Origin of the sequence: Paenibacillus solani (assembly GCF_050475945.1) — a bacterium.
Lineage (GTDB): Bacteria > Bacillota > Bacilli > Paenibacillales > Paenibacillaceae > Paenibacillus_AQ > Paenibacillus_AQ solani_A.
This window is the reverse complement of record NZ_JBCMXJ010000016.1, coordinates 172037-229707: the sequence shown is the minus strand read 5'-3', so window position 1 is coordinate 229707 and position 57671 is coordinate 172037. Positions and strand designations below refer to the sequence as shown.

Genomic DNA, 57671 nt, shown 5'->3' with positions numbered 1-57671 from the left:
ACTTGGGTTTGAACGATTATTCATCTATTATCCCTCCATCGTTATGACATTATAAATGTAAGTCTTACTATTATTATAATCATATTGATGAAAGAAACCCAAATTCCTTCGTCCTTACGTTTGTTTTCCTTCGTTTTTTCGGAAAATGGCGACGCCTATAACCGTTACCAGCATGAGTCCTGCAGCAATCATGGTGAACATCACGGGATGGTCGACAAATCCGCTGCCAAGCCAAGCATACAGTAGAATGGCAGGTATTTTACCGATGCCCGTTGCGATGGCGTATGTCCAGAAAGGAATGGCAGCGACGCCAGCATAAATATTGACCGCCATTTGAGGGACAATGGGCAGCATGCGGACAAGCAATATCGCCTGAAAGGGACGCCGTTCAACCGCACCGGTGAAGGAGCGGATAACGGAATATTTATCAATCAAACGCCTCCCGGCTTCCCGATATAAGGTACGTACGATGACATAGAGTATGATGGCAGCTATGGTCGTTCCAAACCACGAAATAGCTGCGGCCCATACCGTGCCGTATGCATATCCAAGAATCGCGATAACGACCTTGTATGGGGCAACAGGAAATAGGGCCAGCAGGGTCGCTAATAGAATCATGAGTATGAATGGGGGATTCCCCCCAAGCCAGTCCATAATTTCATACCGATGTACAAAAGCAATCACCATTAGGGATGCGTAAAATGCGGGTAAAATCCATTTCTTCATGCAGAGTATCCTCACTTTGTATTGTTCACCTGAATAGCCATATGATATCAGAAACAATCTGTGCTGTGCGCGTTTTTGGGGTGTTATCCTTTGATTTTGTATGCGAAAAAATGGATATACAAGCGATTTTTCATATGCTATAATATGTCCAACCGAATAGTTCCCAAAGGGGAGTAGCTTCATAAGAAAACCTGCTATCGTGGCCTTTTCAAATATGAGCGACCGCGATTCAATGGTAGGTTTTCTTGCGATATAGAATTTTATGGGCCCTACTTATATATTCTATATTGTAAGTAAAGTCGTCATTACGGGATTCACCATCCCCGGCTTTATTGGCAACCATGATGTTGTTTAGCGAGACCTTTGCCTGATTGTTTATTAATGAGGTAGAGGTCTCTTTTTGCGCCCAAAAAACGCTGTAGACCTTATAAAATAAGGCAACAGCGTTTTTTTTGGATGGAGAACATCGGTAGGTGGAAACCTAATAAAAATGCAGAAAGGGTGGAGAGGTATGGATTTATTGTCGATGGAATTTTGGACGGCGCTGCTGTCGATCGTTCTCATTGACCTCGTGCTGGCTGGCGACAACGCCATTGTTATTGGCCTTGCCGCCCGGAACGTCCGGAAAGAGGATCAGAAGAAGGTTATTTTGTGGGGGACCGTTGGTGCAATTGTCATCCGTATCGTGGCAACGCTCCTTGTTGTTCAGCTGTTGATGATTCCGGGCTTGCGCTTAATCGGCGGGCTTGCACTAATGTGGATTGCATACAAGCTGCTGGTAGATGAGAAACAACATGAAATTTCAGCTGGCAACCAAATGTGGGCGGCCATCCGAACGATTATTATCGCAGACGCAATGATGGGACTGGATAATGTTCTGGCTGTAGCTGGTGCGGCCGGAGAAAGCTTTATGCTGGTTATTATCGGTCTTGCGATTTCCGTGCCGATCATGGTATGGGGCAGTACCATTATTCTGAAGCTGACGGATCGTTTTCCGATTATTATCACCTTCGGTGCTGCGGTGCTTGCCTGGACCGCATCGAAGATGATTGTGGAAGAGCCGTTGATTCACAGCTGGTTCTCCAATGGTGTTCTTAAATATGGATTTGAAATTCTCGTTATTGTCATCATTATCGGTCTTGGAACCTGGATGAAAAAGAAACATGAGCAAAAGGCAAAGAGCAATGCCGTCCAAGTGAAAATGGTCGATTAGTATTCGGACTTTGTCAGAGCCGTAATACACGGTATAATGTCTTCATGAACGATAAAGAGCTGAAGAAGCCCTGTTCGTAAGAGGAGGCGTACTACATGGAATCCGCGGATAAATCCGTCGAGGAACGGATTGTGGAATCGTACCGGCAGGATGAGGATATGATGATCCTCGTGTTTGCCCAGTGGTGTGTGAATCACGGACTGGACCCAGCAGAGCTGTACCGCAAAGCATATCCGAATCAGCCAGACAACGAGCGGCTGTCGCGTGTGTTGGAATTAACGGTACCCAAAGAAGAAGCTGGTGAAATACCGGATCAGACCCTGCTAGGAGTCCTGTCGTTATTCGGAAATGAAGACTTGGCGATCGTTGTAGCCGAGGCAGCGGCCAGCTTAGGCCCAAATAAGAAGTGAGATGTGCACTTATGAAATATCTTGCATGTAATTCATGAGCAAAGCGGGCCGACCAAGGAAATCCTTAGTCGGCCCGCTTTTTTAATAGAGGAAATGTGATTAATTAGATGTTCGGCTGTCCATTCGGTACTGCTTAGGTGAAACGCCGAATCGAGAGCGGAACACACGGTGAAAATACGTATAGTTGGCAAACCCCGAGGTTTCAGCTACATCTTCAAGGGATAGAGGGCTGAATACGATCCGTTCCTTGGCCATGCTCAGACGCACTTCCATGGCATATTGCATAATGGTAGTGCCGAAGGCCTCTTTAAACAGATGAACGGCACGGGAGACGCTAATGCCGACGTGTGCGGCTACATCCTCAAGCTTGAACATGGAGGAAGCATTCTCTTCAATATAGTTCTTCATCCGGTAAGCGAGATATGTTTTTGGTGTCGTGGATGGCTGTTCAGATAACAGCCGGTCGACTTCCAGGCAGAGAATACGCACTGTATAATCCGAAATCTCCGGATAAGGATCTGATACACGACGCTGCTCCAGCAGAATCTGCCGAAACAGGCTGAGGTAGCGTTCTTCAAGCGGTACACGGATTTTGGTTGGCCGCTTCTTGGAGTTCCACCAGGCATCAGCCCATGGCCCCTTGAAAAAAATATGATAATCCCCGCTTTCGATGGTTAATTCACCCGAAGCGTTGTATTCGTCATCAATTCGCAGTTCATATGGTTGTCCAGGAGTAAAGATCAGCAGGTCCCCTGCTTCAACTAGCGATAGTTCATCATCGATTTTGGCACGGCATTTGCCATCGGTTTGCCAGCGCATCAAGTAGGTGTCAAAACCGTCCGCCAGGGACATTTTGAAGGGCTTGCGATGAAACGAGAAATCAGCTGCTACGACTTGGTTGGAAAGATTTGAATCCATTACTTGAGTCCCCTTTGAAGAATAAGAAAATAATGACCAGATTGTTCATGTTTTAATCATATTCTTCATTTTAAACGAAAGCATAAAAGAATACCATGGTACTAGTCCGAGCACATCAAAACACTCAAGGAGTGACAGCGATGCAAAAAATGAAAGCAGGTATAATTGGCTGCGGAACGATCAGCGGCGTATACTTCACGAACTTAAAGAACAGCCCTTGGGTAGAAGTCGTGGCATGTGCTGACATTGTATTGGACAATGCGAAGAATAAGGCCGAGGAATTCAACATCCCGAAAGCGTATACCGTGGAGGAGATGCTTGCACAGTCGGAGATTGAATTGATCATTAATTTAACCATTCCGGCCAGCCATGCTAATGTCGATATCGCTTCTCTGGAAGCAGGAAAGCATGTGTATAGTGAAAAACCGCTGGCTATCACCCTTGATGAAGCCCGCCGCATACTGAATATTGCGGATCAAAAAGGTCTTCGCGTCGGCTGCGCACCTGATACATTCTTGGGATCAGGTATCCAAACGGCTAAAGCAGCTATTGATTCCGGACAAATCGGCAGACCTATTGCTGCCACAGCATTTATGATGGGATCCGGGCCTGAGGCTTGGCATCCGAATCCGGAATTTTTTTACGCCTCAGGCGGTGGCGGCCCGATGATGGATATGGGGCCTTATTATGTATCAGCCTTGGTTGAACTTCTTGGACCTGCCAGTCGGGTCAGTGCATCAGCAGGCATTCAGATCCCAGATCGCGTAGTTGCCTCTGGCCCGCTCCAAGCGAAGCCGATAACCGTTCAGACGCCAACGCATTTAGCAGGAACGATCGATTTTGAGAATGGGGCGATCGTGTCCATGATTACAAGCTTTGATATCTTTGGCGGATCGCATCTGCCTTGGATCGAAATCTATGGTACGCATGGAACTTTAAGCTTGGGTGATCCAAACTACTTTAACGGGGAAGTGAAACTCCGGAAACACGGCTCTGATGAATGGGTATTGCTTGAGCCCGTGTTTGAATGCGGGAAGAACGAGCGGGGTCTGGGGATTGAGGATATGATTCAATCGATTCATGAGCAAAAGGATCATCGCGTGAGTGCCCGCCTGGCGTACCACGTGCTGGAGATTATGCATTCTTTCCAGCAATCTTCGCTCGAAGGAAGACACATCGTTCTGCAAAGCACATACCGTTACGGTAAACTTCCGGCTTATGCAGCTGCCGAATCAACGAATTAGGGTACCAGTAAGTTGCTGGCTGGTTATGGACATCATGCAGCAGAATGCTTTCAGGCAACCCGGCCGGAGTTGAATCCGGCCCGATAACTGCTTGAAAGCGTTGCAATCAGTATAAGTGTGTTCTTGTTTAGAGGACAACAAGCAGACGGGAGAGAATATGGCCATGTCAAAAACATTAAAAATCGGAATTATCGGTTGTGGGGGAATCGCCAACGGCAAGCATATGCCGAGCTTGAAGAAGCAGGCGCAAGCCGAATTGGTAGCTTTTTGCGACATTGTTGAAGAACGTGCGCAGAAAGCGGCTGCCGAATACGGCATAGAAGATGCAAAAGTGTATACCGATTTCAGAGATTTGCTGCAGGATGGCAGCATCGATGTCATCCATGTGTGTACACCAAACGATTCACACTCCGAAATCACAGTAGCATCCTTGGAAGCGGGCAAACATGTGATGTGCGAGAAGCCTATGGCAAAAACCGTTGCCGAGGCAAGAGCGATGCTGGACGCCGCTAAGCGTACAGGAAAGAAACTCACGATCGGTTACAATAACCGTTTCCGCGATGATAGCATGTATCTGAAAGGCATCTGTGAGGAAGGCGAACTGGGCGATATCTACTACGGTAAAGCGCTGGCTATTCGCCGTCGTGCAGTCCCGACCTGGGGCGTATTCCTGGATGAAGAGAAGCAAGGCGGAGGTCCGCTGATCGATATTGGTACTCATGCCCTGGATTTGACCTTGTGGCTGATGGACAACTACAAGCCGAAAAGCGTGCTTGGCTCGACATTCCATAAACTTGGACACCGCGAGAATGCGGCTAATGCTTTCGGACCGTGGGATCCGAAAGAATTCAAGGTAGAGGATTCGGCATTCGGGTTCATCACGATGGAGAACGGGGCGACAATCATCCTCGAATCCAGCTGGGCCCTTAATGTCGTTGAGACTGACGAAGCCAAAACCGTACTGGCGGGCACCGAAGGTGGTGCCGATATGAAGGACGGGCTGCGTATTAACGGTGAGAAAATGAGCAGATTATATGAAACCAAGGTAGATCTGAATGCTGGCGGGGTTGCATTCTATTCCGGTTCCAAGGAAAATGATACGGACCGTGAAGCAAGAATGTGGCTTGAAGCGATTGTGGAGGATAAAGATCCAGTCGTTAAGCCTGAGCAGGCGTTTGTTGTAACGCAAATCTTGGAAGCGATCTATGAATCAGCCAAGACGGGAAAAGCGGTTTATTTCGATAACTAATCTTACAATATACTAATACTAAGACAAACCAGGAGGTACACAATGAAATTAGGCGTATTTATGGTATTGCTGAGCGGTCGTAAATTGGAGGATGCTTTGGACTATGTAGCATCCAAGGGTCTGAAGGCAGTTGAGATTGGAACAGGCGGATATCCAGGAAATGCACATTGTAATCCGGCAGAGCTGCTTGAGAATGAAACTGCGTTGAAAAACTTCAAAAATGCAGTGGAATCTCGTGGATTGATGATTAGCGCATTGAGCTGCCACGGCAATCCGCTTCATCCGCAAAAAGCGATCGCAAAAGAGTTCCATGACACATACGTAAAAACGGTAGAGCTGGCCGAGAAGCTTGAAGTCCCAGTTGTGAATACCTTCTCTGGCTGCCCGGGCGATCATGAGGATGCTAAATACCCGAACTGGCCGGTAGCGCCTTGGCCTAATGACTATCAGGAAATCCTGACTTGGCAGTGGGATAACAAGGTTATTCCTTATTGGACTGAGTGGGGCAAATATGCTGCAGATCACAATGTCAAAATCGGTCTTGAACTGCACGGAGGCTTCTCTGTTCATACGCCGGGCACACTGCTCCGTTTACGTGAGGCCGCAGGCGAAGTGATCGGTGCCAATCTGGATCCAAGCCACTTGTGGTGGCAAGGGATTGATCCGGTACAGGCGATTCATATTTTGGGTCGTGAAGGGGCTATTCATCACTTCCACGCGAAGGATACAACGATTGATCCGGTTAATGTGAACAAGCACGGCGTTACAGATATGCAGTCTTATGCCAACATGCTGGACCGCGCTTGGCAGTTCCGCAGCGTAGGTTACGGTCATGATGTGAAAGAATGGGCAGATATCATGAGTGCCCTTCGTCTGGTTGGATATGATTATGTCGTCAGCATCGAACATGAAGATGGATTGATGTCGATCGAAGAAGGCTTCTCCAAAGCAGTGCAAAACCTTCAGCAAGTGCTGATTGAAGAGCCGCTGGGAGAAATGTGGTGGGTCTAAACAGCCTAGAATTTAGCCGAATAAGCAATTTAGGGGGAACAGCAACATGCTTAACGTAACCATATGGAATGAATTCGTACACGAGAAAATCCATGATGAGGTTCGAAGTGTATATCCGGCAGGGATTCATACTGCTTTAGCGGAGGGTCTGCAGCATCCGGATTTTATCATCAGAACGGCTACACTTGATCAGCCGGAACATGGATTGACGGAAGATGTGCTGGATTCGACTGATGTTCTGCTGTGGTGGGGACATATGGCCCATGACAAGGTTAGTGATGAGATCGTAAGCAAGGTCGTGAAACGTGTACAGGATGGAATGGGTTTGATCGTTCTTCATTCCGGACATTTTTCGAAGCCGTTCAAAGCTTTGATGGGCACGAGCTGCGATTTGAAATGGCGTGAAGCCGGAGAACAGGAAGTGATCTGGAGCGTGAACCCAACGCATCCGATCGCGGCAGGAATTACGGGTCCAATTATCCTTGAACATGAGGAAATGTATGGGGAGTTCTTTGATATTCCAGCTCCGGATGAACTGGTTTTTGTCAGCAATTTTGAAGGTGGCGAGGTTTTCCGCAGCGGGTGTACATTCAAGCGGGGACACGGGAATATATTCTATTTCCGTCCCGGACATGAAACTTACCCAACCTACTATAACCCCGAAGTGCTCAAAGTGATCTCCAATGCGATACATTGGGCTCATTCCACAGCAGGCAAGCAAACATTCGGCAACAGTCAGCCGGTCCGTGCGCTTCCCGTTTTAGTATAGTCTTCGAGGGAGAGTATACTAGACCCTAAGTAGGACAGGCGAGTCGTTCAAGGTATAACCTTGGTCGGCTCGTTTTTGTTATGCAATAAGAATGAGAGAACGGAAATGTTTTTGTCGCCCAGGGATAGAATATAGGTAGGTATGGGGTATTGTATGATATACAAGAAAGGGGGCTTTACACATGGATGAGGTACAAAGCGCACCTGTAGATCCCGCAATTATCGCCCTATGCCGGGCCAGACTTGCTCATCAGCCAGTGGAGGGCTTTCTCCTGGGGAGAGGAGCCAAAGCGGCCCAAATCATGTTTGTTGGGGAAGCGCCGGGAGCTCATGAGATTGAGGAAGGCAAACCTTTTGTAGGACAAGCCGGGCAAGAGATGAGTGCTTATCTGGAACGTTTGAGTTTGACTCGTGAGCAGGTATATATAACTAGTGCGGTGAGAAGCAGACCCTATAAGGACAAGGAGATCGTTCGTTCTTCGGGCAAGAAGATTTTCAGTCGTTCCAATCGCACCCCTACTAAGGCTGAAGTTTTAGCGCATGCACCGCTGCTTGATGAGGAGATTCGGTGGGTAAAACCGCAGATCATCGCACCGATGGGAAATACAGCGCTGCATCGCTTAATCGGAAATCATGAAACGGTGACGTCGATGCATGGTAAACTGATTGAGGGGCCCATCCAGCAAGCGGCTCAAATCGATAATCTGGAGGCGGGGTATAGGTTTTCAGAGGAAATTTATAAGATATTCCCTCTGTTCCATCCGGCGGCAGTAATGTATAATAGGAAATTATCCCGTTTGATTGAGTCTGATCTGGATACTTTGGCCGGGATCCTATCAATTAAGCCGTGAGTTTATGGGAAATAAGAGCTAGATGGTTTTCAGTTCCACAATAATATGTTAAAATGAAACATACTTACAATTTGTAAGTTTTATAAACAAGCTTAGACTGAGGAGTACCTATAAACAACGTGACTTCGTAAAGAGGTGAAGGGATATGGAAGTTACTAATGTTACGATGTGTCCCCGATTTGAAACGGCTTTTTCGTTTCTGGGGAAACGCTGGAACGGATTGATTATTCAAACTTTGATGAGCGGACCGAAGCGCTTTAAGGATATTTCGAATCTAATTCCTTCCATGAGCGATAAGATGCTCTCCGAACGGATGAAAGATTTGGAATGTGAAGGCATTTTGATCCGGCATGTATATCCGGAAACACCGGTACGCATTGAGTATGAACTAACTGAAAAAGGCAAGGCGCTTCGCCCGGTCATGGAACAAATTTCTTCCTGGGCTGAACAGTGGGTTGACTAATGATGGACCCCATGACGCACGTCGATGATTAAACCCTGATATGAGACCACTCTCATCTCAGGGTTTTTTTCTCGTGCGACGAAAGTTAACAGATGATAAGTCAGTATATCATTAATTTAAGGTAACTCTGGTTAGGGGGGCGGGATAGTTCAAATTTTATATAAATTTTAACCATAAATGTGAAATATATCACAATAAAATCAACTTTCCCCCTTTATACTTTATACATAGGAAATGGAATAACACAATCATCATTAGATCATGTGTTTGGGAGGAATCAAGCTATGTCTAATATAAAGAGAGAACAGTTAGTGGTCATTGGTAACGGTATCGCTGGAATAAGTACAGTCGAACAAATCATAAAATTGGGTGGGAGTTTTGACATAACCGTCATAGGACAGGAACCACACCCAAACTATAACCGGATTATGCTGTCCTATGTGTTGGAAGGAAGCAAAACATTAGATGATATCGTGCTGAATGACTGGAAATGGTACGAAGATAATCGGATCACCCTGCATACGGATGTTACCGTAACGGGGATAGATGGAGAGCGCAAGATCGTTGAAACAGATAAGGGAATGACGATACCTTACGATAAAGTTATTATTGCTACAGGTTCGAGCCCATTTATTTTGCCTGTCCCTGGAAGTGATAAAGAAGGGGTTATCGGATTCCGCAATATTGCAGACTGCGCACAGATGCTGCAGGCCGCACAAACCTACAAGAAAGCCGCTGTGATCGGTGGGGGATTGCTGGGCCTGGAAGCCGCCAAGGGCTTGGTTAGCCTCGGTATGGACGTAACGGTGGTCCATCTCATGCAGGATATTATGGAAAGTCAGCTCGACCATACCGCATCGGAAATGCTGCAAAGGGAGCTTGAAGGGCAAGGCATTCGTTTCTTATTGGGCAAGCAAACAACGGAGATACTAGGAGACGCCAGGGTTACGGGCCTAAGATTTAAGGATGGAGGGGAGCTCAAGGCTGATCTGGTGGTTATGGCTGTAGGTATCCGGCCTAATATTGCAGCAGCCCAGCAGAGCGGTATTAAAGTGAACCGGGGAATTGTGGTCAATGATTATCTTCAAACTTCAGTACCGGACGTGTATGCCGTTGGAGAATGCAGTGAGCATCGCGGCGTATGTTATGGATTGGTTGCTCCGCTGTTTGAGCAAGGCCAGGTGCTCGCCAAGCATTTATGCGGCGTAGAAGGCCAGCCTTATGAGGGCAGCATTGTTTCGACAAAACTGAAGATCAGCGGAGTGGATGTATTCTCTGCTGGCGAGTTTATGGAGTATGCTGAGCATTCCGTGATTACGGCCAAGGATGATTGGCGCAAAACCTATAAGAAAATCCTGATTCGAGATAACATCATCGTAGGCGCGATATTATTCGGTGACGTCAGTGATTCGGCAAGTCTTCAATCCATGATCCGCAAGCAAACAGCCATGACGGAAGAGATTTATCATTCTATTATGGGTACCGAGTGTGCTGGGAAAGGAAAGGGCAAAGCATTTTCGCTGGAGCAGATGCCGGACGATGAGATTGTCTGCGGCTGTAATGGTGTAACCAAAAAAGCCATCGTGGACGCCGTAACGCTTCAAGGTCTCACCACTGTGGATGAGATCAAGGTATGCACAGGAGCCACACGGTCATGCGGTGGCTGCAAGCCGGTTGTGGAACAGATTCTGCAAAGCGTATTAGGCGATGGCTTCAAGATGGCCGGTAAGCAAGGGATATGCGCATGTACTACGCTTGACCGGGATGAAATTGTAGCCGAAATCCGGGCTAAGGGCCTGACAACGACAAAAGAAGTCATGCACGTCCTGGGCTTTAGCCATCCTGAAGGCTGCTCGAAATGCCGTCCAGCCATCCATTATTACTTGGCTATGCTGAATCCGGTAACCCATCAGGAAGAGATGGAATCCCGTTTTGTTAACGAGCGGATGAACGCGAATATTCAGAAGGACGGTACGTACACAGTAGTTCCGAGAATGTATGGCGGTGTAACGACACCGGAGGATCTGAAGAAAATTGCCGATGTATCGCTTAAATACGATGTAAAAGTGGTAAAGGTGACCGGGGGACAGCGTTTGGACCTGATTGGAGTCAAGAAAGAGGATTTACCGAAGGTATGGGAAGAGCTGGATATGCCGTCGGGATATGCGTATGCGAAGTCGCTGCGAACCGTCAAAACCTGTGTCGGCTCCCAGTTCTGCCGTTTCGGAACGCAGGATTCGATGGGGATGGGCGCATTCCTGGAAGAGAAATTCGAGAGACTGGATTTTCTGGCAAAATTCAAGATGGCGGTCAATGGCTGTCCGCGAAATTGTGCTGAATCGTGTACGAAGGATATCGGTATCGTTGGTAATGACGGTGGCTGGGAAATCTTTATCGGGGGCAACGGTGGAACGAAAGCCCGCTTGGCCGATTCATTCTGCAAAGTGAGAACCGATGAGGAGCTGGTTGAGATTTGTGGGGCTGTGATGCAGTACTACCGCGAAACGGGCAAGTATCTGGAGAGAACCTCGGAATGGGTAGAGCGTATGGGACTTACTAACATCCGTACGGCCATCTTAGATGACCCCAAGCAGCGTAAAGAATTGGTGGAGAGAATCGAACTGGCTCTTGCGCAGGTAGAAGATCCTTGGAAAAAAGTGCTGAACGATGAGAAGCTTCGTGGTACATTATATCAGGATGTAAGACCGGTTAGCAGCAAATAGGAGCGGGGAAGGACATCCTTCCCTCTTGTCTCCAATGAGTAATAATAAACACCGTTTGAGATTGAATGGATAGAGAACAGAAGTGGAGGTAACAAGCTATGGAAACCAAACATTATATTCCCGTGGGATCAAGGGATGATTTCATGCTACAGCTTGGGAAAGTGATTCGTCTGGGGGAACGGGAGCTTGCCATATTCCGGACCTCGGATGATCTGTGGTTTGCCCTGGATAATAAAAGCCCGCACCCTAAAGGGGGGCCTTTATCCGAAGCCATCGTATCCGGACATTATATTTATGATCCATTATATGACTGGAAAATTGAGCTTTCGACTGGGCTTGTTCAAGCTCCGGATGAGGGGCAGGTTCAGGTCTATCCAGTTCGCGTCGTAAACGGAGAGGTTGAGGTAAGTGTCTAAGGCAAGGTAACGGAATTTACACAACAGCCAAATATAACGAATTCAAGAGGTGGTATCCCATGTTCAAGGTTGATGTAGAAGCCGTCGCCAATGCTGCCGTTGCAAAGAAAGAACAGATGAATGGGAATCTGCTGCGGTATATGGTATCTGCCATGCTCGCCGGGGCGTATGTCGGCATTGGGATTGTGTTGATCTTTAAGCTGGGCGCACCGCTCGCAGCTGCGGGTTCGCCTTTTCAAACGCTAGTGATGGGAGCTGCATTTGGCATCGCCCTGACCTTGGTCGTGTTTGCAGGTTCTGAGCTGTTTACGGGCAATCATATGTTTTTTACGATTGGAACATTATCCGGCCGAACGACGGTAGGCGATACGCTGAAAAATTGGGTGCTGGTGTTCATCGGCAACCTGGCAGGAGCGATACTGCTTAGTTATCTGGTGTATGCCACCGGCTTGTTCAAAGGCCTGCCGCCCGATCATCTTATCTTTACGGCTGCTGCCAAAAAAATGAATGATCCGTTTATGGAGCTGTTTTTCAGAGGCATATTGTGTAACTGGCTTGTATGTTTGGCCTTGTGGATGGGTAGTCGTGCCAAAGGAGAAACCACGAAGCTGATCTTAATATGGTGGTGTCTGTTTGCCTTCATTGCGACAGGTTATGAACATAGCGTAGCGAATATGACACTCTTGACGCTCGCCACCATTATCCCGGGGCACCCCGAGACGATATCCATAAGCGGATGGATCAGCAATATGGTACCTGTCACGCTGGGAAATATCATCGGCGGAGTCGTCTTAGTAGGAATGGCTTATTGGTTCATCTCTTCGGAAAAAAAGAGCAAATAGCAATAATCCTCTTAAGAGAATGGAGGAACGAGCGGACTTTACGCAGTTCAGAGCTGCAAAGTCCGCTTTTTTATATGTTAATTAACAGAAAAATAAGCTGCCCTACAGTCAATGGACTGAGCAGGACAGCTGTTTGGCTTGTCTTCCAAATCGTTTACCGGTGTTCCACCAGGTCAATGGCGCCCAGGACAATATGAGCCAATCCAAAGCCGAGAATACCGGTTGCGGCAAGCTTATACTTGCTGCCAAGCAGAGCGGCACCCGAAGCAGAAACCACAGTTCCAAGAACAGCAGGAATCAAACCTTCACGCATGCTGAACACTCCCTTAAGTTTGGATTTGGTAGACAAGGTTATTGTAAACAAATCGCTATATATTATGCGATAGAATCCGTCATTCGTTAGATACGGCAGATTTCAACTGGACACATCTCACAGTGGCATACTTCCTGCAGCATCGGAAGGTCCTTAATGACAATCATTCCGCCAGCATATTCGATCGCATCTTTTTTGCGAAGGTCGCTCAGCATCCGGTTCACGCTTTCGCGAGTAGCTCCAATCATGTTCGAGAGATCGGTGTGAGTAATCTTCTTGTTGATCAAGATGGTACCATCTGCTTGATGCTGTCCGTAAGTATTGCTCAAACGGATCAGCGTCGACGTTAATGCACCAGGCTTGCCGTACATCATGAGATCGCGGAATTTCGTCTGGGTAATGCGGTGGTGAATACCCATCCATTTCATAAAATCAATGGCAAATTCGCAATGCTGACAGATCAGCATTTCCAAATCTTTATGCTCAATGACCCCCACCACGCTGTCTTCCAGCACTTCTGCCGAATAACTGTGGTTGGTGCTGAAGAAAGGATCAGCTTGCCCAACCATATCTCCAGGGTGATACATGTATAGAATAAGCTCTTTGCCTTCATCAGTCGATTTGGTTAATTTAATTCTTCCTTGTTTAACGAAGTAAAGCTTGTCGGCGAAGTCGCCCTCCCAGAACAAATGGGATCCTTCAGGGAGTACCCTTTCTTTCATGGTGATCAGCAGACGGTTGCGGTTTTGTTCCGAGAAGCACTGAGTGTTTCCCAAATTTTCAATATCCAATATGTGGTCTACAGTTTTCATGGTCATGGTGATATCCCCTAACATCCTCAAATTTGATCTGTTCAATCTTTAAATACATTATAACGTGAAAACATTCACTTTTGGGGAGGTTAGGGAGGGAAATTATGGCGAATTTTCAAACGTTGTGATTTTTTTCACTTAGAGCCCCTGTCCAGCGTGTATAAATAACACAGAAAAGGAAAATAACATACATTGTGAATTAATTCACATAAAATAAAAAACGACTATGGTACGATCAAATCGTAGATAAAGACAAAAAACATAAACCATGGGAGGATGAGAGTAATGGCTGTGAGCAAAGAAAAGCTAGAAGTGAAGGGACAAACGGCTGCTGAGTACATTCAAGCGTTGATTGACAGGGCGAATCGGGCACAAGAGCAATTTATGGACCTCAATCAGGAGCAAGTTGATGGAATTGTGCAGGCGATGGCTCTGGCTGGTCTGGAGAAACATATGCAGCTGGCTAAGATGGCCGTTGAGGAGACGGGACGCGGTGTGTATGAAGATAAGATCATCAAGAATATGTTTGCAACCGAGTATATCCACAACAGTATTAAATATGACAAGACCGTCGGCATCATAGAAGATAACGAATATGACAGCTTTCAAAAAATCGCAGAGCCGATCGGGATCATCATGGGGATTACCCCTGTAACCAATCCGACCTCCACGACAATCTTCAAGGCGCTCATTTCCATAAAAACAAGAAACCCGATCATCTTCGGATTCCACCCATCTGCGCAGGCATGCAGCAGGGAAGCCGCTCGAATTCTGCGGGATGCCGCTGTGAAACAAGGGGCTCCGGCCGATTGCATCCAATGGATCGAGGCTCCTTCCATGGAGAAAACCAATACACTTATGAACCATACCGACGTTGCCTGCATACTGGCCACAGGTGGTTCGGCTATGGTCAAGGCAGCTTACAGCTGTGGTAAGCCAGCTCTTGGTGTAGGACCGGGCAACGTACCGTGCTTTATCGAGCAGAGTGCGGATCTGGACCAAGCAGTGAACGACCTGATTTTATCCAAGACCTTTGATAACGGAATGATCTGCGCTTCGGAGCAGGCCGTCATCATTGAAGAACCGATTTATAATATAGTGAAGAAAAAAATGATCGCCAGCGGATGTTATTTCGTCAACAAGGAAGAGCTGACAAAGCTGAGTGCACATGCAATGGTATCGGAGAAATGCGCAGTGAATCCTTCCATCGTAGGACAGCCGGCCGCCAAGATTGCCGAAGCTTGCGGCTTTGAGGTACCGGAAAGCACCAAGATCCTGATTGCCGAGCTGGAGGGAGTCGGTCCTGCGTATCCGTTGTCGGCCGAGAAGCTAAGTCCGGTCTTGGCTTGCTACAAGGTGAAAGATGCGGAAGAAGGCATTACACGGGCTGAAGAAATGGTTGCTTTTGGCGGCATGGGTCACTCGTCGGTGATTCACTCGCACAATGAAGATATCATTATGAAATTCTCGGATCGGATGAAGACTTGCCGCATTCTGGTGAATCAACCTTCTTCGCAAGGCGGTATCGGGGACATTTATAATACAAATCTGCCATCGTTGACACTCGGCTGCGGCTCGTACGGACGCAATGCTACGTCGTCGAACGTATCGGGCGTCAATCTCATTAACGTGAAGAGGGTGAATCGAAGAACCGTGAATATGCAGTGGTTTAAAGTACCTGACAAAATCTATTTTGAAAAAGGGGCTACGCAGTACCTTGCCAAAATGCCGGATATCACGCGAGTGGCTATCGTTACCGACCCGATGATGGTGAAGCTGGGTTATGTGGAACGGGTAGAACATTATCTTCGTCAGCGCAGACTGCCAGTAGCCATCGAAGTGTTCTCGGAGGTTGAGCCGGACCCATCGACAACGACTGTAGAACGAGGGACGGAGATGCTGGAACGATTCCAGCCGGACTGCATCATTGCGCTAGGTGGGGGATCGCCGATGGATGCCGCCAAAGCCATGTGGCTGTTCTACGAATACCCGGATACGGACTTCCACAGCCTGAAGCAGAAATTCATGGATATTCGTAAACGGGTCTATAAGTATCCGAAGCTTGGAAGAAAGGCGAAGTTCGTTGCCATTCCAACAACATCGGGTACGGGCTCGGAGGTGACGTCGTTTGCTGTAATAACGGATAAAGTACAGGGTAATACCAAGTATCCGCTGGCAGATTATGAGTTGACACCGGATGTAGCGATTATTGATCCGGAATATGTATACACATTGCCAAAAACAGCAGTAGCCGACACAGGAATGGACGTCCTTACCCATGCAATTGAAGCTTACGTATCGGTATTAGCAAGCGATTATACGGATGGACTTGCGATCAAGGCCATACAGCTGGTGTTCCAGTATCTGGAGCAATCGGCGCTCACTGGTGACAAATTAGCCCGTGAAAAAATGCATAATGCTTCGACCCTTGCAGGTATGGCCTTTGCCAACGCGTTCCTGGGCATCAACCATAGCCTGGCACATAAATGGGGCGGACAATACCATACAGCGCATGGCCGTACCAATGCGATTCTGATGCCTCACGTTATCAGATACAACGCCAAGAAGCCAACGAAGTTCGCAGCATGGCCTAAATACACCCACTTCGTAGCTCATGAGAGATATGCTGAAATTGCAAGGATTCTGGGGCTTCCTGCCAGAACGACAGAAGAGGGAGTGGACAGTCTCATTAACGCCATCCGGGAGCTGAACGCTAAGCTGGGTATCGAAGAGTCGTTCCAGCAGCTTGGTATCGATCCTCAGGATTTTGAGCAGAATGTGGAACGCCTTGCTGACCGGGCTTTCGAAGACCAGTGTACGACGAGCAATCCGAAATTGCCGCTTGTAACTGAACTTGCAGAAGTGTACCGCAATGCATTTTACGGACGCTTCTAAATCGAATCCAGTCTATGTAGTTTTGTGATACTATGGAATAAACCATGCGATCCCAACTATGGAGTGATAAAAATCACGAAAATATACAGGTTTGTGATTTTTATCACAGATGTTAAATCGCATCAGGCCTACAATTAAATTGTAGAGAGAAACCGAATCTCAGATCTTTGTATATAGAAGTTGGAGGTACATGGTGGGGTGAAAGCATCTTGGGTCGTGAAAATGATCACAAGAAGGTCTGAGATTGATCCGGATGCTCCCCCGTGTTCCTTGCAGGCTGTAGCATAATCTAGGAGGGATTCAACATGTCGGTGATTGAAAAAGAAAAAGGCTGGAGAGGTTTTACTTCAGGCAAATGGACAAAGCACATTGATGTTAACGATTTTATTGCAGAGAATATTACACCTTATTATGGCTCTGATGAATTTTTAGCAGGAGCCACGGATAACACCAAGGCACTGTGGGATATTGTTTCGGATTTAACAAAGAAAGAACGGGATAATGGCGGCGTGCTGGATGTAGACGTTAATACGCCTTCCACGATCACTTCTCATCAACCTGGCTATCTCGACAAGGAAAAAGAGCAGATTGTCGGTGTTCAGACGGATGAGCCGTTCAAGCGCTCCATACAGCCTTTTGGCGGGATCCGCATGATGATTGATGCGTGTAACGCATACGGCTTTGAAATGCCGCAGGCCATTGTGGATATCTTTAGCGGCATTCGCAAAACGCATAACCAAGGCGTGTTTGATGCCTATACACCAGAGATGAGAGCCGCGCGTAAGGCCGGGATCATTACGGGACTTCCTGACGCGTATGGCCGTGGACGGATTATTGGCGACTACCGCCGCGTATCGCTCTATGGTGTGGATGCGTTGATCCAGGATAAATTGAGAGAACTTAGCGAACTCGAAGTAGACGCAATGGTAGAGTCTGTGATTCGATTGCGTGAAGAATTGTCTGAGCAAATTCGCGCACTCAAGGAATTGAAAGAAATGGCAGCCATGCACGGCTTTGATATTTCCCAGCCTGCAAATACGGCGAAAGAAGCATTTCAATGGCTGTACTTCGGTTATTTGGCAGCGATCAAAGAGCAGAACGGCGCTGCGATGTCGCTTGGTCGGGTATCCTCGTTCCTTGATATATATATCCAGCGTGATCTGGCTGAAGGTACATTGACTGAAGAGTCTGCTCAAGAATTAGTTGACCATTTTGTAATGAAGCTTCGGATCGTCAAGTTCCTGCGCACACCGGATTACAATGAACTGTTCAGCGGTGATCCAACATGGGTGACGGAATCCATTGGCGGCATGTCGGTAAACGGTGAAACAAGAGTGACCAAGAACAGTTTCCGCTTCCTGCATACCCTGTACAATCTGGGACCAGCTCCGGAACCGAACTTGACGGTTCTCTGGTCGGAGAAGCTTCCGGAAGGCTTCAAGAAATACTGTTCGAAGGTTTCGATCGAAACCAGCTCCATTCAATACGAGAATGACGATCTCATGCGTCCAATTTATGGAGACGATTATGGTATTGCCTGCTGCGTATCGGCTATGCGTATTGGTAAACAAATGCAGTTCTTCGGAGCTCGAGCGAACCTTGCTAAAGCGCTTCTGTATGCGATCAATGGCGGTAAGGATGAGAAATCCGGCGTTCAGGTTGGACCTGAATATCCAGCCATCACCGCTGACGTGCTGAGTTATGATGAGGTTATGAAGCGTTTCAAGCCAATGATGGAATGGCTCGCGAAGCTCTACATGAATACGCTCAATGTTATTCACTATATGCATGATAAATACAGTTATGAACGAATTGAGATGGCACTTCACGACAGGGATATCCTGCGTACAATGGCATGCGGCATTGCCGGCCTGTCGGTTGCAGCAGATTCACTGAGCGCGATCAAATTCGCCAAGGTTAAGCCGGTGCGCAATGAACAAGGGATTGCTGTGGATTTTGAAATCGAAGGCGACTTCCCATGTTATGGTAATAACGACGACCGTGTAGACGGCATCGCCGTTGAGTTGGTTGAGACCTTCATGTCCATGATCCGCAAGCACAAGGCTTATCGGGATGCCATGCCGACTCAGTCGGTGTTAACGATCACTTCAAACGTGGTATATGGTAAGAAGACAGGCACTACGCCGGACGGACGTAAAGCAGGTGAGCCGTTTGCACCAGGGGCTAACCCTATGCACGGACGCGACAAGAAGGGAGCTCTCGCTTCGCTGGCTTCCGTTGCCAAGCTGCCGTATGAGGACAGTCTGGATGGAATCTCGAATACATTCTCGATCGTGCCTAAAGCGCTTGGAAAAGAAAGTGACATCCGCGAGAACAACCTGGTGGCCATGCTGGACGGTTATTTTGGCAGCAAAGCACATCACTTGAACGTGAACGTGTTCAATCGGGAGCAGCTAATTGATGCAATGGAACATCCGGAAGATTATCCGCAATTGACGGTGCGGGTATCCGGCTATGCGGTTAACTTTGTCAAGCTGACTCGCGAACAGCAGCTGGATGTTATCAATCGTACTTTCCACGGATCGATGTAATTGATACGAACTGGGCAATCGCGGATACAGAAAGGATGACGCTCCATGTTAAAAGGTCATATACACTCCATAGAAACGTTTGGAACGGTGGACGGTCCAGGTATCCGCTTTGTGCTCTTCATGCAGGGCTGTCTGCTGAAGTGCCAGTACTGCCATAATCCGGATACCTGGGGACTCCATGAAGGACGCGAAATGACGGTGGAAGACGTGCTGGCAGAAATTGAACCCTACTTAAATTACTATCGCTCCTCCGGAGGAGGATTGACTGTTTCGGGTGGCGAACCTACCTTGCAGTATCCTTTTGTTACGGAATTGTTTAAGGAAGTGAAGCGCCGCTGGAATCTCCATACGACACTGGACAGCAACGGTTATAATGAACCGGAGAAGATTGCGGAATTGCTGGAGCATACCGACTTGGTGCTGCTCGACCTGAAGCATATCAATGATGAGAAGCATATCAAACTGACGGGTAAATCCAATGAAAGAACCTTGAAGATGGCCCGCTGGCTGTCTGATCATCATCGGAAGATGTGGATCCGGCACGTGTACGTTCCGGGCATTCATGACAGCGAAGAGGATTTAGTCGCGCTCGGTCAATATATTCGCACATTGGATGGCGTGGAGAAATTCGAGATATTGCCTTATCATCAGATGGGCGTGTACAAATGGAAGGAACTCGGCATGGCCTATCCGCTGGAAGGCGTTCCGTCACCTTCCGAGGAAGAAGTGGCACGCGCGTACCGTTTGATTGGCGAAACTAGAGATGCTACATCATCAAGCCATAATAAATAAGATCCTATAAGAACAGCAACCTTTCCCCAAGACGGGAAGGGTTGTTGTTTTTTATGGATTAGATTGACCGAAAAGCGCACGACCAGGTCAGCTATGAAGGGATCCGTAATACTCTGACCATGGGTATTTTATAAAGCATTGGTTTTTTGAAACTTTCAAAATTAACGTCAATAACCTATAATGTGGAATAAATATACAATAAATTACAATAATGAAATGAGGGTGAGCTATGTCGTATCAATACCCATGTTTAGGGGAATTATCTTGTATTATTGCTAATAATCATACTCAAGCACGCTCCCAAATCATTGAGCTGGTCACAAGCCTAGGTCTCTATGTTATCGACACGCCTGTTTCTGGTGATGGGTTAATTGAAAGCGTTGCCAAATTTATGCCTGATCTTATCATAACGGGTATCTTTTTAGATAGGACAGATGGAATAACCGCATGTGAATATATTAAAAGACAAGGCTATAACCCTCCCATCATTATTACTTCTCGATCTACGCTATCCGCACATTATTCTGCTGCTTTCGAGTTGGATTGTATAGACTATATTAATCTTCCTCTATCGTATGAACGCTTTGGCAGAGCGATCATGAAAGCAAAAAAGAAAATTGAACAGCGAAACATGCTATCGCTTATGCATAGAAACAGCATGAAAAGAATCAAGGTGAAGCATCGGCACCATCAAATGGATATTGATGAAGGTTCTATTATTTATGTAGAAAAGGTGGCTAAAAGAAAATTTGAAATTTGTCTAACGGAAGGAAGAATCGTTGAAACGAGTTCTAATCTCGAGCAAATTCAAGCTGAGTGTTCAGCTTCAATCATGAAGCCTCATCGTAGTTTTTTGGTTAATTTAGACCATGTTAGAATGGTTGTGCCTGACCCCATCATTCAAGGCAATTACCTCATTGAATATCCTGCTCTTGCTAAAAATATCCCATTAACGCGTCGAAATTACGAACAGTTTGTACATCTTTCTCGCCATAAACTTTAACCCGCACTTATATATCAATATTAAACCTATTCGTCCAGTTGAAATGCCTATTAGGACGAGTATTTCGCCTTTTAGACCCCTAATATGAGCATATGATCCATGTATATATAAATATTTGGCTGTTTCTTTTATAGTGAAGTTAACAAGACTACCTGCTGATAAATGAAGGACCGTAAACTATGAGCACGCTAGGAGGGAGATACTTATGAAGCTGAAGCATCATATTCATTTAATAACAAGTGAACACGCCATGTTGGAACTAGATCAAAACTCCCCTTACAGTCATTGCGGCAGCAGTAATTCATCAATGCAATCAATCCTGCAAAATTGCAGGCTATGGCAGGATGGTCATCGGTAGATCTGATGGAACTTACTTTATTCATAAACCTGCTAGTTGGCCATATTTTTTTGAGTACCGGAATTTCGAAATGCTTTCATCTCATTGAGTTTGAAGAAGGAATTTCACAGTTTACTCCTCTTAGGCACCCCAAGTTTATCTGGTTCATCTCGCGAGTTATTGTCGCGATGGAAATCAGCTGTGGCGGATTACTCATTTGTTCGTTTTATTACAAGACGGCAGCCATTCTATTAATGGTCTTGCTAGCTGTGTTCTCTATATTGATCCTATTTCATCTTAGCAAAAAAACGAATCTTACATGCCACTGCGGCGGAGTTTTAGGAAATGAAGTGATCCATATTGGAATACCGATCAGGAATTTATTGATGATGGCTGGCTTGTTATTTGCCATCGGTGCTCCTGAAATACCATTTGTCCTTCAATTCTTGTCTCAAGCTGAATACCTCAAGGTATGGTTATTGGCTGAATTGCTCGTGCTATGTTTGCTGGGAACTTATTATTTCCGTTTAAAATTGAACGCGCTTACAGAGAGTAGATGAGTTAAATCATTACATAATAAGTGTGGTGTTGATATTTGGAGTGGATGATTGGGGTTAATCTGACGATTTCGTCGCTGTTATTATTTTGCTTTATATATTTTGCATTAAGGTTCGTGAGGTGGCTTAAAGCATCGATTGAAAGGTTGGAGTCGAGCCTGTTGTCAAGCTCATCTGCATCTATAGCGAGTTCACCTGTTCCGGCGCATTATGGTTTGCGAGAAGACGCGATTTTTCCGCAGCTACAAGTGCTGAGTATGGACCAACAAGAATCCATGGCGCTGGAGCTTAGTCGTTCTAAGGAGTCCGTTATACTTATTACCTTGCTTGGATGCGAATCATGCGAGCAAACTTTAAAACATATGAAAATGTATAATTTGTTAGCTTTTGAATTCGACTTGAGCATTCTCACGTTCCTCTATCCTGGCGTATATTACGCGGATGATAAAATAGCAAGGCATACACATTTCCTTGAGGAACTAACCGCCAGCAGAAAATTTATTGTACTAGAAGAGAGTATAAACCAATTGGAGATCAATTCATTTCCGACGTTAATGCGAATAAAACCAGATGGTAAAGTTGTTGGTACCTATTTGGCTGATGCTCATCAAATTGCACCTCATTTCCAATCTTCTGTCACGATTAAAGCTTCCTAAGAGGATGAAATCTATGAAAGGAGGTGAGAAATATGGCATGTGTATATGATCCGGGTTGCTGGGGAAACAATGGTCCACCACTAAGAGACGATAAAACAGGAAAATGCTGCCCGAACTAATACATGATCTTTATATCTTAGCATTCCAAAAATAGAACTCGATGTTCGATTTCGAGTTCTATTTTTATTTAAATTAGAAATTAGGAGAGTCAAGGCATGAGAAGAAACTTTCATCATTTGTTTTCTATGATTGTTATGTTAAAGCCCCTATTCTCCTGGAAAGTATATTTATTTGTAATGATTTCGGTTGGGCTTGCATTTTTACCTAATCTGCAGTTAATTGTTACAGAACGCATAGGCAATGCATTACCAACCTCCATTCAACTAGGACAATTTGGAGAACTCATCGTTCTGTTGGTTGTTCAAGCGGGAATCTTTGCTTTAATACAAATGTTCTCGTCCGGGAACAGAATGATCGAGAAACAATTAACCAGCCAATTTAAATGTTATTTGGAAGAAGTCATTCATAAAAAAATGTCAAAAGTTAAAATTTCGCTGCTTGAAAGAGCGGATGTACATAATCAAATGATGACTTTGTCAAACACACTGCCTAGTCTCGGCTTTCCTTTATTGATGAATTTATTTAACTTCGCAAAATCAATCCTGTCGATATCGATTATGCTATATGTGATGCGAAATATTCATGCTTCTGTGCTTATTATTATTGCAGCTGTAAGTTTTCTAAATGTCTTTATTGTCCGTAAATATTACCATAGACAGTTGCAAATGTATGTGCAGGCGAGTGAAGATTCCAGGAAGGCTGAGTATTTATCGGGACTATTGACGAACCGGGAACTGGCAAGCGAAGTTCGAATGTTCCAACTGAATCAGTTTATCATATCAAGATGGAAAACACTGTTCGTAAACGTGGAGAAATTACAAGTTCAGTTCAAAAACAAACAAGAAATATTGTATGGTTCCTTACAAATTCTAACCCAAATCTTACAATTGGCGATGCTTATCATTTTGGTTTTATTCACATCATTTACGATTGGAACCTATTTGTTAGTTACACAAGGACTGCTGCACTTGCAAAATACGGCTCATGAATTGGTGGAGTCTTTTAATCGCCTGCAAGAAGCAGCTATTAACTTGCCTTCTTTTTTCAAAGTACTGCAATTTGATGAGGAGTCGGAAGAACCGGATTCCCTTCAGTTCCAAGGTTTGAAGCACACTATACAAATTCAGAATATGTCGTTTAAATATCCCAATACAGAACGCAAAGCCTTGCAGCACATAAACATGACCATACATGCTGGGGAGAAAGTCGCGATTGTGGGACATAACGGCTCAGGGAAGACAACTTTGGTAAAATGCTTGCTCGGACTGTATGATCCTGATGAAGGAGATATTGTTATCGATGGTGTGTCGCTTCGGGATTATGATAAAAATTCGCTGCGCAGGCATATAGCTGTGTTGCTGCAAAACTACGGGAAATATCCAATGTCCGTGCAAGAGAATATTTGGCTTGGTGAAGAGAGAGGGGGCGACAATGATCAACGACTGTGGGATGCTGTCCGATTAAGTGATTCGCAGGATTTTATAAGTGCCCTGCCTCGTTTTCTGAAGACACAGCTCAATCCCATCTTTAATGATGGAGTCGATTTATCTGGGGGCCAATGGCAAAAAATTGGTTTAGCTCGCGCCTATTATAAGAATGCAGATATTGTTATCTTGGATGAGCCTACAGCTGCAATCGATCCTTTAGCGGAAGATCGGCTTTTCCAAGGGATGCTCACTCATCTGCGGGATAAAACGGCCATTATGCTCACACATAGACTTGGAATTTGTCGTTGGGTGGATAAAATCATTGTCATGGATGGAGGTAGAGTTGTTGAAATAGGTTCCCATGATCGGTTAATGGAGGAGGGGAGCTATTATAAAGAAATGTACGAAAATCAACTGAAATGGTATGTCAATGCTGAATTTAATTAACACCTAAAGTTAATATACATAACAGCGACCTTTCCCAATAATGGAAGGGTTATTGTTTTCCTTGGAGGATTTTATCCCTTGTCAAGATTAATAACGACCTATCGTAAAATGCAATCGCTTTCTATAATGAAGATGTAAGGGTTATGCCTATCAAATTATAATTCTTCGGGAGGTCAAGTCAATGAAGAAAAAGGGTCTAGCGTTATTAATGACGCTTCTGTTTGTCTCATCTACACTTTTGTCTGCATGCGGCGGGAAGACAGCTGACAAACCGTCTGGCGGTTCAGATGGTGCGGGAGGTAATGAACCGTTCGAAATCACGATTCGTCATACGCAGGTAGGCGAAGCCAAGAAGTTTCGATTAGCATTGTTAAACGATGTAGTCAGCAAAACCGAAGCAGCAGTACCAGGACTGAAAATCAAGCTGGACGCTGTAGACTCCGAAGTAAACCGGAAAGAGAAACTGAGAGGTGAGATGGCAGCAGGTAAGCCGCCTGAAGTGTTTGACGTGTTCGGTAGCCCGGATGCAGGCGTATTTTCCAAAGAAGGCTTAATGCTCGATCTGACCCCGATTTTAGAAGAGTTAGGCATCAAAGACAAGTTTTCAACACTGGACCCGTTTACGCATGACGGTAAGATCTACGGATTGCCGATTGGAATTTCCATCGAGGGTATTTTCTATAACAAGGAGTATTTCTCCCAAAAAGGCCTGAGCGTTCCTAAATCATTGACGGAGCTGGAGCAAATTGCGGAAACCATCAAAGCTGACGGCAAGATTCCGTTCGCCCAATCCTCCAAGGATGCCTGGATTCCGCTTATGACTACGAACAACTTGTGGAGCTATTACGCAGGACCTGAGGTTACTTATGGCTTCAAGACCGGCGAAAGCAAATGGACTGACCCTAAAGTTGTTGAAGGTGTGAAGAAGCATCAGGAGTGGGTCGAGAAGGGCTACTTCAAAAAAGGCGAGCTCGGCTTTGAATATGCAGATATGAGAAACCAAATCATTTCCGGCGAAGCCATCATGATGATGGACGGATCATGGGCAAACTCCGTATTTAGAGATCCTGCCCAAGCGGGTGATATGGTCGACAAGGTCGGATATTTCAATTTGCCTCCGGTTAATGCAGGGGATCCTGTCATCGTCATGCAGGATGCTAATAACGGTTATGGTTTCTCCGCAGCGGTAGCAGAAGATCCTCGCAAACTGCAAGCGATTAAAGAGTTCATCAAAAATATGTGGACAGATGAAATGCAGCTTCGCGGATTGAAGGAAGACGGTGTATTGCCGGCCATGACCATGGATTTGGCAAAGATGAACTCTACATCGGATGATCCGCTTATGCAGGACATATTCAAAGGGGTTAGTGAGATTGACAAATCCTTCCCTGCCTTTGATGCACTTGTTCAAGCAGACGTAAACACCGCGGTGAGCCTGGGGATTCAACAGGTTATCGGCGGCGAGCTCGATGCGACGAAGATGCTAGAGAATGTGCAAGCCGTGCAAGAAGCAGCGAATGCTGCAGAGAAATAAATAAAATCGTAGACGAAAGGGCGCTACCCGCTGTAACGCATGGGGGTGCCCTTTTGCCTCGACTAAGACAGATATAACCACGGAGGTTACCATGAACAAAGCGCTGAGAAATCCTCTGATTTACATTGTTTTTGTACTGCCGGCATTCCTGCTGTTTCTGGCGTTCTTCATTTATCCGATCTTTACGGCGATCGATAACAGTTTTACAAGCTGGAACGGCATTTCCAAAGATGTGACTTATATCGGGTTTGATAATTATGCAACCGCACTACATGACCAAGCATTTTGGAAGTCAGTACGCAATAACCTCTATTTTATTCTCTTCTCCTGTTTCATTCAGGTTCCGATTATCATCTTGTTTTCTCTGTTAATAGCAAATGTTAAGCGTTTAAAAGGACTTTATAAAACGGCTGTTTTCGCGCCCTCCATTATGTCAACGGCTGTTATCGGTATTCTATGGGGATTTATATACAATCCGGACTTTGGTCTGTTTAACAAGGTGCTGGGGCTGTTTGGCGTTGAGTCCATCTATTGGTTATCCGACAGAAAATGGGCTATGATTTCGATTTTAATTACGAACGCTTGGCAATGGACCGGCTTTTACATCGTAATGGTGCTTGCAGCGATACTGTCCATTCCCAAGGAGCTTGACGAGGCTGCGGCGATTGATGGTGCGACGGGGATTCAGAGGGCAACCAAAATCACGCTTCCGTTAATTATGCCAATTATCTCTGTTGTGATCATGCTCTCGATCGCGGGAGCCATGAAGGCAGCAGATATTATTCTGGTTATGACCAAAGGCGGGCCGGCCGGCTCCACCGATGTCATGGCGACATATATGATTCGATATGCAATTACGAGCTTCAAACATGGCTTCGGGAATTCGATTGCCGTGCTCATATTCCTCTTTACATTAGTCGTAACTGTGCTTTACCAGGTGCTGATTGCAAGACGGAACGAAAGGATTGAATACTGATGAGAGCGATAAAGAAGCTAGTCCCGCACATATTCCTGATGGCTTATTTGCTCGTTATATTATACCCCTTTCTGTTCGTTCTGTTCTCTTCAGTGAAGACGGATAACCAGTCGATCGCCACGAACCCATTCGGTATGCCAAGCACCATTATATTAGATAACTACGTAAATGCTTGGGTGAATGCCAAAATCAGCACGTATTTCTGGAACAGCTTGTATATCGGCGTATTGTCCGCGTGTTTGTCGATCCTTTTTGCGGCTATGCTGGCATTCGCCGTCACCCGCATGCGTTATAACCGCATAAGTGCGATTGTTTTTCAACTGATTCTGATAGGCATGCTGATACCGAACAACTCTCTTTTGCTGCCGATATACGGAATCATGAGAAAGTTGGATATCTTAAATACGCATATTGCACTTATCCTGCCATATGTTGCTAACGCGATACCATTCTCGGTGATCATTCTGGCCGCATTTATGCGTTCGCTGCCTAGTGAAATTGAGGAAGCCGCGGTAATTGATGGATTGAGGTCAGGCGGGTTGTTTGCTAGAATTATCTTACCTCTAACTGTTCCGGCTATCGTTACTGTATTCATTATCAACTTCCTGGGTAACTGGAACGAGTTCCTGCTTGCTAACTATTTCCTCTCCAATGATGAACTGAGAACGCTGCCAGTTGGTATGGTTGGTTTCAGAGACGCTTACAATACGAACTACGCACAGATGTCAGCGGGTATTATATTCAGCGTGCTGCCAGTCCTTATCATATACGCCATTTTACAAGAGAAGATCATTGAAGGTGTGACCGCAGGAAGTGTCAAGGGGTAATACGAGGAGCAGGAGCATGCTAATGAATTTGCGTAACAAGCTTTTCACCGCCTTTTTGGGACTCATTATTATTCCGTTATTTGTACTAGGTCTGTTTACATTCTTTATTACCTATAATTCGATTGAAAAAAAGTACAGCCAGCAGGCTGAATACTCGCTAAAAGCGATCAGCTACAGCATTCTCAATGTATTTAAGGAGATGGAGTACGTTACCGATAATGGCATTGCCACCTCCGTATTCGCCATGGCGCTGAATGCCAAAGATCCTAATGCGCAGAATCTAATCAAGGAATCCAATGCCGAGCAATTGAAATTGAATGATAGACAGCGCAGCTTTCGAAATCTTCTATATAATCATCCTGCTATCAGTTATGCGTTTTTATATCATTTTGATAAGGAATCCAGGCCGATACCGATTTTCAGCAAAGAAAATTTCAGAACCTTGCCTTACGAGCAGTTCAAGAACAGTCCTCTATACGAGGAAGTTGTGCAGCTAAACGGGATGGCCAAATGGCTGGCTCCGCATGAATTTCCGGAATTGACGGGAGAGGAACCGCTGTTTACGCAGATCCGATTAATTAAGGATGTTACAACCTTACGCAAACTTGGTTTTCTTGTCGTCCAGATCAAGAAATGGGAGTTTGAGGAGATATTCCGTAATCTCACGCTCCCCAACAATCTGCAGAACACTTCATTCATGGTGGTCAACAATGAGGGTTTGATTCTGTTTGATCCGAATAATGATATGGACGGCCAAAATATCAATCAGTACATGAAGCAAAAGGTTGAGTACAAGCAAGGGTATCAAAGTTTTAAGGCCAAGTTCAACGGCAAAGAGAACATTGTGTCCATTTACCATCTGAACGACTATGGCTGGAATCTCGTCTCGGTGACGGATTGGAACTCATTATCCCAAGAGGTTACGTCCTTTGCTAAGTGGTTTTTTGTCATCATGGGGTTATGTATCGTCACAGCTATCGTGTTCAATCGGCTGTTTATGAACCGGATTACCGGCACTATTGCTGTCATTGTGCGGTTCATGCGCCGGGTCGAGGATGGGGATTTGAATGCAAGGGTCGAGGAGAAGGGCGAGGATGAGTTATTGCTGCTGTCAAAAGGTTTTAATAATCTAATGAATCGCATCAATGATCTGTTTGCCCAGATCAAGAAGGAGCAGAGGCAGAAGACTGATGCGGAGATGCGCGTCTTGCAAGCGCAGATTAAACCGCATTTTCTGTTTAATACCCTTGAATCCATCAATGTACTCGCCATCCAGAATGAAGGCCGCAAAGTTAGCGAGATGGTATACCGGCTTGCGAGCATATTGAGAATCAGTATACAGGACAAGGAAGAAATAACGCTTGAAGAAGAAATCAAGCACTTGCAGAGTTATCTTGAAATACAGAAATTCCGGTTTGAGGATGTATTTGAGTATGAAATTGATATTCCTAAAGAGCTCATGCATAGCCGTATTCTTAAGCTGACATTACAGCCGCTGGTTGAGAACAGTATTCAGCATGGATTTGAAGGGATTTCCTACACGGGATGGATTCGCATCTCCGCCTGGAAAGACCTTGGTAATGTGATCGTTCGAGTGGAGGATAATGGACTCGGCATGACTTCAGAGCAGCTCTCCAGGTTTGAATATATGATGTCCGAGGATAATCCAGCTGAGCCGTCGATGAAGCTGAATCTCAAACTGAATCAGGAACGTCGCGGGCTTGGACTGCGGAGTGTGGCTGACCGGATTAGAATTCAATACGGAAGTTATTACGGTCTGTTCATATGCTCCAGTCGCCCCGGCGGCACTGTAATACAATGTGTCATACCCAATTATGACAGGGGGGAAGGGCAACATGTTGAAAGTATTATTAGTTGATGATGAGGCGCCTATATTGAATAATCTCAGCAAGGTTCTGCCTTGGGAAGAGATGGGCATGAAGGTAGTTGGGCTCGCCCGCAGCGGAATGGAAGCGCTCGAAGTAGCCGACGAGTATCCACCGGATCTGATCCTGTGTGATATCCGGATGCCGGTCATGGACGGACTGACCTTCATAGCAAAGATGCGCGAAAGAGGGAGCCAGGCGGAGATTTTTCTGTTGACCGGTTATCAGGAGTTTGAGTATGCACGGGAAGCGATTAAGCTTGGCGTCAAGGATTATATCAGTAAACCGATCCATTATGGTGAATTGGAGGAAAAGATTCGGGAGATTGGGGAGGAGATTCGCAAGAAGAGGGCGAAAGAGAAGTATTATAATACCGTTTCGCTAATGGATGAGGCTCCGAATCCGGAGGCCGTTAAGAAAACGCCTGAACAATTGGTTCAGTCTGCCTTGGAGTATATCAATACACATATGGGGCAGGATCTGGGGATTGAAGAGCTCTCGGAGCATCTGGGAATCAGCTCAAGCTACTTCTGTCTATTATTCAAGAACCATGTCGGCCTTACCTTTGTAGAGTACTTGACGAGACAGCGAATGGAAGCAGCCAAATTCCTGCTGGTGAACAGCGATAAAAATATTGCCCAGATCGGATCGTTTGTGGGGTATCATGAACGACGATATTTTACCAAGGTATTTCAGAAGGCTACGGGTATGACCCCGTCTGAATTTAGGGAATTATCCGGGGAAGCAACGGTATAGATTAGGTATGGGATGTATGCTAAGCTGTTCAGTCATCATTAGAGTAATTTCATCTGACTATGCAGAGTCCACAAATTGATGAAAGAGGTATGTAGATTCATGAAATGGACAGCAGCAGATTTATCATTAGAACAAAAGGTTGGGCAAATGTTTATATGCGGCTTTAATGCACTTACGCCGGATGAGCATGCCAAAATACTGATCGAGCAATATCAGGTAGGAGGCATTTGCTACTTCCGTCGCAACGTGAAGACACTGCCTCAGCTTGCCGAGCTTTCAGAGTCGCTGCAAGAGCTTGCATCCGGCAGCCAGAAGATTCCACTTCTCATCTCGATTGACCAAGAGGGTGGCATGGTTGCCCGGATCGATCATGAAGGCATCAGCCGGATCCCGGGCAATATGGCGCTAGGAGCAGCAGGCAGTGAAGAAGATTCCTACAAGGTAGCTCAAATTGGGGCACGTGAATTACGCTCGCTTGGCGTCAACATGAACTTTGCTCCTTGTCTCGATGTGAATAACAATTCGCGTAACCCGGTAATCGGCGTGCGCTCCTTTGCTGAAGATCCAAAGGTTGTGGCAGCGCTTGGAACAGCTGCAATTAAGGGATATCAGGAAGAAGGCGTATCCGCTACCGCCAAGCACTTCCCTGGACATGGAGACACCAGCGTTGACTCCCATCTGGGACGAGCTTCTGTCCCGCATGATATCGAGCGGCTTCGCAGCGTGGAGCTGTATCCGTTCACACAAGCGATCAAAGATGGCGTAGATGCGATTATGACAGCGCATGTCAGTTTCCCGGCGATTGAACCTAGCGATTTACCTGCCACCTTGTCTCGTTCTGTATTGACAGGTCTGTTGAGAGAAGAAATGGGATTCGAAGGACTGATCGTAACGGACTGCCTCGAGATGCATGCGATTTCCAAAGAATATGGTATTCCAGAGGGAGCTATTCGTGCCATTGAAGCGGGGGCAGACTGCGTATTGGTCAGCCACAGGCTGACGGAACAGACAGCGGCAATTACCGCTGTTATCGAGGCTGTGAAGAGTGGACGACTGTCCATGGACTTGATCGATGCAGCAGTTGAGCGGATATTAGCGCTTAAGGAGCGCAATACGAAGCTCGCCGAAGATCTTCCGATTTATCCGATCGGTGAGGTTACAGAGGAAACCCAACAATATCTGGCTGATCTCGCTGGCAGAGGCATCACACTGGTGAAGGACGAAGGGCAGCAGCTGCCTCTTCAACCCGAGAAGGCGATTGCGGTAATCTGGCCAGAGCTGCTTCAAGCCACACAGGTGGATGAAGCTTGGAGCAAAAGCTACACTTTAGGAGATGCATTGAGATCTTATGGTGTTCAAGCAGATGATTTGCGTGTCGGTACAGACATGTCCGATGAAGAAGTGGAGCAAGCTTTGAAGGCGGCGGAAGGATACAAACAGATCGTGGTAGCAACCTATACCTCCGAGAGTCGTCTTCCGGCTGGCCAACAGAAGCTTGTAAGCAAACTGGCAGAGCTTCAGGACGTATCGCTTGTAATTGTTGCTACTCGAAATCCATATGACTTGAATGATCTTCCTTCTATCCCTACGTATCTGTGCAGCTACGAGAACACGCCTTATTATATGAATGCTGTAGCCGGTGCTTTGATAGGTAAAGTTACACCGGGAGGAAAGCTCCCGGTAAGTATCAGTGACGCATACCCGATGGGCTGGAGTGCTAACCAGGATTATGTCAATAATTAAATAATGCTTATTGGAACCGGAGTCTTCCTGTATAGGAAAACTTCGGTTTTCCTATTTTCCAGCCCTGATGAGCAACTTTTCGGCAAAGTTCGCGTCTAACTACTGTAACCTATAGAGCAGACAGACTATACTGAGAGTTTTAAAGGAGTAGAGAATGAATTTCAAAAGAATCTCGATGATTACAGTCCTTGCTGCGGCACAGGTATCAACGGCATTTCCCGTGGCAGCTGAATCACCGGATATAACAGCTCCGGCGCTATCTAGTCCATCAGCGCTGCAGTCCCCGGTGGAAGGACAAAGCCAGCAGAGAATAGAACAGCAAACGGACTTGCAGCAAGCAGATGAAACGTCGATAGACCCGGCGGAAACACCATCGAAAGAACCGGCAACAACACCATCGGTTGACAAGGCGGAAACGCCATCGGCAGACTCCACAAAAACATCATCCGATGTAGTGGAGGGAACGGTAACTGATTCCCCAATCGATTCTTCTGCATCACATGAGGAAACAGAAGAAATAGACAGCGTGCCTTCCGGTAATACGGCACCAGAGAAAGAAGCAGGCAGCCAGACCGTGGATGAATCCAAGGCTAGCGCTTCTAATGTCTCCACTAATGAGCTTGTGCTCCTGATGAACAGCAATGTCATGTATCATAACGGTAAACAGTACAAAGCTGGACAGCCGATGGCTGTAAAGCAAGGGGTTTCTTATGTGGCTATTCGTGCCATGGTGGAGCGCGCAGGATTGAAGCTTTCTTACGATAACAAGACGAAGGAAACGATCATCTTTAAGGATGGTAACGAGCTTCGCTTTACGACAGGAAGCAGCCAATATAAAGTCAATGGGCAAGTGCGCCAGATGAAAGGTCCTGCCTACCAGAATAATAATGTATTTATGGTGCCATTAACCTCGATCACACAAGCGCTTGACATTCCATATAAGGTTAACCAATCCGAGAAGAAGGTTATCCTCGATTTATCCGGTATGGGCAGCGGCCCTCAGCAGCCAGGTGGCAATACCGGAGGGGGATCCGGCAGTGGGGTTCCTAACATACCGAATCTTGGTCCGAATGACCTTGTCCTGATGATGAACAGCAACAAAATGTATCAGAACGGGAAAGAGTATATGGCAGGGCAGCCGATGGCCGTAAAAAATGGCGTATCCTATGTTGCGATCCGCTCCCTCGTTAATCGTGTCGGTTTGAAGCTGACCTATGACGGAAAAACGAAGGAAACAATCATCATGCGGGGTAATGATGAGCTTCGTTTTAAAACAAACAGCAGCGTTTACACGGTGAATGGCGTCAAGAAAACAATGAAGGGGCCTGCATACCAATCCAACAATACGTTTATGGTGCCGCTGACCAGCATTACGCAGGCGCTTGATATCAATTATCGGGTGGACCAGCCTAATAAGCGGGTTATCCTTAGCTTAAGCTCCAAGCCGGTGGCTTCCTTTACGGTACAGCCTAGAGAAATATTGGCTGGGCAAACAACCGTTACGTATAAAACAAATGCTTATTCGCCGACAGGACTGGATATTGTAGATGAGTATTGGGAAGGCCGCGAAGAAATTTTTGACGAACCAGGTGTCCACACCGTTTCCTATTCCGTTCAGGATTCGAGCGGGGAGTGGAGCGACCCATTTAGCCTGGCCATACACGTTTCCGCGCCGAATACTCCTCCGGTTGCCATGTTCGATACGGACAAACAGGAGTACAAAATAGGTGAGAAAATCACGTATATCAACCAAAGTTATGATAATGATCCCGGCGACACGATTACATCAAAGTGGGAAAATAACGATCAGGCGTTTTTTACGCCAGGGCCTCATAAAGTATTGTTAATTGTTACGGACAAGCATGGAGCTACAAGCTCTTATGAGAAGATCATTAATGTAACCACTGAAGTAATGTACACGCATGATCAATTCAACCAATTATTTACGGATATCGGGGATAAGTATTCGTTTAACGGGACAGAGGTGCCGACATGGAATCTCATTCCGATTACACGAAGCTCTGAACCATCCCTGCTCATTCGCAGCAACTCACCGGAAACTGTCTATCAAGAGGGAATCCTGTACCGTGAGGTAGGTAATGCCAGCACACGGTTTATGATCCATCATTTGAACGCAACCGGAAGAAATATGAAAATGTACGTTGTTGCAACGAACATCAACACGATGACGGCGCGATTGACAACCGAGTATACCGGCGTAGGTGGACCGATCAACATTCCAACCGCTACGGGCAAAGCCGCTGTCGAGCGATATCTGCAATCTATGCAATCAGCAGACTCTTTTAAGACGATCTCTCTTGCACCTGGTGAAAGCCGGATCATCTTGCAGGATCTGAGTTCACAAACGTTGAAAAATCAGCAGGTGCTCTCAATGTTTGCTGATCTGTATTCAGATTCCCCGATCCGGTATGATGTCATCATGATTGATGAAGCGAAGGATCCGATTCAGAAGCTTCCTTATCTGAAGCTGCTTGCTAGAGACGGTGTGCATAACCGCGGAACTTATCCGGATTCGACAAGGATCATTGAATCGTACGATCTCGTAGGTAACACACCTACCCGACTTCCGATTGGCGACAAAACGAACGATCCAAACTTGGAAGGGTATGACGGCATTACCGGTTCTTATCAATCGAATGCCGGAAATTTTGGTGTGCTGTACAAAATCAAGCTGCACCGTGTAGCACCGCGGACGCTGATTACACTAAATCCGCGCGGTGGCAAATATATGGGTGTGATGATGGTAAACGGAAACATCATTCAGACGCCGAACACTAGCGGTGGAGCCGTTTCCGCTCCGAATGAAGCGGCTGTGTTGTATCGCACAGGTGATTATGAACAAACCGTGGAGATTCTGTTTACAGCCGCTCCTGGAAGCAGTCTGCCGATCAATCTGCTGCTGCAGCCGCTTCCGCAGGTTAAGCACTAATCATTTATTATTTTATAAGCAATGAGGCAGTCCTGATCGCCATTCATGGTGGGACTGCCTTTTTTGATGCTTCTGAAGTGGCGTTGCCCCCGTAATGGAGTGTTTCTTTTTTACTTGAAGGAACATGGCTTGCTTGACAAGCGTGCGTAATCGCCTTCATTGACGCTGCCTTATTTTTCAGGCATTATAAGAGAAGAGTATCTTCATGAAGAGGGGGTTATTGCGTATGCTTACGACGGAGCAGATCATTAATACGATGTCGGAACATGGGCTGCGCATTACCGATCAGCGCAAGACGCTTGCCAAATTGTTTGGAGAACATCCTGGATATTTGACAGCTAAGGATGTATACGAATATATGGGCCAGAAATACAGCGGTTTGAGCTTCGATACGGTGTATCGTAATCTTCGGGTAATGTACGAGCTTGGTGTATTGGAGCAGGTTGTGTTTGAGGAAGGAATCAAATTCCGCGGAAGCTGCAGCGAAGATCATCATCATCACCACATGATTTGTCTGCAATGTCAGAAGACCTACCCCATTATGTTTTGCCCTATGCAGCTGACCGATGCACCTGAGGATTTTCAGGTGGTTCAACATAAATTCGAAGTATTCGGTTATTGCGGAGATTGCGGCAAAGACCAAGGCGAGAAGGGATCTTCACCATCCGTAGGCGGGAAGAGGGACGGCCAGGTATGAGCTCGCCACGCAGGATCGTCAAGGCACCCATACACTTCTATCGAAAATTCATTTCTCCCTTAAAGCCGGCGACCTGCAGATTCTACCCAACCTGCTCAGCCTACGCACTGGAAGCCATTGAGGTGCATGGTGCATGGAAGGGCTCCTGGTTAGCGGCCAAACGTATTGCAAGATGCCATCCATTTCATCCGGGAGGCATTGATATGGTTCCGCCGCGAAAGGGAGAAACGCACACATCGCTGGCTGAGGAATTAGAATGAATCAGATGGACCAGCGATCAGCTTGACACACCGCTGTCCGTTTGATTAAAATGTAAGAAATTATAGGTATATCCGAGGAAGAGATAAGTACGAAATGCACATGCCTTGAACAGAGAGCCGGAGTAGCTGGAAACCGGTCTTGGCGGGTTTCGGAAAATGGTCTTGGAGGATCCGCTTTTGAGCGATGCAGCTGCAGGGCTGCCGTAAAGGAGCGGCGTGAGCCAGCGTTAATGGACGGCCGGTATATGACGGCAGATGAGCCTGTTACCCGCAAGGGGACAGGGAAATTGGGTGGTAACACGTGAGAGTAGCTCTCGTCCCATGAGGACGGGGGTTTTTTGCTATGTACTGCTGTTTATTCTTGAAACCATGGTCAATCGCCTCCAGTGGCGACAATCAATTTACGGAAAAGGAAGGTTACGATGACAGACCAAAAGACGTTTTATATTACAACACCAATCTATTATCCAAGTGACAAGCTGCATATCGGCCATGCATATACGACGGTGGCGGGCGATGCTATGGCCCGTTACAAGCGGCTTCGCGGATACGATGTACGTTATTTGACGGGTACCGATGAGCATGGGCAGAAGATTGAACGCAAAGCGGCAGAGGCTGGGAAAACCCCGCAGCAGTTCGTTGACGACATCGTTGCTGGCATCAAGGATCTATGGAAGAAACTCGATATATCAAACGAAGATTTCATTCGTACCACGGAGAAGCGCCATACCACGGTCGTGCAGGATGTATTTGAACGCCTGTTGAAGCAGGATGACATCTATAAAGGAGAATACGAAGGTTGGTATTGTACCCCTTGTGAATCGTTCTTCCTGGAACGACAGCTGGTAAACGGCAACTGTCCGGACTGCGGCCGACCGGTAGAACTTGTGAAGGAAGAGAGCTATTTCTTCCGCATGAGCAAGTACGTGGACCGTCTGCTTCAGTACTATGAAGAAAATCCGGATTTCATTCAGCCGGTATCCCGCAAGAATGAGATGATCAACAATTTTATTAAACCCGGCCTGGAAGACCTGGCAGTATCCCGCACGACTTATGAGTGGGGCGTAAAGGTGAAGAGCGATCCCAAACATGTTATCTATGTGTGGATTGACGCTTTGCTGAATTATATAACGGCTCTGGGATACGGCACAGAGGACACCAGCTTGTATGATAAATACTGGCCGGCCGATGTACATCTGATGAGTAAGGAAATTGTGCGTTTCCATACAATCTACTGGCCAATCATTCTAATGGCACTGGATGTTCCGCTTCCCAAAAAGGTATTTGCTCATGGCTGGCTGCTTATGAAAGACGGCAAAATGTCCAAATCCAAAGGCAATGTGGTTGATCCGGTCACAATGATCGACCGTTATGGACTGGACGCACTTCGCTATTACTTGCTGCGCGAAGTTCCGTTCGGCGCAGATGGTACGTTTACGCCGGAAAGCTTCGTAGAGCGGGTAAACTCTGACCTGGCCAATGATCTGGGTAATCTGCTAAACCGAACCGTTGCCATGGTCGACAAGTATTTTGATGGAGAGGTTCCTGCTTTTACACCAGGGGTCACGCCATATGACGCAGCGATTGAAGAAGCGGCCAAGTCGGTATATGAGAAAGTCGAATCCGCGATGGAGAATATGGAGTTCTCTGTGGCTTTGACAGCTATAAGCCAGTTTATCAGCCGCAGCAACAAGTATATTGATGAGACCCAGCCGTGGACGCTGGCCAAGGATGACAGTAAACGTAATGAGCTCGCCTCTGTCATGAGCCACTTGGTGGAAACGCTCCGCGTTGCCTCCATTCTGCTCCAGCCATTCTTGACCCGTACGCCGAAGAAAATGTGGGATCAACTCGGTCTGTCAGAAGGAGAGCTGACCACTTGGGAAAGCGGTCGCCAGTTCGGGGCCATTCCAGCTGGTACAAAGCTTCAAAAAGGTGAGCCGATCTTCCCTCGCCTCGATCCGGAGCAAGAGGTCGCCTACATTGCTGAAGCCATGACAGGCGGGACGAAGAATGCCCAGGAAGAGTCCCCAGCTTCGGCAGAAGGCGCAAGTGTTGAGGAGCCGGTTGAGCTTAAAGAGGAAATCGGCATTGAGGATTTTGCCAAAGTCGAGCTTCGTGTCGCGCAAGTCATCGCGGCTGAGCCGGTCAAGAAAGCAGATAAGCTGCTTAAGCTGCAGCTTGATCTCGGTTTTGAGCAGCGACAAGTGGTATCGGGCATCGCCAAGTTCTATACGCCAGAGGATTTGGTAGGACGCAAAGTAATTTGCGTTACCAACCTGAAGCCAGTAAAACTTAGAGGTGAAATGTCACAGGGCATGATTCTGGCTGCTTCCCATGGCGACCAGCTGACGCTTGCAACGGTGCCGGAGGGCATGCCAAACGGTGCGGTTGTAAAGTAATAAGCGCCTCAATTGAATGAAGACGAAGTAGACGGTGTACCCTGATAATGGGTACACCGTTGTTTTGTCTCTCAGTTAATGTGTAGAATAACTCTATCGAAAATTAATAGTAATTTTTACGATTTAGTTGACAATCATGTTTGCTTGCTCTTATAATCTTGTTAGTAAAGATTACGATTAACAAATCATAAACATGGATATGGGAGATGAATATGAACAAGAGAAAGAGCATGAGCAAGCTGAATGGATGGACGTGGAGTGTGACCTCTATATTGTTGACTGTACTTATTCTGTCGGGCTGTGGAAGCAAATCCGGCGGAGGCATCGTAGAAGGTAAGGTAAATGTGATGACGACCTTTTATCCAATATACGAATTTACGAAGGAAATTGGCGGAGACGAGGTAAATGTGGTGAATCTGCTGCCAACCGGCGTAGAGCCGCATGATTGGACACCCCGCAGTCAGGATATTGTAAATACTTCCAAATCTCAGCTGTTCCTTTATAATGGTGCGGGACTCGAGGGATGGGTGCCCGGTTTTTTGAAGGGCCTGGACCGCGATACTCAAGTAAAACCTGTTGAAGTAAGCCAAGGTATTAAACTTATTGATGCCATGGGGGATGATGGTCATGGGCATGGGGAAGGGGCTCATGATGAGGAGCACGATCACAGCCATGAGGAAGGTGTAGAAGAGGATCATGCAGGTCATGACCACGAGGAAAAGTCAGCTGAGACTAGCGCAGACACCCATCATACGGATCCGCATACATGGGTAAGCCCGAAATCGGCCCTGATCATGGCTGAGAATATCAAGAATAGTCTGGTCGAGGTGGATCCTGAGCACAAGGATGGTTATGAACAACGTTTTGAAGTCTTGAAAGAGAAACTGACCAAGCTGGATAACGACTTTACAAGCGAGTTGTCCAAGTTGCCGAAAAAAGACATTGTCGTCTCACACCAAGCTTTTGGCTATCTCTGCCGGGATTATGGCTTGACCCAGCATGCAATTATGGGGCTCTCACCAGATGCTGAGCCTAGGGCGCAGGATATCGTGAACCTGACCAAGACGGTGAAAGAGAAGGAAGTGAAGTATATTTTCTTCGAAGAACTTGTTTCGGATAAACTTGCCAAAACGCTGGCAAATGAAGCAGGTGTGGAAACTTTGGTGCTGAATCCAGTAGAGGGACTGACCAAGGAGCAGGCGAATAGCGGCGAGAATTATTTCACCCTGATGGAAAAAAATTTGCAAAATCTAACGAAGGCCCTACAATAATTAAGAAGGGGGGATGATCCCCCTCTTTTTTATGTATAATAGATATCCGGGATGTTCATATATTTAATAGAAATTACAAAAGAGAGGCGGCCTGATTATGGAACCGGCAGCACCTAATTGCCACCAACCCATTGTACAAATCAAAGATGTATCCTTTCATTACCGTGATCAACAGGTGATCAAGGATCTCAATTTTTCCATTAAAGAGCGGGATTTTGTAGGCATTGTCGGATCTAACGGTGCAGGTAAAACCACTTTACTACGTATGATTGTCGGATTGCTGCCTGCTGCAGAAGGGACTATCGAGCTGTTCGGCCAGCCGATCCGTAAATTTCAGGATTGGGAACGGATTGGATATGTACCGCAGAAGAATTCCTTCAATCCGCTGTTTCCTGCCACTGTGCGTGAAGTGGTCATGTCTGGATTATATAATAAGAAAAAAATGTTTCGACGTATAAACCGTTTGGATCATCAGAAATGTGAGGACGCACTTGAAGTGATGCGGATCCAGGATATTGCCGATAAGCGGATCGGGGCCTTATCCGGTGGCCAGCAGCAGCGTGTTTTCCTTGCCCGTGCCCTGATTAATCGCCCGGATTTGCTCATTCTGGACGAGCCTACGATCGGTATTGATGCCGAGACTCAAGCCGGATTTTTTGAATTAATTACCCATATGCATGCCCATCATCATATGACTTTCTTGATGGTTACGCATGATTTGGATATGGTCAAAGACTATTTGGGAGAGTCTCCCGTATCGCAGAATGGCAAGATTCAGTTCTTTGTAAGACATTCCCATGACATCGAGAATTGTGACGAAGTGGATTTGCAGCATTCACTGGTATGAGTATATAATTCGCAGACCGAAAATTTTTGAAGCAGAAGAAGGAGACGTTATCATTGCTGGATATTTTGCTTAGCGATTTTTTTCAGCGGGCGCTGATCGGGGGAGTTCTGATCGGTATTACAGCTCCGCTAATCGGTATTTTTCTCGTGCTGCGACGTTTGTCCATGATCGGCGATACGCTGTCGCATGTGACGATTGCAGGTGTGGCACTCGGATTCTTAATTGAAGTATACCCGCTTGCTGCGGGACTTGCTTTTGCGGTACTTGCCTCTTTTGCAATTGAAAAACTTAGAAAAGCATACAAAAGTTATGCAGAGTTATCGATTGCCATCATTATGTCAGGCGGGGTTGCGCTTGCTTCGCTGTTCTTCACTCTTGGGATGGGCTATAATACGGATGTAATGAGTTATTTATTCGGAAGCATCTACACGCTGGATTCCACGGATATTTATATGGTTGGTGGAGTGACTGTGATTGTCATAGCCGTAGTGATTCTGTTCTTCAAAGAGTTCTTTCTGCTCAGCTTTGAAGAGGATGCAGCCAGTGTCAGCGGTCTGCCTGTCAAAATGATGAATATGATCATTACAGTACTGACCGCGCTTGTTGTAAGCACCGCCATTAAGATTGTGGGTGCGCTTCTGGTATCCGCGTTATTGGTGATTCCGGTAGCTATCAGTTTATTGTTGGCAAGAAGCTTCCGAAGCTCCATCGTATTGTCGGTGATCATCTCCGAAATAGCCGTAATCGGGGGATTGATGCTTGCGGGCGTGTTTAATTTGGCACCAGGCGCAACGATTGTGCTGCTGCTAATAAGCCTGCTTATCATTACACTTGTCGGCAAAAAGGGTTTTACGACATAAGGGGGTTCTGAGATTTAATGGCTGATATCAATATCGGCATTGCGTTTGCTGCCGGTTTTGCATCGTTTATATCTCCATGCTGTTTACCGCTGTACCCGTCCTACTTATCCATTATTACCGGCATGTCGGTCAATGACCTGAAGAACGAGCAGAACCGCAAGGACGTCCGTTTCCGGACCATGACGCATACACTTGCGTTCATCCTTGGGTTTTCTGCCGTTTACTACACTCTCGGTTGGGGAGCGGGCTTATTCGGTGAATTTTTCACCGAATACCAAGACTTGATTCGCCAGTTATCTGCGCTGCTTATCATTGTCATGGGACTCATGCTTATCGGCATTTTTCAGCCTAAATTTCTCATGAAAGACCGGAAATTTAACTTTAAATCCAAACCGACCGGATACATAGGAACATTCTTGTTTGGCATCGGGTTTGCGGCAGGCTGGTCGCCTTGCGTTGGACCTATCTTAACTGCAATTATTGCCCTGGCAGCTTCTGATCCAGGAACTTGGTTCCCGCTGATTACTTCTTACTCTCTGGGATTCGCGGTGCCTTTCTTTATTCTGGCCTTTTTCATCGGCTCTACCCGCTGGATTCTTAAGTATTCAAGCATATTGATGAAAGTCGGCGGCGTATTAATGATTCTTATGGGGATTCTGCTCTTCACGGATCAAATGTACAAAATTACGATCTGGCTGCAAGGCATAACGCCGGAGTGGCTTAAATTCTAAGACCGGATAAGGCTGGTTCACTTCATAAGTCCTACTTGGGCAGGATTGGACCAGGACTTGCCAACCGGTCTCAAAAACATGTATCATAATTAGTGCAGGTAAAGCAGTTGTTATGAGCGTTATGTAATTATAGAAAAGAGGGAATAAGATGCCGACACCTAGCATGGAGGATTATTTGGAGCGCATCTACAAGTTGATCGATGAAAAAGGATATGCGCGCGTTTCGGATATTGCCGAAGGCTTGGAGGTTCACCCCTCATCCGTCACGAAAATGATTCAAAAGCTGGACAAGGACGATTATCTGATTTATGAAAAATATCGTGGCTTGGTTTTAACCAGCAAAGGCAAAAAAATGGGCAAGCGGCTCATGGAACGTCATCATTTGCTTGAGGAATTCCTTGAGATGATAGGTGTACAGGATGAAAATATTTACCGAGATGTTGAGGGAATCGAGCACCATTTGAGCTGGGATTCCATTACGAGAATTGAGACGCTTGTAGAGTATTTCAAGCGTGATGAGAACCGACTTCAGGATTTGCGTGACGTTCATAACCAATTAGTCAACGAATCGTAATGGGGCATCTGTCCGCTTGTGACAGATGCTTTTTTAACTCGATTGTCATACTTCATATGTTATATTAATAAGTTAGATTACCTGCAAATTTCATATTTTCGGAGGATTAATAGAAATGAAACTGCGTAGATGGTTGTTAGTGCTGATCATGCTGTTATTGTGTCTCCCGTCGGTGGTTCCTCCCGTGCAAGCGAAGGCGGCTAGTATCAGCATTCAGCTGGATGGTGTAAGCCTTAGCAGCGACGTATCTCCTTACATATTGCCAAAGGTCAATGTAACCATGGTTCCTACGCGGATTATTAGTGAAGGCCTTGGCGCTTCCGTTGCTTGGAATCAAAAGTCGAAGACGGTAACGATCGGCAAGGATGGTTCCAGCCTGCAGCTGACATCCGGCAAGAATATGGCCCTGGTTGATGGATCTGCCGTAGCGCTGGATGCCTCTGCCCAAATCAAGAATGGCCGGGTGATGGTTCCGCTCCGGTTTATCAGTGAGAACCTCGGTTTACAAGTTGAATGGAATCAAGCGGCACAACGAATATCGTTATTTACTGGGGTTGAACTTGTTCCTCCACCAGAGTTATCGAAAGAGGGGATTCGCGGAGCTTGGATATCCACGGTATTTAATCTGGATTGGCCCAAAGCGAAATCTACCGCACAGCAGCAGCAACAATCATTTATAACTTTACTGGATTCGCTGCAGGATGTGGGCATTAATGCTGTATACGTGCAGGTTCGTCCAGCCGGAGATGCATTGTATCCTTCAACCATGGTGCCGTGGTCGAAAGTATTGACAGGCATTCAAGGTAACGATCCCGGCTATGATCCGGTCGCTTTCATGGTAGAAGAAACGCATAAACGGAATATGGAGTTCCATGCCTGGTTCAACCCTTTCCGGGCAAACACCGATCTTCAGACCGCTTCGCTTCATCCATCCCATGTCGCCCTTCAGCACCCGGATTGGATCGTAAATGCCAATAAACAGCTGTATATCAACCCGGGAATTCCAGAAGCGAGACAGCATATTATTGATACAATCATGGAAGTGGTGAATGGATACGATATTGACGGTGTTCACCTGGATGATTACTTCTACCCGTCTAACACAGCCTTTCATGATGAAGCCGCCTATCGCCAATACAACAATGGGCAATATGCCAATATTGGAGAATGGCGCCGCGGGAACATCAATGATTTCGTTCAATCACTTGGTGAGAGTGTTCATCAAGCGAAACCTGACGTTGAGTATGGTATCAGCCCCTTTGGTGTCTGGCGCAACAAGTCGGTGGATAAGACAGGATCAGACACAAAGGCAGGTGTGACGGCTTATGACAGCATGTATGCCGATGTCAGAGCATGGATCCAGAATGGATGGATCGATTATGTCGCGCCGCAAATCTACTGGAGCATGAGCAATCCTGCTGTCGATTATGATAAGCTGGTTGATTGGTGGGTCGGTGAAGTACAAGGAACCGACGTTGACCTGCTGATCGGACATGCCCCATACAAACTGGGTACCAATGAGATCGGTTGGCAGAGTGCATCTGAAATCATCAACCAATTGAAATACAATCAGAATTATGACGAAGTAAAGGGCAGCATCTTCTTTAGGGCAGAAAATATTTTAAACAACCCACTGGGTTTTAAAGATCAATTGCAATCATATTATCGATAAAATAAGCCAAACCTGCAGGTATGAAACTTCCTCCGTGGTCATACATAGTCATTAGACTATGTATGAGCGGAGGATTTTTTATGCAAATCAACGCGGTTTTTGAGGGTGGGGGAGTCAAAGGCATATCGCTTGCCGGTGCTGTCAAGGCTGCGGAGAATGCCGGAATGGAATTCAGCCGCGTTGCGGGGACGTCCTCCGGTTCCATTGTCGCCTCGGTGCTGGCTGCTGGTTATTGCGCGGATGAAATGAAGCACATTATCGAGTCAACGCCTTTTCATTCATTCCTTCAAAGGGCCCCTATTTTTAATACGAAATATATTGGCCCAGCCTTAAGGGTGTTAATAAAGAAAGGGCTTTATTCCGGAGAAGCACTGGAGAACTGGATTCGGGAGATCTTGCTTGCCAGAGGGATCTTTACGTTCTCGGACATACCAGCGGGAAAGCTGTATATCGTTGCGTCTGATATTACAAACGGAAGACTGCTTGTGCTTCCGGACGATCTGCGCCAATACGGTATTAACCCTGCTACTTTTCCTGTGGCCAAGGCTGTGCGTATGAGCTGCAGTATTCCTTACTTTTTTGATCCGGTCATACTGCGCTTATTGGGCCGGGCTGCAAAGGGAAAGTCCTTTGGCGAACAGTTTGTTTACATCGTGGATGGAGGCCTGCTCAGCAACTTTCCATTATGGCTCTTCGATCGGGAATCGAAGGGAGGAACAAAGCCGCTGCCGGTGCTGGGATTTCAGATGGTGGGGAAGAACAGCAATGCACCGTATCTCATCGAAGGTCCCATCGGGATGTTAACAGCGATGTTCGAAACGATGCTCTCTGCCCATGATGAACGGTATATCGAGCAGCAAAACCGGAGTCGTACTATCAAAATTCCGACCCTTGGTATTGGAACCACCCATTTTAATCTGACCAGGGAAGAGAGCGAGAATTTGTACAATTCGGGCTTATCCGCAGGAACGATGTTTTTTTCCCGCTGGAGCTCGGAGCCTTAAAAAAACCGTCCACCCGAAATACTTGCACGGTGGACGGTTTTCTTGTTAATGATATTTAGGCACATCATCAGACGAATCCGATTTACCTTTGTTTCCATCGATAACCTGAAACGGGTATTGTTTGCGCTTGGTGGTTGGCGTGCTTTTCCGTACAGCCTGGTTCTTGGCCGCCAGCTTGGCGGCCGTTCGCTTGGACGGCTTCACCTTGGGCCGCTTGTTGAAACGGCGAGGCGGAAACTTGTAGAGCACGTACACGACTGCAACTATAATCAGTGGAATCAGCAGCTGCATTCTAGAACCCGGGTCTAACAGGAGCGCCAGCAGTCCAAAGCCGCCTAACGAGACCGCCGTCCAAAAAATGATCGCATGCCTTCTCATCGATTATCACCCTTTCGCGGGATCGAGCACACTTCCTGTCACAGATTGGTGAACGGGAACATTCTCGTATTGAGCATCTAACTCGCGCATTCTGTTGAAGGACGCGATAGATACTTCGACTTGATCATCGGTAGGTTCCTTCGTCGTCAGAAGCTGAAGCCACAGACCGGGATAACCGAGAAAACGGAGGATCGGCAGGTCTCGCATGGCATTCGTAAGCTTCAGGAATTCGAAGGAAACGCCAAGCACAACCGGTAGAAGTGCAATTCTTTGGATGACTCGCTGCGTCATGGTATCCCATGGCACTACGGAGTAGACGACGACGCCGAGTACGATGGTCAGCATCATAAAGCTGCTTCCGCAGCGGTAATGCAAGCGAGTATATTTCTGAACGTTCTTCACCGTTAGCTCTTCACCGGCTTCAAATGCGCTGATAACTTTGTGTTCCGCACCATGATATTGGAATAGTCTTTTGATAACAGGTGTCTGGGAGATTGCCCACAAATACACAAGGAGCAGGATTAACTTAATGACACCTTCAATCAGGTTATGCAGAATGTAGTTATCAAATGAACTGCCAAACAAGAAATCTTCTACAAAAACAGGAACGAGTGTAAACAGTAGCTTGCCGACTACAAAGGATAGCACGCTGACAGCGGCTACACCGATGATCATGCTTAGACTCCAGCCTGAGTCTTCCTTCTCCTTCTGCTTCTCCCGTTCTTCAGGCTCCAGGGTATCATCAGCATAAGCATCCGCCGAGTAATTCAAATGCTTGGAGCCTTTTATTGTGGAATCTATGAGACTGACGATGCCGCGAAGAAGCGGAATCTTCCGCAGCTTCCGAATCCATGCCTTGTCTTCGCGAGGCACCTCGAGAAACTTGATTTCATTATTCTTACGTCGCACGGCTGTCACATTCACATGCTTGCCGCCGAACATAACGCCTTCGATTACAGCTTGGCCTCCATAGCTGATCGGGGTTGACTTATCGGACAACCAGCTCACCCTCCCTGACATATTATTCGTTCTATTAACTATTGTATCGAATTTTGATCGTAATTTCTAGTTGGATTAGCTCGGCCGAAGCGGAGCATACTACTTTGCGATAAGAACAAAAGATATGTCGTTCTTCGATAAGCCTAGAGAGGGGAATCCATAGATGCATGAATATCAGTTTCGGAAGCAAAATCAAATTACAAATCCTATTTTGTTCGCCTTGGAGCTGGGCTATTACGCAGGATTGATCTGGGGTGCCGTGCTCTGGCTGTTTTACTGGTTGAAATTTACGAAAGTGCTGCCGGGTTTCTTGCTGGAGCCATTCTTTAAACATGACTTCCTTGTAACCACGGCAGGTCAAATTGCCGGTTGGTTATCCTTCATCGCTTTTTCTGTTATCGCCTCGCTGCTTTATGTGATTCTGTTCAGAAAGCTCAAGGGCCCCTGGCCTGGCATTATTTACGGAATCGTATGGTGGGTGGTGCTGTTTGTAGCGCTGAATCCCTGGCTTCGGTTAACGGAACCTGTGAAGAAGCTGCCTTGGGATACGAATATATCCGAGTTTTGCATTTTTATATTGTGGGGGTTATTTATCGGATATACCGCTGCGCAGGAATTTACAGATGAAAAACTGCGAGAACCCAAGAAGGTAATTGGTTAAAGTGCGTGTTCAAAAAGGTCGATTTTCAGCACCGAAGCTTATGCTTCCGAAGTGCGTTTTTTCAAAACGCTTTAGGTTGGATGAAGCTAGGGACGTCAGGAGCGGAGCTACACGTTTCCGCAGAAAACGCCTTCGAAAGCATCTGCTGTTTTAGGTACGTGAGCACCTGAAATGTTTCCGTAGGAAACATGCTTCGGAAGCATCTGCTTAGGCCCGGCTGAATTCAAGATTCGATGGCGAGTTGCTTCCTGATTCGCTTCGTGTTAGATATAGGATTTATAAGTTATCAACGGAGTTGATGAAATTCTATATCGCAAGAAAACCTACTTCCGAATCGCGGTCGCTCAGCATTTGAATTTGCCTCGATTGGTTTTCTTATCAAAAGCGGACTTTTTGAACAACCTCTTAAAGAAGAAAAACTTCTCAATCCTACATCGCCTATGGTAAAATAGCTTTTGGTTATTTGACGAAAAGGTGGGGAGCCCTATGAAAACCATATGGGTGATCAACGGACCGAACTTAAACCTGCTCGGCTTCCGTGAACCGGGTATTTATGGTTCACTCAGTTTGCAGGCGATCGAAGAGCAATTGCGTAAACAGGCGGATATCGCCGGTATCCGTATTTCCTTCTATCAGTCCAATCATGAGGGTGCTATCATTGATCGTATCCACGAAGCGATTGGACAGGCGGACGGCATACTTCTCAATCCGGGAGCACTGACCCATTACAGCTACGCAATACGTGATGCCATCAGCTCTGCACGAATTCCGACAGTAGAAGTTCACTTATCGAACATTCATGCCCGAGAGGAATTCCGCCATACTTCCGTTATAGCACCAGTTGCAGCGGGACAAATTGCCGGTTTTGGCGCAGCGAGTTACACATTGGGGCTGTCGGCCCTATTGCAAGTTCTGGATAATCAAGAAGGGTAGCTAGATTTCTGTATAGCTTGCCCTCCTACGGGGCAGCGGTTATTGCAGAAAATGTTCACAAACCCAGACTGGCAATCCGAACATTATCGAAGACGTTTTTTGCCGGCTTCATACTGGCTTAAGACAAGGGCGAGGAGAGGGTAAGAATGAGCAACAAACGAGTCGTTAAACTACGCGAGAAGCTCCAGACCAAAGGCTTGTCGGCGTTGCTGGTGGCAAGCCCGATCAACCGCAGATATTTATCAGGTTTTACTGGCTCCGCCGGATATGTTCTGGTTACGAGCAATGAGAACTATCTGCTGACGGATTTCCGTTACATGACGCAAGCTCCGCAGCAAGCAACCGGATTTAAAGTGGTTGAGCATGGTGCGAACGTCATGGAGACCGTTAAAGAACTGCTTTCTTCCGAAGGGATTACATCGCTTGGATTTGAACAAGATCATGTTACATACGGCGTGTTTTCCACTTATTCGGAACAACTGGCTCCAATCAGCCTGGTTCCGGTTTCTGGGATGGTCGAGGAACTGAGAATATTCAAGGATGCTGAGGAACTGAAAATTATGCAGCGGGCTGCTGATTTGGCCGATCAAACATTCAGCCATGTACTGACGATTCTGGCTACTGGCAAAACAGAGCGGGAGATCGATCTGGAGATGGAAATGTTTATGCGTACGAATGGTGCTACATCCTCTTCCTTTGATACGATCGTAGCTTCGGGAGAACGTTCAGCGCTTCCGCACGGCGTTGCCAGCGAGCGCGTGATTCAAGGAAACGAATTCGTTACGTTTGATTTCGGTGCGCTGCTGGATGGATACTGCTCTGATCTGACAAGAACAGTCGCCCTTGGCAGCCCAGATCCTAAACTGAAAGAAATTTACGATATTGTGCTGGAAGCGCAGCTTCATGCACTGGATCATATCAAGCCTGGTATGACGGGGCGCGAGGCAGACGCATTAACGCGTGATATTATTTCACGTTACGGATACGGGGAATATTTTGGTCACAGCACAGGGCATGGTTTAGGCATGGAGGTTCATGAATCTCCGCGACTGTCCAAGCTGAGTGATGATGTGCTGCAGCCGGGTATGGTGGTCACTGTAGAGCCGGGGATTTACTTGCCGGGTCTTGGTGGTGTCCGCATCGAAGATGATATTGTAATCACAGAAACGGGTATTCACATACTAACAAGCTCGTCGAAAGATTACACCGTGCTCTAAGAGTTGTTCAATAAGCAGACGCTTTGAGCTTGTACTTCAAGAACGTTATGTACTATATTAATTAGACCGTAACCTTAGGAGGGAATCTTAGTGATTTCAGTTAACGATTTTAAAACAGGTTTGACCGTAGAAGTAGATGGCGATATTTTTACCGTTTTGGATTTCCAGCATGTAAAGCCAGGTAAAGGTGCTGCTTTCGTCCGTTCCAAGCTCAAAAACCTTCGTAATGGCAACACTGTTGAGAAAACATTCCGCGCAGGAGAAACGATTGGCCGCGCCATCATCGAAAACCGTGGCGTACAGTATCTTTATGCTAGCGGGCAAGAGCATGTATTTATGGATAACGAAACCTATGATCAGTTCAGCTTGACCAGTGAACAGCTGGAATGGGAACTTAACTTCTTGAAAGAAAACATGAACGTGCATATTATCAGTTACCAAGGGGAAATCCTCGGGATTAACCTGCCAAACAGCGTTGAGTTGAAAGTAGTTGAAACGGAGCCAGGCATTAAAGGCAATACGGCTACAGGTGCAACCAAGAACGCGAAATTGGAAACCGGTCTGAATGTACAGGTTCCACTGTTCATTAACGAAGATGATGTACTTCTAATTGATACCCGCGAAGGTAAATATATCTCCCGTGCATAGTATGCATGCGGGCGCCTTCATCTATTGACAGGCTGCCTTTATCTTCAGAAGCAACATGACTCCTGTACAATTGTACGGGAGTTTTTTTGCGATATACGGGGGGTTTTTGCTCGTATCATGCCCTTTTGCTCTGAAAAGCCTTGACGGGGTGACTCTCTTTCGTATTATACTGTTTTAAAGTGAGAAACCATCTGAGTACTGTTACATATTGATATTAGTGGGGAGTGAAAGAAGCATTGTCATTGTACGTCATGAAATTCGGAGGCAGCTCTGTAGGAGATACAGAACGCATGAAACGCGTTGCCAGAAGAATTGTGGAGAAGCAAGATGAAGGCCATCAATGTGTAGTCGTAGTATCTGCTATGGGAGATACGACAGACGATTTAATTGATCAGGCTAAACTGTTGAACGAGAATCCACCGGCACGGGAAATGGATATGCTGATGACCACAGGGGAGCAGATATCCATCTCGCTGTTATCGATGGCTATTCATGGCTTGGGACGTAAAGCGATGTCGTTTACCGGCTGGCAGGCGGGATTCCGCACCGAAGCCGTCCATGGCAAAGCCCGTATAAATGATATTAAGCCAGAGCGTGTTCACCAAGCGCTGGCTGAAGGGAATATCGTTATCGTTGCTGGATTCCAGGGGATGTCTGAAGATGGTGAAATTACTACGCTTGGACGCGGGGGATCAGATACCACTGCGGTGGCTCTTGCCGCTGCAATTCAAGCGGACGTATGCGAAATATATACCGACGTGGACGGCATTTACTCGACCGATCCACGGGTTGTCAAATGTGCACGTAAGCTTAAAGAGATTTCCTATGACGAGATGCTGGAGCTTGCCAATCTTGGTGCAGCTGTTCTTCACCCGCGTGCGGTTGAGTATGCCAAACATAATCAGGTGAAGCTTGTCGTCAGATCCAGCTTTAATCATAACGAGGGTACGGTTGTTAAGGAGGAAGCAAGCATGGAACAAGGTGTGGTTGTCAGCGGAATTGCATTTGATAAGAACGTGGCAAGGATCAGTATTCTGGGTGTTTCCGATACGCCGGGCGTGCTCGCACAAGTGTTCGGCGAACTTGCCAAAGCAGAGATTGACGTTGATATTATCGTTCAGAGTGGCGTGCAGAATGGTGAAGCAGATTTCTCCTTTACCGTTTCCTTGGCGGACACGGACCGTGCATTATCGGTCATCGAGAACATTCGCAGCGAAATTCCGTACCGTGATGTAACCTCGGAAGATAATCTTGTGAAAGTATCGATTGTCGGAGCTGGTATGGTCAGTCACCCTGGTGTCGCAGCCAAAATGTTTGATGTGATTTCCAGAGAGGGAGTCAGCATCAAAATGGTCAGCACATCTGAGATCAAAGTATCCTGTGTTATTGAAGGAAGCAATCTGGAAGGAGTCGTACAAGCGCTTCACACTGCGTACGGCCTCGATACAGATCAGCAGGCTTTGGTCGGAGGACCGCAGGTTCGGCGGTAAATAAAGCCTTATTGAAAACTGTAATTATTAATTTTAATAGACTAAATCCCGGTCGATAGCGACCGGGATTTTTTGCGTTGTCCAAAGATTGATATTCGTTTCTATGAAATTACAAGAAATAGAGATAAAACGAGAGTTCTTCGCATAATTTTAATCATCACAGATGTGAAGAAGGTAGAAGGAGGATAATATCGCATGTTGGACAAGTTTGTCGCTAGCATGGCAACGCTTCGCTTTTTCTCCGGTGGGCTCGAGATCGTGGCGGCTATTATCATGCTGCGTTTGAACCAGGTGGATAAAGCGCTGGCCGTAAATTCTGCATTGGCCTTCATGGGCCCGCTGGTCCTTATCGTAACAACCGCGATCGGTCTTGTGGGAATGGCAGATAAATTGTCTTGGGGGAAGATTGGGTGGATTTTATGTGGGGTCTCTTGTCTCTTATACGGAGTTTTAAAAAGATGATAGATTCGCTGCATATTTCCCCGGTACAAGCATACACATGGGATAAGAAGTTCTCTTATTAGAAGATGATCAAAAAAAGGACAACTCTGGGGGAAATTGATATGACACTGAATTGGTTAGAGCTGTTTCCCGAAACCGTGAAACGAATGCTGCACAATTTATCGAAAGAGCTTCTTGATCATGTAGAGGAGGTGCGGATCCGGGAGGGTCGTCCGCTTGAGATCAATTCAGCGGGCAAGCATCATTTTCTGGACCGTCAAGGCGGACTTACTTTACGGCCTGAGGAAGCATATATCCCGACGCGCGAAGATACCCACAGGCTGCTCGATTTGATCAGCAATCACTCCCTCTACACGATGGAAGAAGAACTGCGCAAAGGCTTTATCACGATACCTGGCGGCCATCGTGTCGGGCTTACCGGCCGGACCGTGCTCAGCGGGGGGAAAGTGGAGCATATTCGGGATATCAGCAGTTTTAATGTCCGGATCGCCAAGGAGATTCAGGGAGCGGCGGATGAGATGCTTCCGCATTTGCTTGATCGGAAACAAAAACGGGTGATGCACTCACTGATTCTATCTCCCCCCCAACATGGCAAAACCACACTGTTAAGAGATCTGGCACGACAAATCAGCTACGGCAAGTGGGGCAATTCGGCCGTGCATTGGCCGGGCATGAAGGTTGGAATTGTTGACGAGCGCTCTGAGATTGCCGGTTGTTTGCGCGGAGTACCCGGATTCGACGTTGGCCCTCGCACTGATGTGCTTGATGGTTGTCCGAAAGCTGAAGGAATGATGATGATGATCAGGTCCATGTCCCCGGATGTTCTGATTGTGGACGAGATTGGCAGGCCCGAGGATGCAGAGGCTGTCATCGAGGCGCTGCATGCAGGCATCAGCGTGATTGCCACCGCACACGGCTCATCCGTACAGGATATGCGGGTCCGTCCAGCGCTCTTTGGACTCCTGGAAAACCGGTTGTTTGAGATGTACGCGGTTTTGAATAGAAATGGAGAGCACAGATCATACAAGCTGTACGACGGAGGCCAGCGGGCCCTTCAAACGACAATGAGCCGTTCACCGGGCGGTGACGCCTATGCTTAAACTGGTGGGGGCTGTACTCGTGCTCGGAGCCGGTACGCTAGCGGGTTTTTTTCAGGCCCAGCAATTTGCAGCCAGGCCCAGGCAACTGCGAGAATTGATTCTTGCTCTGCAACGGTTGGAGACGGAGATCAGCTATGGATTAACGCCCCTTCCTGATGCGCTAGAGCGTATCAGTGCTTCCCTCCGCGAACCGCTCAAGTCATTGTTCGGCTCAGCGGCGCTCTACATGAGACCGGACTACGGTTTATCGGCACAGGACAGCATTCGCAAGGCGCTGGGAGAATATTGGAGGCGAACGTCCATGAGAAGTGCCGAGCGTGAAGTGTTAGAGCAGCTAAGCGGCGTACTTGGCACCAGTGACAGGCAGGACCAGATCAAACATATTGCACTGGCCGCCCACCAGCTCAAGCATGAAGAAGCGGCGGCGAGGGATGACCAGGTCAAATATGAAAAGATGAGCAAAAGTCTGGGGCTGCTCATTGGAGCATTGATCGTCATTTTGATCTTTTAGCGAGGTGCCAAGGGAATGAACATTGAAGTGAATGCCATCTTCCAGATTGCCGGGATCGGAATCATTATAGCCATGATCCATACCGTGCTGAAACAGATGGGTAAAGAGGATATGGCACATTGGGTAACCCTAATCGGGTTTGTGGTTGTGCTGTTCATGGTTGTACGATTGCTCGACGATTTGCTGAAGGAAATCAAAAGTATTTTTCTATTCCAGTAGGTGGACTCTTATGGAAATGATCCAGGTGGTAGGACTGGGCCTCATCGCTACCGTTCTGATATTGATCGTGAAGGAACAGAAACCGCTCTTCGCTTTTCTTCTAGCTGTGTCGACTTCGGTTCTAATTTTTCTGCTCCTGGTTGGGAAGATCGGCAATGTTCTGTCCATGCTGGAAGATTTAGCGGAGAACTCAGGAGTTCAAATCATCTATCTGAAGACGGTTTTGAAAATTATCGGAATTGCCTACATTGCAGAAATGGGGGCCCAGATCGTGCGGGATGCCGGACAGGAATCAATCGCATCCAAAATAGAAATGGCGGGAAAAGTGCTCATATTGGTGCTCGCTGTACCGATTATCGGGATCATCATCGAGACGGTCCTGAAGCTCCTCCCGGCTTAATAAAGGTGGAGGGGACATGGGAAGAGGAGCGATACTTCGAAGAAGCATGGCCGTCTTTCGACTACTGATTCTGATGTTGCTTCTATCCGGCATATTCTGTGGCGTAGTTCATGCGACTGCAGCAAGTAATCCGGCTGATGGGTGGATAGAGCAGCAGACGGAGCAATTGCCGACAGAGCAGGTTGAGAAATACTGGGATCGGCTCATGAAGGATTATGGCGGTTTTTTTCCTGACGGAAGGACTCCCTCATTGATGGATATGCTGCTCCCGGGCGGTGACGGGCTGAACTTCAAGGGAGTTATGTCCGGGATCGGTAAATATTTGTGGCACGAGGTGCTCTACAACGGCAAGCTGCTCGCAACCATCGTGATGCTGAGTATCATGAGTCTGATCCTTGAGAATTTGCAGTCCGCCTTCGAAAAGAGCACTGTGAGCCGGGTTGCCTATACCATCTGTTATATGGTGGTTCTGATCATAGCCGTTAACAGCTTTAACATCGCCATTGGGTACGCACGGGATGCAATAACGCAAATGATCGATTTCATGATGGCTATGCTGCCCTTGCTCTTTGCGCTCATGGCTTCGATGGGCAATGTGGTAACCGTGTCAGTAGCTCATCCGCTCGTCATATTCATGGTACATACGGTAGGTACGTTGATCAGCACCATAGTATTCCCGCTGCTGTTCTTCTCGGCTCTCTTGCATCTGGTCAGTTCGCTATCTGAAAAGTACAAGCTGACCCAGCTTGGCAATCTGCTGCGCGGAATATCAATGGGCGTGCTGGGTGTGCTGCTCACCGTGTTTCTCGGCGTCATATCTGTTCAAGGATTAACGAGTTCGGTTACTGACGGAGTGACGATCCGGGCGGCTAAATATGTTACTGGCAATTTTGTACCGGTCGTCGGCAAGATGTTCGCTGATGCTACAGATACCGTGATCTCGGCCTCGCTGCTTGTTAAGAACTCGATTGGACTGGCCGGGGTCATCATCATCTTGTTCCTGTGTGCCTTTCCTGCGATCAAGATTCTGACGCTGGCCTTGATTTATAACTTGGCTGCTGCCGTCATGCAGCCGCTGGGCGACACTCCAATCGGTACTTGTTTACAGACGATCGGCAAGACGATGTTGTATGTTTTCGCCGCTCTTGCCGCCGTGAGTATGATGTTCTTCCTGGCGATTACAATTCTGCTTACGGCAGGCAACATTACTGTCATGATGAGGTGAAACAACAAGCGGCTGCGGCGTTCGATGGGGAGGAATGACGAATGGACTGGCTTGGAGGTTGGTTGAAAAGCGTCGTCATGGTGGTTCTCTTTGCAGCTTTTGTTGATTTGATTCTGCCGAGCAAGGCGCTTGAACGATACGCCAGATTGGTTCTGAGCCTGTTGATTCTGCTAACGCTTCTAAGTCCGATTGTTAAATTATTAACAGAGCCGCCAGAGAATCAATTGGCGCTGGAACTGGAGAGACAGGAGAAGGGGCTGCCGGAAGAGGTTCAATTAGAGCAGATTATGGCACAGGCAGAGAAAATCAAAGATATGCAGCAGAGTCAGAGTCTTCAGTGGGCAGGCAATGAATTGGCCCGCGTGATGAAAGAGGAAATTGAGCAAGAAACCGGGGAAGCGATCCAGGAAGTCAAGGTCATGCTGTCGGCAGTTGCTGGGAAGGACAAGGAATTTGCAAGCGCAGCGATCCGCTCGGTAGATGTGAGATTGGCTGGAGGTGAATTGACACATGAAGAGGTTATCAAGGAAACTCGGCAGCCCATTAACGTAACGCCAGTGGATTCCGTTCAGGTACAAGTCGAATCTAACACGTCTGAGCGAAAGAGGAAAGACGATGCCGAAGAGAAGGCTGAAGCAGTCAGTAAAACCCAAGCAGCAAGGGCAGAGCCGATTCGCCGTTATATCAGCAGGAGATGGGATTTGAAGCCGGATCTGATCGCGATATATATGCCGGGCCAAGAACAAGATAAAAAGCTTTAGTGGAGGTGAGGATGATGGGAAACTGGTTGAAGCGGTTGGAACAGTGGCTTGGGGGCGGGGCGAATGGAGTAAGGAAAATCCAGACCTTCCGCTGGTTGATTATTCTGGCTCTAATCGGGGTTGCGATCATGCTGTTCAACTCCTTTGTCAACGTAAAGAAACTGGATCACGAGAATATCGGTCGCGAGCCGCCGCAAGAGTCTGCTGTGATCTCAACAACTCCTGAGGGGGCTGCGGGCAGTGGAGGCAGTGCGTTTGAAAGTATCGAACAGGATTTTGAGATGCGCACAAAGACGATGCTGGAGCAGATTGTAGGTGTCGGATCCGTAGACGTCATGGTAACCGTAGAATCTACAGAAGAACTTGTTATGCAGAAAGATGTGAAAGACACACAGGAACTAACGGAAGAAACGGATGCTAATGGTGGTAAGCGTCATGTAACGAGCTATCAACGTGATGGACAGATTGTCACCTATGATTCTTCGGGTGATGAGACGCCGATTATAACCAAGAAGATCAAGCCTCAGGTACGGGGAGTACTCGTCGTAGCTAAAGGCGCCGAGAATGAAGTTGTAAAAAGTCTGATTGTGGATGCGATTCAGCGCGGTCTCAACGTCCCTTCCTACCGCATATCTGTAGTGCCGCGGAAGCAGGAATAGCAGCGAATCCTTTCAAGGATCAGATCCCGGAGTATCCATGCATATGTTTTTCATCCAAAAGGAGGAAATGTTCACATGAATAATAAAAGACAAACCATCTGGTTGGTATCCATGCTTAGTTTAATGGTTATTCTCTCAGCATACTATTTGTTCACAGACGATGCAGGCACGAAAGCACCACCGGTTGCTGAAAGCACGCAGGTGGATGGTCAGAAGCCTAATGCTGGCCAAGAAGCGAGTGGAATCACAGGGGCTGTAGATGAGCTGGTGATC

56 protein-coding genes (2 of these 56 running past the window's edge) are annotated in these 57671 nt (G+C 46.8%); 49 read left to right on the top strand and 7 right to left on the bottom strand.

The annotated features are described in order from the left end of the window. Both msrA and ABEQ74_RS19720 read right to left on the bottom strand, forming a co-directional pair. Positions 1-24 carry the 5' portion of a peptide-methionine (S)-S-oxide reductase MsrA gene (msrA, locus tag ABEQ74_RS19725; protein ID WP_430123846.1) on the bottom strand. Its footprint begins 942 nt before the window's first position, so 24 of the gene's 966 nt are visible here — the first part of the coding sequence; the start codon lies at positions 22-24; its stop codon lies beyond the left edge, outside the window. Between the two features lie 90 nt (positions 25-114). After that, positions 115-726, bottom strand: a complete 612-nt coding sequence (locus ABEQ74_RS19720) for a TVP38/TMEM64 family protein (RefSeq protein ID WP_430123845.1) — start codon at positions 724-726, stop codon at positions 115-117. 511 nt (positions 727-1237) lie between these two features. Here ABEQ74_RS19720 and ABEQ74_RS19715 point away from each other — a divergent pair. Together ABEQ74_RS19715 and ABEQ74_RS19710 are read left to right on the top strand one after the other, a co-directional pair. Continuing rightward, positions 1238-1939, top strand: a complete 702-nt coding sequence (locus tag ABEQ74_RS19715; RefSeq protein ID WP_430123844.1) for a TerC family protein — start codon at positions 1238-1240, stop codon at positions 1937-1939. 95 nt (positions 1940-2034) lie between these two features. Then, positions 2035-2349, top strand: coding sequence for a hypothetical protein (locus ABEQ74_RS19710; RefSeq protein WP_430123843.1), 315 nt, complete (start codon positions 2035-2037; stop codon positions 2347-2349). Between the two features lie 99 nt (positions 2350-2448). On the opposite strand, the gene ABEQ74_RS19705 is transcribed toward ABEQ74_RS19710, so the two are convergent. Continuing rightward, positions 2449-3267: an AraC family transcriptional regulator gene (locus tag ABEQ74_RS19705; protein WP_430123842.1), complete on the bottom strand. Its 819-nt coding sequence runs from the start codon at positions 3265-3267 to the stop codon at positions 2449-2451. A 140-nt stretch (positions 3268-3407) separates the two neighbouring features. Here ABEQ74_RS19705 and ABEQ74_RS19700 point away from each other — a divergent pair, with 140 nt between their 5' ends. The 9 genes from ABEQ74_RS19700 (at position 3408) to ABEQ74_RS19660 (ending at position 12834) form a co-directional block, all read left to right on the top strand. Further along, a complete protein-coding gene (locus tag ABEQ74_RS19700) occupies positions 3408-4511 on the top strand; it encodes a Gfo/Idh/MocA family protein (protein ID WP_430123841.1) in 1104 nt (367 codons plus the stop codon). Between the two features lie 163 nt (positions 4512-4674). Then, positions 4675-5760, top strand: coding sequence for a Gfo/Idh/MocA family protein (locus ABEQ74_RS19695; RefSeq protein ID WP_430123840.1), 1086 nt, complete (start codon positions 4675-4677; stop codon positions 5758-5760). Positions 5761-5802: 42 nt separating this feature from the next. Then, on the top strand, positions 5803-6771 hold the full coding sequence (locus tag ABEQ74_RS19690; protein ID WP_430123839.1) for a sugar phosphate isomerase/epimerase family protein: 969 nt from the start codon (positions 5803-5805) through the stop codon (positions 6769-6771). 46 nt (positions 6772-6817) lie between these two features. After that, complete coding sequence (locus ABEQ74_RS19685) at positions 6818-7540, top strand: ThuA domain-containing protein (protein ID WP_430123838.1); 723 nt, start codon at positions 6818-6820, stop codon at positions 7538-7540. A 181-nt stretch (positions 7541-7721) separates the two neighbouring features. Further along, the gene (locus tag ABEQ74_RS19680) at positions 7722-8390 is read left to right on the top strand and encodes a uracil-DNA glycosylase (RefSeq protein WP_430123837.1); all 669 of its coding nucleotides are present in this window, start codon (positions 7722-7724) and stop codon (positions 8388-8390) included. A gap of 145 nt (positions 8391-8535) precedes the next feature. Continuing rightward, positions 8536-8853, top strand: a complete 318-nt coding sequence (locus tag ABEQ74_RS19675; protein ID WP_430123836.1) for a winged helix-turn-helix transcriptional regulator — start codon at positions 8536-8538, stop codon at positions 8851-8853. A gap of 284 nt (positions 8854-9137) precedes the next feature. After that, a complete protein-coding gene (nirB, locus tag ABEQ74_RS19670) occupies positions 9138-11576 on the top strand; it encodes a nitrite reductase large subunit NirB (RefSeq protein ID WP_430123835.1) in 2439 nt (812 codons plus the stop codon). Positions 11577-11674: 98 nt separating this feature from the next. After that, entirely contained in the window at positions 11675-11992 is a 318-nt protein-coding gene (gene nirD / locus ABEQ74_RS19665; RefSeq protein WP_430123834.1) for a nitrite reductase small subunit NirD, read from the top strand. Between the two features lie 59 nt (positions 11993-12051). Continuing rightward, complete coding sequence (locus ABEQ74_RS19660) at positions 12052-12834, top strand: formate/nitrite transporter family protein (protein WP_430123833.1); 783 nt, start codon at positions 12052-12054, stop codon at positions 12832-12834. Positions 12835-12988: 154 nt separating this feature from the next. On the opposite strand, the gene ABEQ74_RS19655 is transcribed toward ABEQ74_RS19660, so the two are convergent. Beyond that, a complete protein-coding gene (locus ABEQ74_RS19655; RefSeq protein ID WP_071223816.1) occupies positions 12989-13147 on the bottom strand; it encodes an asparagine synthase in 159 nt (52 codons plus the stop codon). Between the two features lie 86 nt (positions 13148-13233). Next, entirely contained in the window at positions 13234-13959 is a 726-nt protein-coding gene (locus ABEQ74_RS19650; protein ID WP_430124241.1) for a Crp/Fnr family transcriptional regulator, read from the bottom strand. Positions 13960-14244: 285 nt separating this feature from the next. Between ABEQ74_RS19650 and adhE the strand changes: the two genes are divergently transcribed. The 24 genes from adhE (at position 14245) to ABEQ74_RS19530 (ending at position 45735) form a co-directional block, all read left to right on the top strand. Then, a complete protein-coding gene (adhE, locus tag ABEQ74_RS19645; protein ID WP_430123832.1) occupies positions 14245-16854 on the top strand; it encodes a bifunctional acetaldehyde-CoA/alcohol dehydrogenase in 2610 nt (869 codons plus the stop codon). Positions 16855-17159: 305 nt separating this feature from the next. Beyond that, the gene (gene pflB / locus ABEQ74_RS19640; RefSeq protein WP_430123831.1) at positions 17160-19406 is read left to right on the top strand and encodes a formate C-acetyltransferase; all 2247 of its coding nucleotides are present in this window, start codon (positions 17160-17162) and stop codon (positions 19404-19406) included. Between the two features lie 45 nt (positions 19407-19451). Then, positions 19452-20198, top strand: a complete 747-nt coding sequence (gene pflA / locus ABEQ74_RS19635) for a pyruvate formate-lyase-activating protein (RefSeq protein ID WP_430123830.1) — start codon at positions 19452-19454, stop codon at positions 20196-20198. A 229-nt stretch (positions 20199-20427) separates the two neighbouring features. Continuing rightward, positions 20428-21201, top strand: a complete 774-nt coding sequence (locus tag ABEQ74_RS19630; RefSeq protein WP_430123829.1) for a LytR/AlgR family response regulator transcription factor — start codon at positions 20428-20430, stop codon at positions 21199-21201. 336 nt (positions 21202-21537) lie between these two features. Continuing rightward, entirely contained in the window at positions 21538-22098 is a 561-nt protein-coding gene (locus ABEQ74_RS19625) for a MauE/DoxX family redox-associated membrane protein (RefSeq protein ID WP_430123827.1), read from the top strand. A gap of 158 nt (positions 22099-22256) precedes the next feature. Further along, the gene (locus ABEQ74_RS19620) at positions 22257-22751 is read left to right on the top strand and encodes a hypothetical protein (RefSeq protein ID WP_430123826.1); all 495 of its coding nucleotides are present in this window, start codon (positions 22257-22259) and stop codon (positions 22749-22751) included. Between the two features lie 215 nt (positions 22752-22966). Beyond that, positions 22967-24745, top strand: coding sequence for an ABC transporter ATP-binding protein (locus ABEQ74_RS19615; RefSeq protein ID WP_430123825.1), 1779 nt, complete (start codon positions 22967-22969; stop codon positions 24743-24745). Between the two features lie 181 nt (positions 24746-24926). Next, positions 24927-26279 carry an ABC transporter substrate-binding protein gene (locus ABEQ74_RS19610; protein WP_430123824.1) on the top strand — a complete coding sequence of 451 codons (1353 nt, stop codon included), beginning with the start codon at positions 24927-24929 and terminating at the stop codon, positions 26277-26279. 91 nt (positions 26280-26370) lie between these two features. Next, positions 26371-27255, top strand: a complete 885-nt coding sequence (locus ABEQ74_RS19605; protein WP_430123822.1) for a carbohydrate ABC transporter permease — start codon at positions 26371-26373, stop codon at positions 27253-27255. Beyond that, positions 27255-28082 (top strand): carbohydrate ABC transporter permease, encoded by an 828-nt coding sequence (locus tag ABEQ74_RS19600; RefSeq protein ID WP_054401589.1) that lies wholly within the window; start codon positions 27255-27257, stop codon positions 28080-28082. Before ABEQ74_RS19605 ends, ABEQ74_RS19600 begins: the two co-directional genes overlap by 1 nt. A 22-nt stretch (positions 28083-28104) precedes the next feature. After that, positions 28105-29961 carry a cache domain-containing sensor histidine kinase gene (locus ABEQ74_RS19595; protein WP_430123820.1) on the top strand — a complete coding sequence of 619 codons (1857 nt, stop codon included), beginning with the start codon at positions 28105-28107 and terminating at the stop codon, positions 29959-29961. Next, complete coding sequence (locus ABEQ74_RS19590) at positions 29939-30724, top strand: response regulator transcription factor (RefSeq protein ID WP_430123819.1); 786 nt, start codon at positions 29939-29941, stop codon at positions 30722-30724. The genes ABEQ74_RS19595 and ABEQ74_RS19590 overlap by 23 nt, the downstream gene beginning before the upstream one ends. Positions 30725-30823: 99 nt before the next feature. After that, positions 30824-32467, top strand: a complete 1644-nt coding sequence (nagZ, locus tag ABEQ74_RS19585) for a beta-N-acetylhexosaminidase (protein WP_430123818.1) — start codon at positions 30824-30826, stop codon at positions 32465-32467. A gap of 154 nt (positions 32468-32621) precedes the next feature. Beyond that, a complete protein-coding gene (locus ABEQ74_RS19580) occupies positions 32622-35417 on the top strand; it encodes a stalk domain-containing protein (RefSeq protein ID WP_430123817.1) in 2796 nt (931 codons plus the stop codon). 226 nt (positions 35418-35643) lie between these two features. Then, a complete protein-coding gene (locus ABEQ74_RS19575; RefSeq protein ID WP_430123816.1) occupies positions 35644-36114 on the top strand; it encodes a Fur family transcriptional regulator in 471 nt (156 codons plus the stop codon). Beyond that, positions 36111-36374: a membrane protein insertion efficiency factor YidD gene (yidD, locus tag ABEQ74_RS19570; RefSeq protein WP_430123814.1), complete on the top strand. Its 264-nt coding sequence runs from the start codon at positions 36111-36113 to the stop codon at positions 36372-36374. Before ABEQ74_RS19575 ends, yidD begins: the two co-directional genes overlap by 4 nt. 422 nt (positions 36375-36796) lie before the next feature. Next, positions 36797-38776 (top strand): methionine--tRNA ligase, encoded by a 1980-nt coding sequence (gene metG, locus ABEQ74_RS19565; protein ID WP_430123813.1) that lies wholly within the window; start codon positions 36797-36799, stop codon positions 38774-38776. A gap of 212 nt (positions 38777-38988) precedes the next feature. Further along, positions 38989-40047, top strand: a complete 1059-nt coding sequence (locus ABEQ74_RS19560) for a metal ABC transporter substrate-binding protein (RefSeq protein WP_430123812.1) — start codon at positions 38989-38991, stop codon at positions 40045-40047. Positions 40048-40144: 97 nt separating this feature from the next. After that, positions 40145-40894, top strand: coding sequence for a metal ABC transporter ATP-binding protein (locus tag ABEQ74_RS19555; RefSeq protein WP_430123810.1), 750 nt, complete (start codon positions 40145-40147; stop codon positions 40892-40894). A 56-nt stretch (positions 40895-40950) separates the two neighbouring features. Next, entirely contained in the window at positions 40951-41754 is an 804-nt protein-coding gene (locus ABEQ74_RS19550) for a metal ABC transporter permease (protein ID WP_430124240.1), read from the top strand. Between the two features lie 17 nt (positions 41755-41771). Beyond that, the gene (locus ABEQ74_RS19545) at positions 41772-42485 is read left to right on the top strand and encodes a cytochrome c biogenesis CcdA family protein (protein WP_430123808.1); all 714 of its coding nucleotides are present in this window, start codon (positions 41772-41774) and stop codon (positions 42483-42485) included. A gap of 148 nt (positions 42486-42633) precedes the next feature. Further along, on the top strand, positions 42634-43059 hold the full coding sequence (mntR, locus tag ABEQ74_RS19540; protein WP_430123807.1) for a transcriptional regulator MntR: 426 nt from the start codon (positions 42634-42636) through the stop codon (positions 43057-43059). A 115-nt stretch (positions 43060-43174) separates the two neighbouring features. Further along, entirely contained in the window at positions 43175-44731 is a 1557-nt protein-coding gene (locus ABEQ74_RS19535) for a family 10 glycosylhydrolase (protein WP_430123806.1), read from the top strand. Between the two features lie 80 nt (positions 44732-44811). Next, positions 44812-45735: a patatin-like phospholipase family protein gene (locus ABEQ74_RS19530; protein WP_430123805.1), complete on the top strand. Its 924-nt coding sequence runs from the start codon at positions 44812-44814 to the stop codon at positions 45733-45735. Between the two features lie 45 nt (positions 45736-45780). Here ABEQ74_RS19530 and ABEQ74_RS19525 read toward each other — a convergent pair whose 3' ends face one another. Both ABEQ74_RS19525 and ABEQ74_RS19520 read right to left on the bottom strand, forming a co-directional pair. Beyond that, on the bottom strand, positions 45781-46113 hold the full coding sequence (locus tag ABEQ74_RS19525) for a hypothetical protein (protein ID WP_430123804.1): 333 nt from the start codon (positions 46111-46113) through the stop codon (positions 45781-45783). A gap of 6 nt (positions 46114-46119) precedes the next feature. After that, positions 46120-47112: a DUF1385 domain-containing protein gene (locus tag ABEQ74_RS19520; RefSeq protein ID WP_430123803.1), complete on the bottom strand. Its 993-nt coding sequence runs from the start codon at positions 47110-47112 to the stop codon at positions 46120-46122. 163 nt (positions 47113-47275) lie between these two features. On the opposite strand from ABEQ74_RS19520, the gene ABEQ74_RS19515 reads away from it, so the two are divergent. From ABEQ74_RS19515 to ABEQ74_RS19450, 14 genes are all read left to right on the top strand, one after another. Further along, a complete protein-coding gene (locus tag ABEQ74_RS19515; protein ID WP_430123802.1) occupies positions 47276-47773 on the top strand; it encodes a YqhR family membrane protein in 498 nt (165 codons plus the stop codon). 486 nt (positions 47774-48259) lie between these two features. Further along, on the top strand, positions 48260-48706 hold the full coding sequence (aroQ, locus tag ABEQ74_RS19510; protein WP_053488871.1) for a type II 3-dehydroquinate dehydratase: 447 nt from the start codon (positions 48260-48262) through the stop codon (positions 48704-48706). A 146-nt stretch (positions 48707-48852) separates the two neighbouring features. Then, positions 48853-49923: a M24 family metallopeptidase gene (locus ABEQ74_RS19505; RefSeq protein ID WP_430123801.1), complete on the top strand. Its 1071-nt coding sequence runs from the start codon at positions 48853-48855 to the stop codon at positions 49921-49923. 90 nt (positions 49924-50013) lie between these two features. Then, positions 50014-50571, top strand: coding sequence for an elongation factor P (gene efp / locus ABEQ74_RS19500; RefSeq protein ID WP_430123800.1), 558 nt, complete (start codon positions 50014-50016; stop codon positions 50569-50571). A 236-nt stretch (positions 50572-50807) separates the two neighbouring features. Next, positions 50808-52061 carry an aspartate kinase gene (locus tag ABEQ74_RS19495; RefSeq protein ID WP_430123799.1) on the top strand — a complete coding sequence of 418 codons (1254 nt, stop codon included), beginning with the start codon at positions 50808-50810 and terminating at the stop codon, positions 52059-52061. 195 nt (positions 52062-52256) lie between these two features. Then, positions 52257-52523 carry a YqhV family protein gene (locus tag ABEQ74_RS19490; protein ID WP_430123798.1) on the top strand — a complete coding sequence of 89 codons (267 nt, stop codon included), beginning with the start codon at positions 52257-52259 and terminating at the stop codon, positions 52521-52523. Positions 52524-52624: 101 nt separating this feature from the next. After that, positions 52625-53623 (top strand): stage III sporulation protein AA, encoded by a 999-nt coding sequence (gene spoIIIAA, locus ABEQ74_RS19485; RefSeq protein WP_430123797.1) that lies wholly within the window; start codon positions 52625-52627, stop codon positions 53621-53623. After that, a complete protein-coding gene (spoIIIAB, locus tag ABEQ74_RS19480; RefSeq protein ID WP_430123796.1) occupies positions 53616-54134 on the top strand; it encodes a stage III sporulation protein SpoIIIAB in 519 nt (172 codons plus the stop codon). Before spoIIIAA ends, spoIIIAB begins: the two co-directional genes overlap by 8 nt. A gap of 15 nt (positions 54135-54149) precedes the next feature. Next, positions 54150-54353, top strand: a complete 204-nt coding sequence (gene spoIIIAC, locus ABEQ74_RS19475; protein ID WP_007129715.1) for a stage III sporulation protein AC — start codon at positions 54150-54152, stop codon at positions 54351-54353. Between the two features lie 10 nt (positions 54354-54363). Next, complete coding sequence (gene spoIIIAD / locus ABEQ74_RS19470; RefSeq protein WP_430123795.1) at positions 54364-54753, top strand: stage III sporulation protein AD; 390 nt, start codon at positions 54364-54366, stop codon at positions 54751-54753. 16 nt (positions 54754-54769) lie between these two features. After that, positions 54770-55978 (top strand): stage III sporulation protein AE, encoded by a 1209-nt coding sequence (gene spoIIIAE / locus ABEQ74_RS19465; protein WP_430123794.1) that lies wholly within the window; start codon positions 54770-54772, stop codon positions 55976-55978. A gap of 41 nt (positions 55979-56019) precedes the next feature. Next, entirely contained in the window at positions 56020-56739 is a 720-nt protein-coding gene (gene spoIIIAF, locus ABEQ74_RS19460; protein ID WP_430123793.1) for a stage III sporulation protein AF, read from the top strand. 14 nt (positions 56740-56753) lie between these two features. After that, positions 56754-57398 (top strand): stage III sporulation protein AG, encoded by a 645-nt coding sequence (gene spoIIIAG / locus ABEQ74_RS19455; RefSeq protein WP_430123792.1) that lies wholly within the window; start codon positions 56754-56756, stop codon positions 57396-57398. A 75-nt stretch (positions 57399-57473) separates the two neighbouring features. Continuing rightward, positions 57474-57671 carry the 5' end (the start) of a SpoIIIAH-like family protein gene (locus ABEQ74_RS19450; protein WP_430123791.1) on the top strand. Its footprint extends 660 nt past the window's final position, so 198 of the gene's 858 nt are visible here — the first part of the coding sequence; it begins with the start codon at positions 57474-57476; its stop codon lies off the right edge, out of view.

Excerpts from the sequence above, each read along its gene's own strand:
- spoIIIAB (WP_430123796.1), top strand. The coding sequence starts at position 53,616 with ATGCTTAAACTGGTGGGGGCTGTACTCGTGCTCGGAGCCGGTACGCTA.
- ABEQ74_RS19555 (WP_430123810.1), top strand. The coding sequence starts at position 40,145 with ATGGAACCGGCAGCACCTAATTGCCACCAACCCATTGTACAAATCAAA.
- metG (WP_430123813.1), top strand. The coding sequence starts at position 36,797 with ATGACAGACCAAAAGACGTTTTATATTACAACACCAATCTATTATCCA.
- ABEQ74_RS19575 (WP_430123816.1), top strand. The coding sequence starts at position 35,644 with ATGCTTACGACGGAGCAGATCATTAATACGATGTCGGAACATGGGCTG.
- ABEQ74_RS19590 (WP_430123819.1), top strand. The coding sequence starts at position 29,939 with ATGTTGAAAGTATTATTAGTTGATGATGAGGCGCCTATATTGAATAAT.
- ABEQ74_RS19535 (WP_430123806.1), top strand. The coding sequence starts at position 43,175 with ATGAAACTGCGTAGATGGTTGTTAGTGCTGATCATGCTGTTATTGTGT.
- ABEQ74_RS19660 (WP_430123833.1), top strand. The coding sequence starts at position 12,052 with ATGTTCAAGGTTGATGTAGAAGCCGTCGCCAATGCTGCCGTTGCAAAG.
- ABEQ74_RS19630 (WP_430123829.1), top strand. The coding sequence starts at position 20,428 with ATGTCGTATCAATACCCATGTTTAGGGGAATTATCTTGTATTATTGCT.
- pflA (WP_430123830.1), top strand. The coding sequence starts at position 19,452 with ATGTTAAAAGGTCATATACACTCCATAGAAACGTTTGGAACGGTGGAC.
- ABEQ74_RS19655 (WP_071223816.1), bottom strand. The coding sequence starts at position 13,147 with ATGCGTGAAGGTTTGATTCCTGCTGTTCTTGGAACTGTGGTTTCTGCT.
- spoIIIAA (WP_430123797.1), top strand. The coding sequence starts at position 52,625 with ATGACACTGAATTGGTTAGAGCTGTTTCCCGAAACCGTGAAACGAATG.
- ABEQ74_RS19505 (WP_430123801.1), top strand. The coding sequence starts at position 48,853 with ATGAGCAACAAACGAGTCGTTAAACTACGCGAGAAGCTCCAGACCAAA.
- ABEQ74_RS19715 (WP_430123844.1), top strand. The coding sequence starts at position 1,238 with ATGGATTTATTGTCGATGGAATTTTGGACGGCGCTGCTGTCGATCGTT.
- ABEQ74_RS19515 (WP_430123802.1), top strand. The coding sequence starts at position 47,276 with ATGCATGAATATCAGTTTCGGAAGCAAAATCAAATTACAAATCCTATT.
- ABEQ74_RS19710 (WP_430123843.1), top strand. The coding sequence starts at position 2,035 with ATGGAATCCGCGGATAAATCCGTCGAGGAACGGATTGTGGAATCGTAC.
- yidD (WP_430123814.1), top strand. The coding sequence starts at position 36,111 with ATGAGCTCGCCACGCAGGATCGTCAAGGCACCCATACACTTCTATCGA.
- ABEQ74_RS19595 (WP_430123820.1), top strand. The coding sequence starts at position 28,105 with ATGAATTTGCGTAACAAGCTTTTCACCGCCTTTTTGGGACTCATTATT.
- ABEQ74_RS19545 (WP_430123808.1), top strand. The coding sequence starts at position 41,772 with ATGGCTGATATCAATATCGGCATTGCGTTTGCTGCCGGTTTTGCATCG.
- nagZ (WP_430123818.1), top strand. The coding sequence starts at position 30,824 with ATGAAATGGACAGCAGCAGATTTATCATTAGAACAAAAGGTTGGGCAA.
- ABEQ74_RS19705 (WP_430123842.1), bottom strand. The coding sequence starts at position 3,267 with ATGGATTCAAATCTTTCCAACCAAGTCGTAGCAGCTGATTTCTCGTTT.
- ABEQ74_RS19700 (WP_430123841.1), top strand. The coding sequence starts at position 3,408 with ATGCAAAAAATGAAAGCAGGTATAATTGGCTGCGGAACGATCAGCGGC.
- spoIIIAD (WP_430123795.1), top strand. The coding sequence starts at position 54,364 with ATGGAAATGATCCAGGTGGTAGGACTGGGCCTCATCGCTACCGTTCTG.
- ABEQ74_RS19625 (WP_430123827.1), top strand. The coding sequence starts at position 21,538 with ATGGCAGGATGGTCATCGGTAGATCTGATGGAACTTACTTTATTCATA.
- ABEQ74_RS19720 (WP_430123845.1), bottom strand. The coding sequence starts at position 726 with ATGAAGAAATGGATTTTACCCGCATTTTACGCATCCCTAATGGTGATT.
- ABEQ74_RS19525 (WP_430123804.1), bottom strand. The coding sequence starts at position 46,113 with ATGAGAAGGCATGCGATCATTTTTTGGACGGCGGTCTCGTTAGGCGGC.
- spoIIIAC (WP_007129715.1), top strand. The coding sequence starts at position 54,150 with ATGAACATTGAAGTGAATGCCATCTTCCAGATTGCCGGGATCGGAATC.
- spoIIIAG (WP_430123792.1), top strand. The coding sequence starts at position 56,754 with ATGGGAAACTGGTTGAAGCGGTTGGAACAGTGGCTTGGGGGCGGGGCG.
- ABEQ74_RS19490 (WP_430123798.1), top strand. The coding sequence starts at position 52,257 with ATGTTGGACAAGTTTGTCGCTAGCATGGCAACGCTTCGCTTTTTCTCC.
- mntR (WP_430123807.1), top strand. The coding sequence starts at position 42,634 with ATGCCGACACCTAGCATGGAGGATTATTTGGAGCGCATCTACAAGTTG.
- adhE (WP_430123832.1), top strand. The coding sequence starts at position 14,245 with ATGGCTGTGAGCAAAGAAAAGCTAGAAGTGAAGGGACAAACGGCTGCT.
- spoIIIAE (WP_430123794.1), top strand. The coding sequence starts at position 54,770 with ATGGGAAGAGGAGCGATACTTCGAAGAAGCATGGCCGTCTTTCGACTA.
- ABEQ74_RS19650 (WP_430124241.1), bottom strand. The coding sequence starts at position 13,959 with ATGAAAACTGTAGACCACATATTGGATATTGAAAATTTGGGAAACACT.
- ABEQ74_RS19615 (WP_430123825.1), top strand. The coding sequence starts at position 22,967 with ATGAGAAGAAACTTTCATCATTTGTTTTCTATGATTGTTATGTTAAAG.
- aroQ (WP_053488871.1), top strand. The coding sequence starts at position 48,260 with ATGAAAACCATATGGGTGATCAACGGACCGAACTTAAACCTGCTCGGC.
- spoIIIAF (WP_430123793.1), top strand. The coding sequence starts at position 56,020 with ATGGACTGGCTTGGAGGTTGGTTGAAAAGCGTCGTCATGGTGGTTCTC.
- ABEQ74_RS19690 (WP_430123839.1), top strand. The coding sequence starts at position 5,803 with ATGAAATTAGGCGTATTTATGGTATTGCTGAGCGGTCGTAAATTGGAG.
- ABEQ74_RS19675 (WP_430123836.1), top strand. The coding sequence starts at position 8,536 with ATGGAAGTTACTAATGTTACGATGTGTCCCCGATTTGAAACGGCTTTT.
- nirD (WP_430123834.1), top strand. The coding sequence starts at position 11,675 with ATGGAAACCAAACATTATATTCCCGTGGGATCAAGGGATGATTTCATG.
- nirB (WP_430123835.1), top strand. The coding sequence starts at position 9,138 with ATGTCTAATATAAAGAGAGAACAGTTAGTGGTCATTGGTAACGGTATC.
- ABEQ74_RS19695 (WP_430123840.1), top strand. The coding sequence starts at position 4,675 with ATGTCAAAAACATTAAAAATCGGAATTATCGGTTGTGGGGGAATCGCC.
- ABEQ74_RS19605 (WP_430123822.1), top strand. The coding sequence starts at position 26,371 with ATGAACAAAGCGCTGAGAAATCCTCTGATTTACATTGTTTTTGTACTG.
- ABEQ74_RS19580 (WP_430123817.1), top strand. The coding sequence starts at position 32,622 with ATGAATTTCAAAAGAATCTCGATGATTACAGTCCTTGCTGCGGCACAG.
- ABEQ74_RS19530 (WP_430123805.1), top strand. The coding sequence starts at position 44,812 with ATGCAAATCAACGCGGTTTTTGAGGGTGGGGGAGTCAAAGGCATATCG.
- ABEQ74_RS19600 (WP_054401589.1), top strand. The coding sequence starts at position 27,255 with ATGAGAGCGATAAAGAAGCTAGTCCCGCACATATTCCTGATGGCTTAT.
- ABEQ74_RS19560 (WP_430123812.1), top strand. The coding sequence starts at position 38,989 with ATGAACAAGAGAAAGAGCATGAGCAAGCTGAATGGATGGACGTGGAGT.
- pflB (WP_430123831.1), top strand. The coding sequence starts at position 17,160 with ATGTCGGTGATTGAAAAAGAAAAAGGCTGGAGAGGTTTTACTTCAGGC.
- ABEQ74_RS19680 (WP_430123837.1), top strand. The coding sequence starts at position 7,722 with ATGGATGAGGTACAAAGCGCACCTGTAGATCCCGCAATTATCGCCCTA.
- ABEQ74_RS19610 (WP_430123824.1), top strand. The coding sequence starts at position 24,927 with ATGAAGAAAAAGGGTCTAGCGTTATTAATGACGCTTCTGTTTGTCTCA.
- ABEQ74_RS19685 (WP_430123838.1), top strand. The coding sequence starts at position 6,818 with ATGCTTAACGTAACCATATGGAATGAATTCGTACACGAGAAAATCCAT.